Raw genomic sequence first — 57,671 nt, 5'->3', positions numbered from 1 at the left:
GGTCGGCGGCTCTTGTCTCCTTCAGGAGGGCCTTCCGCTCGTTCTCGAGCGCGATGTCCATATCGGTCTTCACGGCTGCGGTGGTTTCGATCGCTGCCGCTGCCGTGGTTTCCTCAGTATTCGGGGCTTCGATTCCGGTACCTGCTGCCGGAGTCTCTTCCGGATTCGGAGTCTCGATTCCGGTACCCGCTGCCGGAGTTTCTTCAGTCTTCGGAGCTTCGTTCTCGGTGCCCGCTGCCGGGGTTCCTTCGGTCTTCGGGTTTTCGTTCTCGGTGCCTGCTGCCGGATTTTCCTCTGACTTCGGAGCTTCGTTCTCAGTGCCTGCTGCCGGAGTCTCTTCCAGCTTCGGAGCTTCGTTCTCGGTGCCTGCTGCCGGCGTTTCCTCGGTCTTCGGCGTTTCCTCTGCCTTCGGAGCTTCGTCTGCGTTTTCTGCCTTCGGCGCTTCCTCGGACTTCGGGGCTTCTACGACTGCCTCGTCGTCACTCTCCGCCGCTTCTGCGCGGATGACGCCGAGTCTGCGCTCGATCTTTATCATCGTTGCATTCGCATTCTCTGCGATGGTCTCGATGACTTCCTTTACGGTGTCAACGATGCCTGTATTTTCTGCTGCCGCTGCGGTCTTCTCTGCCGCCGGCTGCTCGGTGTTTTCTGTGGATGTCTGTCCTTCCGCCGGGAGCCCGGTCTCAGCATTGGCCCCGTCCTCGGACGGCTGTGCTGCTGCGCTGGTCTCCGCTGCTGCGGAAGTCTCGGTCTCGCCATTCTCGGCTGTCGCACCGGTCTCCGGAAGGATTACGATGGACTCGCCTGCAGTTCCGCTCGCCTCTGTGCTCGGCTCGATCGCGGTCTCAGTGGACGGCTGCATTGCGGCTTCTTCAGAAGGCTGCGCTGCGGCTTCACTGGACGGCTCGGTCACGGCTGCGCCAGTCTCCGGTGCCGGGGTCTCGAGGGTCTCGTCGATACCGCTCACATCGAGGGTGCTCATCACGCCCTTGATGACGCTCTCGGCCTTCGCGACCTTGATGCCCTTCTCGAGGGACTCGCCGTTCAGCTCGAGGTTAAAGGTGCGTCCGGCATCTGCGTGATTTATAAATAAGAAGGTAAGCTTCTCGTCACCGCTCAGCTCGTAGGTGCTCGGATCCGCGGATACGATCTCCTTCTCGCTTGCGTTCATCAGCTGATTCGAGAACTGATCGTAGAAGCCTGCGAAGAGGGAATCCGGCTGATAGAGCAGGATTTCCTTTCCTTCGTCCTTCGACGGATCGAAGAACTCGACCTTCGTGCTGGAGCGCTCGATCTCACTCGCGGTCGCCGGCATGAGATTGCCAGCAGCCTCGGCCTGCTTCTGATCCATCTGGATCAGGGCGACGATCTCGACCCCCGCATCCTCGAGTGCCTGCAGCTCTCCATCTGAGAAAAGCGCCAGCTCGTAGAGCGGATTCGAACCATCGGTCAGGGCGCGGTACGCCGCCTGGGTCTTCGCATCCTTGCTGACCGCGATATACGTGTCGTCGTAAACATTGGCCTCTGCAAGCGCAGCGCGGGCAGCCTCCATCAGGCTGCCGCCGTTCAGGTTGAGGGTGACCTTCTTTCCGTCCACCTTCACCCCGCCGACCTCGACGCGGTTATCTGCAAAAGCGATTCCCTGTACGTTTGACAGGCACATGCTGACTGTAAGTAAGCCAACAAGACCTCTCTTGGCTAAGTCTTTCATTCTTCTTGTCTGTCTTTTCATTGCTTCCTCCGAACCACGCGCGTTGCGTTATGCTTCTAAACTGTATCCAGCAACATTTATCTGAACTACCAACGTTCTGGTGACGTCCTCATGCTTATATTCAGGAGTCATCTCAGGCTCGATGTAAGTATCTCGTTGGCGATGATTATATTGTATAACAAAAGACAGGCCTTCGTGAGAATCTCGACACAAGATGTAGAAATCACGACACAAGATGTAAAAAATCGAAATTTGGTTATGGCTGGCATGTTCAGTCATAAAAAAATCCCGGCACGGTGTTTAACCATGCTGGGATTTTAATAATATAAGGGTGAACGGAGGGGGGCGCTGAGGTCAGTCCATATGCTCCAGAGTTTCTGCAGAGGCAGCATCCGGAGTCTTTCGATCTCTCGGCGACAGCATACTGCAACGTTCCTCGATCAGTGCACAGATCTCTTCTTTCATGTGTTCCGGGAGGAAGGATGCAGCGCACAGCTCCAAAAATTTCGGTTTCATGCGCAGGAGCCGGGCAATCATTTTCTCTGCGGCTTTTTCGGGGATTCCGCAGGCAGCTGCGAAGACCAGGAAATCTTTTCGACGAAGGTTCCGCTTCTTCCCATTCATCGTCAGCGCAAACTGCTCCTTATCTTCCGGCATGATGACATTGACAGGAAGAAGATCATACGCCTGCGACAGATGGTAGTCCTCGCTCCCCGCCTCGCTTTCAATCAGCGAAAAGTTCTTAAGATGCATGTCCGAATTTCCGACGATAAACGAGAATACCAGTCGTATAAAGAGTTCACTCATGTCCAGACCGCGCTGCGTGGAGTAGCGTTCGATCACCTTCGCACAGCGCTCATAGGAGCCTCGGTACTTGTCCTGCGTTAGTCGGAGATCCAGCTGGCAGAAATCTTCCATCGCGATCTTACGGATTTTCGCCCTGTCGATGATACGGTCGATGCGCTTCGTGATATATGCAAACTGCCCGTTTGCTCTGATCAGGGCATGTGGCACCGTCGCGATGCGGGCTGCATCTGCCATGCACATGACGAGCTGCTCCGCTTCGGGCAATGCTTCAAACTCCTGGACCTGTGGCTTCAGAATGTACCCATTCGGATAGTTGACCAGTGTCAGCCTCGGCTGCTTTTCATCTGAAAAGAGATGCAGGGACAGTTTCTTCTGCACACCAGTGACCGTGTATCCGTTTTCGGTATTTTCCTTTGTGATCTGCCGGAGTGTTTCTTCATCGAGCCGGATTTCCGGCAGCGTACGTGTGCCGAAAAAACGTCTGATACAGGCCGTATGCCATCCATTCTGATCTTTTTCACGAAGCGGTTTCCCGCAGCATAAACAGTTCATACTCTGGCCTCCATGATCGATACATTTCCAATCGGGTCCTTGCACGCTTTCAGCAGCAGGCCGAAACGATCCGTCGGGAGGAGCTTCCAGTTCCGGCTGATGACATTGAGCAGCCATCCTTCCGGTATCAGGCCGTCAAAAAAGGAGAACAGCGTGCTGGATCTGTAGGGCTCTTCGCGCAGCGGAAGGGTCAGGGAAACCGCCGTGGCGTCAGCGCGCAGCATATACGCGCGGTCATACGAAAAGGTATATCCGCTGTCTGTCTCACTTAAGACGCCGGCATAGGTATCCCGCACGTATACATATGCTTTTCTGAATGTCTCCTCCATCAGGCTTCATCCTTTCTTCCGGGTACGGCTTCCATATCGAACATCGCGAGGGCGACATTCACCTTATCCATGCGGACCGTTTCCTTCCCCTGCTCCAGATCACGCACGAAGCGTAAGCCCAGCCCGGAGCGAATCGCGAACTCCTCCTGCGTAAGCCCTGCCGCACGCCGACTCTTCTTCACAAATTCTGCTATTTTATTCATGTGTGTTTACCTATGCTCTCCCTGATGAAGTTATGCAGACACGTGATAGTCCGCATTCTGCACGCCGTGTTAAAATCATTTTATACCTTTAAGGGTATAATGTCGATAGTTGACGGTGCATTTATACCTTATAGGGTATAAAGCATGAAATGCGGATGCGTTTTATACCCTATAAGGTATAAAGAGTCAATAAAAAGAGACGCCCGGCAAAGGCGTCTCTTTTTTGTTACTGTCCGGTCCAGGCGCCGGTCTGGTCGACGTGGTAACCGTCCGGTGTGATGGTGTTCCGGAGGAGGGCACCCATGGTGCCGCTGCCTTCGTCCTTCGAGAAGTAGTACCACTTTCCGTCGATCTGCTGCCAGCCGATGAGCATCATGCCGCGGGTGCCGTCCGAGGCAGGATTCAGGTAGTAGATGTTTCCATCGGCATCGGTCACCCAGCCGGTCAGCATCCTGCCGTCCGGTCCGAACTTGAACCAGCCGTAGCGCTTCTGGCGTCTGCGCTCGTCGGCGTACGGATTATAGATACATACCCAGCGATTCGTCATCGGGCTGGTGCCGGTCTGGTAGCTCCAGCTGCCATCCGCATTCTGGATCCAGCGTCCGCCGGTTTCCACCCAGGTCGGGAGGCCGGACGCATAGAGCTCGGAGGCCCGGTCCGCCGCGGTCTTTCGGCTGGAGGATCCAGAGCCACCGCTATGACTGCCGCTTCCCTGGCTGCCACCGCTGACATGGACCGTGATCTCATCCTTCAGCATCAGCTTCGGGCTGTAGACCTCGATCGTACAGCTGCCGTTTCCGACGGCGGTCACCGTACCATTCTCGTCCACGGTCGCCACGCGACTGTCGGAGCTCCGGTAGCGAAGATCCGTACACAGCGCGCCCCACGGTGCACACTTAACCTGCAGCGTCTGCTGCGCCTTCGCCGTGAGGTTCAGGCTTTCCGCGCCGTCCTCGATCTCGAGCACGACCGGCTCCGCGCTGTAGAGGTCGCCGTACGCCGACGCGACACTCGCACCGTCCTGCACGGCCACGAGCTCCAGGCTGATCCGTCCGAAGCCGTCCCAGTCCTCCGTCTCCGGTGTGAAGCGAAGTGTATCCTCCACGGAAGCGCCGGATCCCAGTGCACCGAGGCCAATGCTTCCGACGGCACGTTGTCTCTCTGCACCATCGAGTACATAGGCCACGACTTCGCCCGCTGACGACGCCGCGTTGCCGATGTTTTCGATTTCAAATGGGATGATCCCCTCCTTTCCGTCAAATGTCAGCTCGCCCATGTCGAGGCGCAGCCGCGCTTCCGACTTCAGCTCGATCTCTGCCGTCGTCTCGGAAGCCGTCGCGGTGTCCTTCTCGACGACGCTCAGCAGAATCGATTTTCCGTCGAGGTCCCCGGTCGGCACCGTCCATGGAATCTGCACGGTAGTTTCCTCGTTCGTATCGAGGAGACGGTCGACCTCGCCGCTGTACAGCAGCGTTCTCACGCCGTTTTCCATCAGATATGCCTCGATCGAGAAGCCCTTCGCCTCCAGCAGTCCGGCATTCCGTACATCGAAGCGGATCGTCGAGGTCTCACCGGCGATCATGCTGCTGTCCATATCGATGGACAGCGGGTCGATCTCCAGCGATCCTCCGCGCGCGAAGTCGATCGCCGCGAGGGCGTTCTGACTGAACTGAATCTTCCCGTCCTCGTCGATCCACTGCTCATAGTAATCTGACAGGAGTCGGATGCTGCCATCCGTCGCCATCGTGAGCGTGAAATCATCGATGACCTTTCCGGCATTCGGGTGCGAGGAACCCTTGATCAGCTTATCAAGATTCGTGATGCGGACCGCATCGGTGAAGCCCCATGCGCTGTTGGAGTGATGGCCGTTGCCTTCACTTCCATCTGGGCCGATGTCTGCGCCGCCATTCGTACCAGTGCCTGCATTGCCGCCTTCACCACCGGTCGTGCCGGTGCCTGCATTGCCGCCTTCACCGCCGATCGTGCCGGTGCCTGCATTGCTGCCTTCACCGCCTGTCATGCCGGTGGATGTACCGCCAGACGCACCGGTCGTACCACTGCCGGTGCTTCCGCTCGTATCCTTCGCCATCCGGTAGCGTCGACCATAGAGCTCAACCGTCGCCTTCTCGATCTCCGATCCGAAATCCGTATAGAATACATACAGATCGCGGCCATCCCCGGTGATCGTGTAATCATCGATGGAGCTGCTGTGGTCCTCGTCTTCCTTGATGCGGGTCTCTACCGTTCGGAAATCGCCCTGGGCGATCGACTCATAGTAGCTGCCAATATATCCAGATTTAGGGCTATTGTCATCTACGTCCTCCGGAAGTCCAAGCTCCGCTGCCGATTTCTTATACCAGTCGTAATCCGGCGTTCCGCCCTGCACATAGTAGGCACCCGCCGCATCCTTATAAGCGCCACCGATCTCTGCGTTATGGAGCAGCGCCTCGATCAGTCCGCTGACATCGAGGAGTTCGAGCAGCTCGCCGTCCTCGGTCCAGCTCAGCACGAGATGTCCATTCACCTTCGTGAGCTTCGGCACCGCCTGAGCCTTATCATCGCTGCCGATCCGGATCGGATAGTAATTCCGGGAATGCGTCACATCGCCGAGTCCGAGATACAGCTTCCGGTCACCGGTCGTGAGGTCCCCATCCTGATCGAGCGTGTACGCCGTCACGAGGTAGTCAGTACCCTCGATCTGGATGCCCTCGGTCTGGTAATCCGTCACGAGCGGATCGATCTTCTTGCCGTCCCGAATCACTACATATTCGTTCTCCACCTTGACCGGGTCAATGCTTACATCCAGCGTCGCCCGTACAGCCGTGGAATAACCCTTACGGAGGTCCGTCAGCTCGTCCAGCTTCGTGAGCGTCGAGATATCCCGTGCGACGTAGGTGCAGTATACCTTACCGCCTGCGGTGCAGAGCGACGGTGCCTGAAGATAGAACTCATCAAGCTTCGATGGGGAAATCTGGAATTCACTGCCCAGCTGACCACTCGTTACATCATATACTCTTCCGCTGATCTTGAAGGCATTGAACTTCTTTCTGTACGCATCCATCGTCTCTTCGTCATTTGCGCCCTCGATCTTCTTCGACGCATCCATCCAGGCGATGACAACCTTGTTTCCAACAAGCGTCAGCGCCGGCATGGAGTCATAGCTTCCATCCTCGTCCAGGGTCACCGGCACGCTCCAGCTGTCGCCCGCCTGATTGCTGATGGTGTAGTAGAGGCGGGAGGTATCGCCGTTATCTGAAGCTGCGATGAAAACTGCAAACGCACGTCCATCCGGAAGCTCGACCATTTCCGGACGCGTCCGTTCCGCCGCATGTTCCAGGAGTATCTGCATCCTTACCGGCACCGGCTGTGCATTGACGCCACCGGTTCCGCGGAAGCTGCTCATATCCGACGAGCCCATGTCGTAGCGTTGGAAGGAAATTTCATCCTCGCCCAGGCCGGCATACGCCTCCTCGTAAGCATCGTTCAGTGAAAATGCAGCGGCCACGTCATCCTCTTCTGCCGCCTCGTCCAGTATCGCACGGAGCGGGAACGTGCCTGCCGTCGATGCTTCGTCATCTCCTTCAGCATTCAGCGCAAACGCGTGATCATCCGTGTCGTCTGCTGAAGCCGCGTTCAACGGCAACGTATCTTCAAACTCCTTCGTAATAGCGTTGTTGAAGAACTCCACCTTCGTCTTTCCGGCATAATTGCCCCAACCCTGCTCGATCTTTGCGATATTGAAATTCACTTTGAGGAGGACGAGGTCGAAGCCGAGGCCGCCGGCCGCGTTCAGGATGATGCCATACGGATCGCCGGAGACATTGTCCTTCACCAGCTGCAGCTTCATCTGTATACTGATATAGCCGCGCGCACTCAATACGCCGCACAGACCGGCGCCCACCTGCACCTTCGCCTTCACGACAGAATCCAGCTCGATCAGGAAATCACTTCCCGAGAAGATGTTCTGTACATTTCCGCTGTAGGCGTTAAAATCGCCTTCGCTAAACGCTGCCTTCCCGGCCGCACAGACGCCGCCCATCGTGAGATCGACCTCGACACCACCAGACAGATTCAGGAAGCATGGCACATACCCGACCATCGTATAGAAGGTTTTCGATGCATCCACGGCACCGCCGACGGTGACGGCGGTCGTCGCGAGTACATACTCGTTCTGCACCGGATCCAGCAGGAATTCGAAGCTCAGGTTGAAGATCGCACGCACATCGATGTACCCCTGTGCCTTCGTCATACTCGCCCGTTCGTTCGACGCTTCCGTAAGCTTCCGCTCACGAAGCGCTTCGCTCTCTGCTTTCCTCACCTCGTAGTCATTGAGATCTCTCAGTTCCTGCTCCGAAAGCTCCCGGTCTTCCCATATCCTGCTGCGGATCTGATCTGCGCTTTCTCCGGCATTGGCTGCGTCCTTTCCGGCTGCGATGGCTTCCTTTTTCGCCGCCTGCGCTCTCTTGGCAGACGCATGATAGTTTTTCACAGCGTCTGTCTTCTGCTGATTCGTCTTCAAGGAGCCGTCCTTCAGCATCATATCGAAGTTGATGTTCAGCGAGTAACCGCTTTTATCCGGGTAGTCTAGACGAGAGAAGTTCAGGATACCACTCTGGGCGGTGCTCTTCGCCGCACCCAGAAGCGGAATGTTTACATCGCCCATCGCCCCGTCGATATCGAAGCTCTTCGGTGCGATCTTCTCGTTTTCCACATAACTCACGAGACCGGTGTCGACCGTCGGATAGATGATCGGGATCGATTGTGCTGTATCGCCCACCGTCACACTGCGCTTTTCCTTATCCACGATCTGCACTGTGATCCGGTCACCGTTGTGCAGATTCGTGAGCATCGACGGAATCTCCGCCGTGAAGATGTTCGAGCCTTCCAGCGTCGCACGGCCCTCGTAATCTGCTGTTGAACCGGTGACCGTCCGCACGGTGAATACCAGCTTCTCGATGCTCCGGCCCTTCGTATCCACGACCGCCGTCAGCTTCAGATTATCATCGAAGCAGCGCACCTGGTTCTTCCGAAGATCCGTCTTCTGACGGCTCTCCGACTTATCATAATCATAGGAAATCGACGTCACCACCGGTGCCGTGATCGGGTACTGCACCTCGAGCATGCCGGCATCCACACTATACACCTGTGTGATGCGGTCGAGCGTACCGCTGCCGAATACGTAATCCGCCACCTGTGCATCATCGATGCCGTTATCGATCAGGAGACTGACGCGGTCGCCTTCCTTCGCCCGGAGTCCGGCCAGGCTGATGATACCGCTGTCATCTGCCGTCGCCGACTGAAGCTGTACGTGGCGGCTTCCGTTCGTCACGAATTCACCGTTCGCCAGTGAAACAGCATACCCCTCTGCCGGATTCGTCTTCGCCTCCAGCGCGGTTTCACGTATGGACTTTACGCGCGTCACGACGGTTCCGCCGAGGCTGTACTCCCTGAGATCGCTCTTCTTCACCTTCTCGATGTCGAGCTTCAGGAGATTATCCGCGGTGTTGCTGCGGAGGATGAAGCTGTAGCCCTGGGTCTGATAGGTCCTGCCCGTCATCTGATCGGTGATCACTGGACGGTATACATAATTGCTGTCGGAAGGCGTACCGGTCACCAGTACCCGGACGGTGCATGCGGCACCGATCGCCGGCTTCATCATCTCTGCCCAGCCGTTCTTTTCCGGATTCAGATTCAGGACATTCTTTCCCTTCAGATAGCTGCCCTCCAGCTTTTCCTGCGAAATCAGATTTTCGATACTGAGATTCTTTCTGGCTTCGTCGGAAGCGAACACGATCTCCACATGGTTATCGTTCTTCGCGAGCAGTGGACGAAACACATAGTTCTTCCCTGAACGCAGCGTATAGGATCGGGCATCCCGGATACTGTTGAAGTGTACGCCGCCGTCCTCGGAGATTTCGAAGCCGGTGACGCGGTAATTTGCATCCTCGGATGTCGCACTGAGATCCAGCGTATCACCTGCGTGGAAGATCCCGGAAGCGCCAGCCTTCGGAAGATCAGAGGAGGTAAAGCCTGCCGTCGTGCTTCCGCCGCCCGCATCCGGTGGCACCACACTGACCTTGACATCCGTGTAAGCTACGGTCGGCTTAAAGTTCAGCTTCTGGTAATAGGATGCGCTCGACAGCACACCGCTTTCCGTATAGGTTTTCTTCTGAAGGCTCTCGATCCAGTTCACGAAATACTTATCCATGACGATGGTGTCGAGATGTGCCGTCGCACGCTCCTTCACCGTCTTCACCGCATCCTTCGAAAGATCGATGGCGTCACTGTTCACACTCTTTCCAGTCATGCGGTCGAGGTAGCTGAGATAATCCTCCGGATAGCTGGCGGTGACCTTCTTATCCTTATCATCTGCAGAGATGGTGATCGTATAACCGGTGATGGTACCGAAATAGCCATCTACACCATTGACCGTGCTTTTATCCAGGGTGAAGACGATGTTCGCATCGTCTGTATCGACATTTGTAAAGATATTCCGGCTGTCGGTTTTTCCCGCTTCGATGATTTGCGCGCCGCACTCCATCTTTACCTGCATCGGCACGGTGTCGGTCGTTCCGAGGAAGCTCATCTTCTCCGGATTCGTCACACTGACCTCATACTTTTTATACATCGCCGCGACACCATAGAAGCGCATATAGCTCTTCGGCGTCTGGGTCTTCGAAGCATCCACTGCATAGACGATGGCCTCGATATTATCGGCGACGTTCTGTACCTTGATCGCTGCACCGCTCGAAAGCTCCGGGGTATCAAATTTACCATTCCTGTCCTTCTGCTCGAGGTCCTTTCCGGCACCCAGCGCATGCAGCTTGAAGCGGAGCTTATTGCCTCCGCCGTAGCTGCTGATCTGCTTCCAGTGTGGAATCAGATACTGATAGTAGAGTCCGTTGATGGTCGGGCGGCCGGCCGGCGGATTTTCGTTCGAGCTCCATACGGAGCCGGTACACCCGGTGGTCGTATGGAGGTATTCCAGCTTGCCCTCACCCTTATGGAAGTCCGTTTCTCCCTTCGGAAGCAGATAGCAGTTCTGGAGCGTGCCGAGCCCGTTCGGCTTGCTTCCGTGGCGCTGATCCTTTCCATAGGAAAAGATACCGCCGACGTTGGTGCTGGCGGAGAAGAAATACTGTCCGACCTCCAGTGCCGGCTGATAGCTTTCATCGTAGATGTCCGCTACGACATCGCCCTTTTTATACTTTACCTTGTAGGCTTTTCCACCGATCGTGATGTCGAAGGAAAGATCGTCGGAACCATTTGCGACTGCGCCGTTGGAAGCATTGGCCTCCTCGTCCTCATCTGAAAGCACAGCAACGCTGGAGAAGAGCGTCGTTTCCTCTTCCCCGTCGATGACGATCGCGTTCGCCTCCGTCGTGGTGCCGGCCTGCGCAGCCAGATAATCGCTGAGATACAGTGTGCTGTCCTTCGTGAGGGCGAGCTCCACTTCCTTTTCGGTTTCGTACGGCGCGAAGACGACGGTGCCGTAGACCTGCTCCGCGCCGCTTTCTGCGTCCTTGCCGCGAATGTTCGCAGACGCCATCGAGTATTCGGCGCCCTCGCGCTGCAGGGTCACGAGCGCCTTTCCGTCCTCGACGGTAAATTCGTCGTCTGCGAAGGAAAGCGCCGACTGCTCCGACGCCTCGTCGTCCGTGATGATGACGGAGAGGGAGGTGACCTTGTACGGCTCCATGTTTTCGGCGTCGGTGATCATCACCGAGAATGCCTCGGTGCCCTCGGCGCGGTCATCATCGCAGATGCGGAACCGGAGGTACTGCACGTCTTCGCCAAGTGCGAAGTGGATCGTCTGCTCCGCGGAATGTGGGATCGCCGCGACCTGCTCCGGCAGGATCTGGGAGAGGATCGCATCGGTCAGACTGCCGCTGACACCGCTCGAGCCCTCTTCACGCGTCGGCTCACCCGTCGCCGCCTCCTTCAGCATCGCGAGACGGCTCTTCGTCGAGCTCACCGCATCGCTCCCGGCGACCGACAGCACGGAGGCCGAGGCGACGGAGTCGAGATCGGAAGCATTGACCTCCTCGTCGTCGAAATCAGCGTCTTCGTCGAAATCGGCGGCGTTTGAATCATCGTCATCGAGATCGGCGTTTAAATCATCATCGTTGAGATCGACATCGCTGGAATCATCATCGAGATCGGCATCTTCATCTGCGGCGTTGAAATCCTGATCTGCTGATGAATTCTCATCTTTATCGTCCTCCGATGGGTCATTTTCGGCGAATGCTTCATCCTCGTCATCGTCATTCAGTTCGGACGGAGAGGCCTTCTTTACTCTTCTGGCATGTGAAGATACTTCGATATCAGCCTTTGCCATCTCGTTTGTATCTTCATCTGTATGTTCATCCTCATCTATGTCCTCGGATGCCTCGGCATCTTCGGCTTCATCTGCATGCTCGATTTTCTCGGTATCCTCGGCTTCACCTGCGTCTGCTTCTGACTGTGCTGCCTGCGCAACCCACTCGAGAACCTCCTCCGGACTCGTCTTTCCGGTCTCACCGATCAGATTACCGTCCGCATCGAAGCGGTACTCCGTGCCCTGCGGCGCACGTTCATCACTGTCGGAGATTTCGCTACCTTTGCTTGCGATCTCGCTGCCGCTCGCGATGGCATCACTGTCAACATCTGTATCCTCACTGCCACTGGACGAGCCTTGATCGTCGGTGTCCCCGACTTCGCTTTCATCGTCTGTCTCTTCTCTGCCACGGTCGGCGACCTGCTGCAGAAGCGTTTTTCCGCTCTCGAGCTCCGTGATGTCGTCGCCCAGCAGCCGATAGTCCTCGTTATAAAGTGCGGAGATGTCGAGGGTATGAACCGTCACCGACGCTTCCTGATCGAGATTGCCTTCACGGTAGATCGCGATCTCATAGCTGTCTGTGGCCTCCTTCAACGTCAGTCCGGACACGCCGAAATAGACCAGCTCCCCTTCCGTAAGCTGGTCTTCACTTAACCTCGCGCCCGCGATCACCGTCGGACTCTGCTGCGGTATCTCCGCAAGAGAGCACAGCGGCTGCAGAAGAACCATCTGCAGACCCAGAAGAATCGACGTGATGCGTTTCGCAGGCGTTCGGTGTTTCATATATGTACCTCCGTAGATATGGACAGATGCGGATGAAAAGAACTGCACACCACAGAACGGATGATGTTACAGACATGTCCGGGCGGGTGCACAGTTGGAACATTGGCCCATTTTTATGCAATATGAACAATGCTTCCAGAATCACAACTTTATTTTACAGCAAAAGTCCTCCCTATTGAGAAAAATCGACACAAGATGTAAAAATCGCTGCATAAGATGCGGACCATCTTAAGAATTTCGCAAAGAATTCTTAATGGGGTCTGACCCCATTAAATTTTTCTAAAGACGAATTCAGGGCATATATTACGCAAGATTTATTTATCTTTTATATGTAATGCCCGGTGATACTTTCATCTATCTGTTTGATTTCATCTGGTGTCCCGCAGGCAACGATTCGGCCGCCTTCCTTTCCGCCGCCCGGCCCCATGTCGATGATGTAATCAGCATTTTTAATGACATCAAGGTCATGCTCGATGACAACGACCGTCGCTCCATGATCGATCAACGTCTGAAAAACAAGCAGCAGCGTCTTCACATCCTGCGGATGCAGACCGATCGTCGGTTCATCAAAAACAAACACAGCGTCGCTCTGGCCTTTTCCCATCTCGCTGGCAAGCTTTAAGCGCTGCGCTTCACCGCCGGAAAGTCCCGGTGTTTCCTCTCCAAGGGTCAGATAGCCGAGCCCTAAGCTGTGCAGCACCTGCAGCCGCTGCTGCACGAGTTTCAGTCCGCCGAGGGCGTGCATCACCTGATCCACGCTCATATTCATGAGTTCCGGCAGAGTGTATTCCTTCCCGTCCTTTGCCTTTCTGCGGATATCAAAAGCGTCTCTGCTGTACCGGGAGCCCCGGCAGTCCGGGCATGGAATCTTCACATCGGGCAGAAACTGAACATCCAGCGAGATATCCCCTGTGCCATCACAGGTCGGGCAGCGGAGTTTCCCCGTATTATAAGAGAAATCTCCGGCCTTGAAGGCGCGGTCCTTTGCGTCTTTTGTTTTTGCGTACACCTTTCTGAGTTCGTCGTGGACATTGGCGTACGTCGCAACCGTCGAACGGACATTGATACCGATCGGCGTCGCGTCGATCAGTTTGACCTGTGTGATGCCCTCCGCTTCGATGTTTTTCACATGGCCCGGCAGATTCTGTCCGCTGATCTTTGCCTTCAGCGCCGGAATCAGGCTTTCGAGCACCATCGTCGTCTTGCCTGAACCGGAAACGCCCGTCACGACGGTAAGCCGCCCCATTGGTATCCGCACATCCAGAGGGTGCACCGTATGAATCGTCCCTGTTTCCAGATGTATACTGCCTTTCTCAAACATGGAAGCCGTCTGCAAAACCGGACGGATTCTTGCTTCATACTGATCGGAAAGGAACGGCCCGATGACAGACTGCGGATTCTTCGAAATATCTTCGATGGTTCCCTCGGAAATCACTGTCCCGCCGTCTGCTCCGGCTCCTTTTCCCATCTCGATCATCCAGTCAGCGTGCTTCAAAACCTGCGTGTCATGATCGACAATGATGACGGAATTCCCATCTGCACGCAGATCGTCCATTACACCGGTCAGTCCATTGAGATTGTAAGGGTGCAAACCGATCGACGGCTCATCGAGAACATAGAGAACGCCGGTCGTCCGGTTGCGGACTGCTCTCGCGAGCTGCACCCGCTGACGTTCACCCGTAGAAAGTGTGGCAGCCGCACGGTCAAGGGACAGATAGCCAAGTCCCAAATCCATCAACCGCTTAGAAACGTCCATAAAGGATTCGCAGATATTTTCCGCCATGGGACGCATCTCTTCCGGAAGAGATGCCGGTACCCCCTGCACCCAGGGAATCAGTTCCGAAAGCGTCATTGCTGTCGCCTCATCCAGGCCGATCCCCCGAAGCCGTGGCGCGCGGGCCGCATCAGAGAGCCGTGATCCATGGCAGTCCGGGCAGACGTCTTCTTCCAGATATTTTTCGAGACGCTTCATTCCCTTCTCGTCCTTGACCTTGGCAAGGGAATTCTTCACGGAATTAACTGCGCTGTAATAAGTAAAGTCCATCTCCGTGGGTTCCAGCGTGTTCGGATTGACATAGTGGATGTGATGCTTTTTCAGCTCGCCGTGGTAAACAATTTCCTTTTCCTCCGGCGTGAGGTCACGGAACGGCACGTCGGTCCGCACGCCCATCGTCCGCACGATATCCTTCATCAGCGACCACATGAGCGTTCCCCAGACGACCACTGCACCTTCGTCGATTGTCTTGGTATCATCCGTCACCAGTGCAGCCTCGTTCACGGTCTGAACGACGCCTGTTCCGCCGCAGGTCTTGCAGGCACCGGTACTGTTAAAGGCCAGCTCCTCGGCTCCGGGGCCGTAGAATTTCGCCCCACAGACAGGGCAGGTGATTTCCTGCATAGCCGCAACCGAAAGAGACGGCGGGCAGTAATGCCCGTTGGGGCAGCGATGACTCGCAATCCGGGAAAACATCAGCCGCAGGCTGTTCAGCAGCTCCGAAAGTGTCCCGAACGTACTGCGGATGCCGGGCACTCCCGGTCGTTGGCGCAGCGCAAGCGCCGCCGGTACGTACCGAACCTCCTCCACATCCGCCCGTTCCGCCTGCGTCATCCGCCGGCGCGTATAAGTGGAGAGCGATTCCAGATATCTGCGGGATCCCTCCGCATGCAGCACGCCAAGTGCAAGCGAGGATTTTCCCGAGCCGGAGACACCGGCAATCGCTACGATTTCATGCAGCGGAATATCTACATCTATATTTTTCAGGTTATGAACCTTTGCACTGCGTACCTCGATATATCTGGGCAGCATCTTTCTCTGTCTGATTTCACTGGACATAACTCTTACCTCTTCTCCGTACATTTTACCCAGCGGATATGAAAAACCCCTGTAAACCTTGTCCTTTCAAGACTTACAGGGATTCGAGTGTTTATTCGAGTTCGACATGTAACCAGTATAGCATAGAGTTGGATATTCAGGTAACGAAAATTACTCAAGTGGAGGCAGTTCTGAAAGCGCTATTCGAGTATAAGCACCATTTTTCTTATCTTCCGGATGCGGCTCAAGCCCGATAATTGTTATAGACTCTTGATCCGGTCCATATACCCAATAGATCCGCATCGCTCCACTTGTTTTATTTTCTAGATAAGACTGCCAGACACGTTCCCCGTAGCGATTCGTCAATTCCGGAATATCATGTGTCTGTAAGCCTGGATGTCTTGGATTCTCGGCCAGAAGTTTCAACGTCTTTCCTAACTTTTTATAGAGTGAAGCATCCATCTTACTGATTGTCCCCGCTCTATGCTCTTTCTGCAGTCTCGACCATAAAGCCTCCATTTCCGGTAGGCCCATTCTGATATTAAACTTCATCCCACCATACCTCAGAAATCAGAAAGGTCCACGGGATCCGATACCTGACCGAGCTTAAAGTTGCGAATTGCCTGATCCATGCCAGAAAGGGTTCTGGATGAAATCTCTTCTGGAATAGCCAGTTCGCGAGGTTCCAGCATAATGCATCCATTATCATATTCTTTGACATTGTAATACTGATATCTAGCCCCACGGAGAGTTACCCGTTTTTTGCTGTCGATATGTACATCATAATTTTTAACTGCTTCCATAATGATTACCTCCAGATGTAGTGGGATATCCCACCACCAGCATAACATTTTTCATAAGTTTGTCAATCTTGACCGATTGTCATTTTATCCGCAATACCCCGAGTCAAGGATGGTATCCTTTTTATCCGGTTGTCATTTGGTTGTCACCGAACAAAGAAAGAGGCTGAAACCCGCGAAAATCCGTGGGTTTCAGCCTCTAAGAAATTATTCGAGTTCGATGGTTCCAGGCGGTTTGCTCGTAAGATCGTAGAATACGCGGTTTACGCCCTTTACTTCGTTGATGATGCGGTTCATGCACTTCTTGAGTACTTCGAACGGGATGTTCGTCACTTCTGCGGTCATGAAATCGTCGGTTTCGACGGCACGCAGTACGACGGCATAGTCGTAGGTACGGAAGTCACCCATGACGCCGACGGAGCGGACGTTCGTGAGCGCTGCGAAGTACTGGTTGATCTGACGATCGAGACCGGCCTTCGCGATCTCCTCACGGTAGATGGCGTCGGCGTCCTGTACGATGCGCACCTTCTCCGGGGTGACCTCTCCGATGATACGTACGCCGAGACCAGGGCCCGGGAACGGCTGACGGTATACGAGATACTCCGGCAGTCCGAGCTCGAGGCCGACACGACGAACCTCGTCCTTGAAGAGGAGGCGTAACGGCTCGATGATCTCCTTGAACTCGACATCCTTTGGCAGGCCACCGACATTGTGATGTGACTTGATGACAGCACCCTTACCGAGGCCGGACTCTACGACGTCCGGATAGATCGTTCCCTGGCAGAGGAAATCGACGGCACCTATCTTCTTCGCCTCACGCTCGAAGACACGGATAAACTGCTCACCGATGATCTTCCGCTTCTGCTCCGGCTCGGTCACGCCGGCGAGCTTCTCGAAGTACTCCGGTCCGGCATTCACACGGATGAAATTGAGGTCATACTGGCCGTTCGGTCCGAAGATGGACTCGACCTCGTCGCCCTCGTTCTTACGAAGCAGACCGTGATCAACGAATACACAGGTCAGCTGCTTACCGATGGCCTTTGCCATCAGGGTCGCGGCTACAGAGGAATCGACACCGCCGCTCAGTGCGAGCAGTACCTTACCATCCTTTACGGTCTCGCGGATCTCCTGGATCTTATCCTGTACGAAGGTCTCCATCTTCCAGTCGCCTGCGCACTTGCAGACATCATACAGGAAGTTATGGAAGAGCTTGTGTCCCTCGACGGAGTGCTGTACCTCCGGGTGGAACTGTACGGCGTAGATCTGACGTGCCGGATCTTCCATGCCGGCCACCGGACAGTCTGCGGTATGGGCGATGATATGGAAGCCCTCCGGTACCTCGGCGATGTAATCCGTGTGGGACATCCACATCGTGGTCTCATCGGAGATGCCCTGCAGTACGGAATCCTGACGATCGACGAGCACCTTCGTGTGTCCATACTCGGAAACCGGTGCGGTCTTAACGACGCCGCCGAGCTCATACGCGATCAGCTGTGCGCCATAGCAGATGCCGAGGATCGGGATCCCCATCGAGAAGATGGCCGGGTCGATATGCTGGGACTCTTCCTTGTACACGGACTGCGGTCCGCCGGTAAAGATGATTCCCTTCGGGTTCAGAGCCTTCAACTGATCGAGGCCCATGGAAGACGGATGTACCTCGGCATAGACACCGAGATCACGAATTCGTCTTGCGATTAGCTGGTTGTACTGTCCACCGAAGTCCAGTACGACGACGAGTTCTTTTGCCATAACGCTCCTTTGCTAGCATACATTCTTCTATTTAAAACATCAAAACGGAAGATTTTTTGTCATTAAATTATTATATGCGACGCTACTTTCATGCGCAAGATACGAATTATATTTTATACAATATGCAGCATCTCGATGAGGAGAAGCCATGCGAGACCATAATAAGTCACAACCGCCACGAGGTCGTTTACCGTCGTGATGAGCGGACCGGACGCCACCGCCGGGTCCACCTTCACCTTATGGAAGAACATCGGGACCAGGGTGCCGACCAGGCTCGAGATGACGATCGCCACCAGCAGGGAAATGCCTACGCATCCGGAGATCAGCATTGCCCTTCCAAAGGTATAGCCCTTAAACAGCGCGATGTACACGCCGAGGAAGAGCACGGCCAGCACACCGAGCAAGGTGCCGTTGCAGAAGCCGACCTTCATCTCCTTCGCAATCAGATGCCACTTATCCTTCGCATCGAGGTTCTCGTCCATGAGCACACGGATCGTCACCGCGAGCGACTGGGTGCCGACGTTACCGGCCATGTCGAGGATCAGCGACTGGAAGCAGATGACGATCGGGAGGATCGCTACGACGCCCTCGAAGGCACCGACCACCGACGACACCACCATGCCGAGGAAGAGCAGGATGACGAGCCATGGCAGACGCTTCTTCACACTCTCCTGCGTGGTCTCGTTCAGGTCCTCCTCGGAGGAGAGACCTGCCAGCTTTGCGTAGTCCTCACTGATCTCGTCGTCGACGGCCTCGGTGACATCCTGCGCCGTGATGATACCGACGATCCGGTGATCCTGGTTCAGCACCGGGAGGGAATCCTCCGCGTAGTCCTTGATCTTCTCGATGCTCTCCGAGATCTTCTCGTGGTCCTTCAGGTACGGATAGGAATCACTGATGATCGACTCGAGCGGCACGTTGTCACGGGCAATGATGAGGTCCTTCAGGCTGATGGCGCCGCAGAAACGCTTGCGGTCATCCACCACATAGATGGTGGAGATATTGTCATTATCACCGGCCTGCTGGATGAGCTCGTGCATCGCCTGGCGGATCGTGAGATTCCGGCGGATGCGGATATAATTCGTCGTGATGAGACTTCCGATCTCATCGTCGTCGTAGGAATTGATGAGGCGGATTTCGGTCTTCGTCTCGTCGTCGATCATCGGACGAAGCTTGACGCGCACGCTCTCGTCGATATCCTCCCAGAGATCGATCGCATCATCCGCGTCCATCTCGTTGATGATCTCCGCGAGCTTCACGATCCCGATCTCCCCGATGTACTCGGACGGATTATCCAGATAGGAGATAACCTCTGCGAGCCACTCCGCGTCAAGCGCCGTATAAAGCAGATTCCGCTCCGCGCGGTTCAGGAGCTCGAAGCTCTGCGCGATATCGTTCTCATGGTAGCCGCGGAGCTCCTCGCGCATCTCATCCAGGGAGTGCGATGAGCGTACGATGTTTACGATCTCCTCGGTAAATACAGGTTCCTTTAAAACTTCCTTCATCATGATGAAGCCTCCTTTCTCCCCCGAAAAAAGGGCACAAAAAATCCACCGTCACGAAAGCTGTGCACAATCAAAAGTTGTGAATTCAGTCTCAACGATGGATGAAGGCTTCTATCCTATATAAGGGCGCATCAATCAATGGATGTTTACAGCTGCTCCGCCTCCGACATACAAAAGGCATACCAGGCTGTTCATCATCAATCAGCGACCGATTCGGTACGAATCACTCAAGACGCCTGCAAAAGAGGCCTAAGTGCTCTGCGTTCACATAGTATACAAGCCCGAATCCATCATTGTGTGTACTTCGACTTCCACTATCACAACTGTCCATATACTTATCCTCCTTTGTTCAGTTTTTTACATAGTAACTATAACATCAAAAAACCGCCGGGGCAAGCCGCCCCGGCGGTGGTAAAACGAAGGTTTACAGCATAGCGTACTTCAGTACGAAGAGGATCGCCAGTACATACATCAGCGGTGTAACCGACTTGCCCTTTCCGGACAGTACGTGAAGCAGTACATAAGAGATGATACCCAGGGAGATACCCTCGGAGATGGAGTACAGGAACGGCATCGCGAAGATCGCGATGTATGCCGGGATCGCCTCGAGAAGGTCATCCCACTCTACCTTTACGACCTGCTGGATCATCAGGAATCCGACGATGACCAGTGCCGGAGCGGTCGCGAAGCTCGGGATCGCCAGGAAGATCGGGGAGAAGAACAGTGCAAGCAGGAAGAAGAGACCAGAAACGACCGCGGTGAGACCGGAACGGCCACCCTCTGCGATACCGGAGCTGGACTCAACGAAGGTCGTGATGGTGGAAGTACCGAGGCAGGCACCTACCATGGTACCGATGGAGTCTGCGAGCAGTGCGCCCTTGATCTCCGGAAGCTTGCCATCCTCATCGAGCATGTCTGCCTTGGAAGCACAGCCGATCAGGGTGCCGAGTGTATCGAAGATATCGACGAACAGGAATGCGAACAGTACCGAGAAGAAGTCAAGCGGATGCTCTGCGATGATGGAGAAATCAAACTTGAACAGGGTCGGTGCAATCGATGCCGGCATGGAAACGACACCGGACGGGATCAGGCTGTAGAAGCCGGCATCCGGATTCGGTACGTAGATGCCTGCCAGCTGGCAGAGAATACCGAGGATCCAGGTCACGAAGATACCGATCAGGATGTTACCCTTTACACCCTTGATCACGAGGTAGCCGGTGATGATGATACCGATCAGTGCCAGCAGTACGGTGATACCCTCTGAGTTAAAGGTACCAGCCTTTACAGACTGTGAAAAGCTGAAGATGGTCACAAGTGTGGCAGAATCCACTGCGATGTGGGCGTTCTGAAGACCGATGAAGCAGATGAACAGACCGATACCGACGGAAACACCATACTTCAGTGTCTGCGGAATCGCGTTGAAGATCGCCTCACGAACGTTCGTCAGTGACAGAAGGATGAAGACGAGACCCTCTGCAAATACAGCGGTCAGCGCAACCTCCCAGGAGTAGCCCATGCCCAGAACGACGGTGTACGCGAAGTACGCATTGAGTCCCATACCTGCTGACAGTACAAACGGAAGGTTTGCGAGAAATGCCATGCAGAACGACGCGATCGCCGAAGCCAATGCTGTCGCCGTGAAGATCGCACCGGAGTCCATGCCAGTGGCTCCGAGGATGCTCGGGTTAACGGCCAGAATATAGGCCATGGTCATGAATGTCGTGATACCGGCAATCATCTCGGTACGTACATCCGTACCTTTTTCTTTCAGCTTGAAAAACTTTTCCATACGAAATAGCCTCCTTGTTTTAAACGGCACAGAGCTGATTCTGCGCCATCCACAGGTTACATTTGACCAGTGCTGGTAGTTTGGCAATTAAAACAGCACTCGTCACCCCCTTAAAAAAGAACAGAATCTAGTTTAACACAGTACGACAGAAAAATGTCAGAAATCTGAAAGCGTTTTCGAATTTTCGCTGCTTTTCGTCGATATAACTCAATTTTATGTGTAGCATCACAGAAATATATGAACTATTCATAATCACATTCAGGCCAACGGAGATCCAGCAGCTCTGCACGATGCGCTGAAGCCACACGCTGAACTGTTAAATATCTGTGAAATCAACCAGCGGTTTATTTACAAAGCGGATACAATTCGATAGAATGTGTTTGAAAGCAAGGAAGTCACTACGGTTTTCCTTTGCTCAACGCACTTTGATAAGTGAATATGGGCTAGTACCGGTTTCGACGGGGATGATGCAGCTTTAGAAGCTATCCGAAAGACAGTCGCGTTAAACTTCAAACCTAAATATAAACGCTAACAATAACGAATTAGCATACGCAGCCTAAGTGCTGTGTGGTCAGCCTCGATGCACTCACACATCGAGAATCTGGCCTCATCTATGTGAGAAACGACGTTAAGAGTTTCTCCTCTTAACGGGTGTATCCAGAGAATACCGGCCACCAAAGGACGTGCACATCCTTTGATGGTGGGGAATCTTTAAAGTGTACTACGATAGTAGAAGGAGAGGGAATTCATTTTCGGACACGGGTTCGACTCCCGTCTGGTCCACTTAATAGTGCATATCCGAACTCATCAGAAGGTCAGGATATGCATTTTTATGTTTACATAAAAAGACTCGAGGACACGATTTTTTACGATGCGTGTTTTCGAGTCTTTTTTTGCTTCCTGAATAAAGCATTCATCCACTCCTCTGTCCGTTATCGAAAGATTTTCTAAGGAGCACTGAACTTTATCACGGCACCATGCTATAACTTCGATGCAAAGTTAATCTGTCTTCTTCTGCTGTCTGCTATAGAAATTTTTGCGGGAACTATACTTCATAGCTATAGTTCCATACTGCTCAGCAAGTTACTTTATCCGAGCACAGCTTATAAAATTCTGATAGAAAGCATCATGATTGCTCGAAGCAAGGAGTACTGTACGCTATGGCTATGAAAAAGACTGCACCTCGTGCAAAGCATAAGAAAAATACTGTATATACGGAGGATCCAATCTATAACAACCGGGATTATCACTTCGACTGGGGCATCTTCGGCCAGACGCTGAAACGGCTTCGCCTCGAAGCGGATCTGACGCAGGATGATCTTTCGGCGATCACCGGTATTCCGAGCGCGATGATCTCGCAGTTTGAAACCGCCTATAAAAGCAGGTTTCAGAACACGCCGAAGCACCCGAATCAGGACCAGCTGGTCTGTCTCCTTCGGGCGCTGAATGTCGATGCCAACACACTCTTCGCAGCGAACCTGGCCATGCCGGTCATGTCTGAGCGCGACCGGGCCGTCGAAGTGCTCGTAGAGGGCTTTCGTACCCTGCTGAAACGCTCCGAGCTCTATGCCCATTATGACGAAGCACCTGGAAAAGACATGATAGAGAAAATCGAGAACAGTAGGCTTTACTTCGAGCCCTGGGCGGAGACCTCCGTCGCGGAGAAAAAGCCGGAGAACTGAATTCTCCGGTTTTTTATTTTTTCAGGTACTGTCGGATGTAGTGACCCGTGTAGGATTCCTTCACCTTCGAAACCTCTTCCGGTGTACCCTCTGCGATCACTGTACCGCCACGGTCACCGCCTTCCGGACCGATATCGATGATATAGTCCGCACACTTGATGACATCGAGGTTATGCTCGATGACGATGACGGTGTTCCCGTTTTCCGCGAGACGGTCGAGCATGACGACGAGCTTATGCACATCCGCGAAGTGCAGTCCGGTGGTCGGCTCATCCAGCACATAGATGGTCTTTCCGGTCGGACGACGGCTGAGCTCAGTCGCGAGCTTGATTCGCTGCGCCTCACCACCGGAAAGCTCGGTGCTCGGCTGCCCCAGCTTCACATAGCCGAGGCCGACATCATAGAGTGTCTGAATCTTACGGGTGATGCTCGGCACATTCTTAAAGAAATCCAGCGCCTCCTCGACGGTCATCTCGAGGATATCATAGATGTTCTTCCCCTTATACTTCACCTCCAGGGTTTCACGGTTGAAACGCTTTCCGTTACATACCTCACACGGCACATATACATCCGGCAGGAAGTTCATCTCGATCTTCACGATACCATCCCCCTGGCAGGCCTCGCAGCGTCCACCGCGTACGTTAAAGGAGAAGCGGCCCTTACTGTAGCCACGTGCCTTCGCATCCGGGGTACCCGCAAAGAGGTCCCGGATCATATCGAAGACGCCGGTATAGGTCGCCGGATTCGAGCGCGGTGTTCGTCCGATCGGCGACTGATCGATCGCGATGATCTTATCAAGCTGCTCCACGCCCTCGATGGACTTATAGCGGCCCGGAATCGTCCGTGCACGATTCAGCTTCTTCGCCAGGGTCTTATAAAGGATCTCATTCACGAGCGAGGACTTACCGGAACCGGATACACCGGTTACACAGGTGAAGACACCGAGCGGGAAGCGGACATCGATGTTTTTCAGATTATGCTCGCTGGCACCCTTCACAGTGATCCAGCCGTTCGGCTTCCGACGCGTCTTCGGCACCTCGATCTTCAGCTTACCGCTGAGGTACATTCCGGTGATACTGCGCGGATTCTGCATGATCTCCTCCGCCGTACCGGTCGCGACGACCTCACCACCCTCCGAACCGGCGCCCGGTCCGATGTCGACGATGTAGTCGGCGGCACGCATGGTATCCTCATCATGCTCGACGACGATCACGGTATTCCCGAGGTCACGAAGGTGCTTCAGCGTCGCGATCAGACGATCGTTATCCCGCTGATGCAGGCCGATACTCGGCTCATCGAGGATGTAGGCGACCCCGACGAGACCGGAGCCGATCTGTGTCGCGAGGCGGATACGCTGCGCCTCACCACCGGAAAGTGTCCCGGCGGCCCGGCTCAGGGTCAGGTAATCGAGGCCGACATCCAGCATGAACTTAATGCGGCTCCGGATCTCCTTCACGACCTCATCCGCGATCTGATGCTGCATCGGGGTCAGCTGGATCGCTTCGATCCAGTGATAGAAGTGCTCGATGGAGAGCTCCGTCGCCTGGTAGATATTGAGATCAGCGATCGTTACGGCGAGACTCGAGGCCTTCAGACGTGCGCCATGGCAGAGTGCACATGGGGTGATCCGCATGTACTGCTCATAGTCCGCACGCATACGCTCGGAGAAGCACTCACGGTAACGGCGGTTTACATTGGCCAGCAGACCCTCGAAGGCCACCTGATGCACATTTCCCTTTCCAAACTGGGACGCATAGCGGACCGTCACCTTCTCGCCCTTCGTGCCGTCCAGGATGATCGAGCGGATCTCCGGCGGGTAGTCCTGAAATGGCGTGTCGAGGCTGAAATGATAGGCCTCACTGAGTGCCACCAGCATCGCATGCGTGAAGCTGCCCTCATCCTTCGAGTTCATCCAGCCTGGAACGGTGATCGCTCCTTCGTTCAGACTCAGGCTCTCGTCCGGAATCATCAGTGCCAGATCAAACTCCATCTTATAGCCGATCCCGCTGCACTCCGGGCAGGCACCGAAGGGGTTGTTAAAGGAGAAACTGCGCGGCTCGATCTCGTCGATGGAAACGCCACAGTCCGGGCAGGCGAAGCTCGTCGAGAAGTTCACCGGCTCACCGCCGATCACGTCGACGGTCATCTGACCGCCGGTCAGGCCCATGACCTGTTCGATGGACTCCGTGAGACGTGCCTCGATTCCCTCGCGGATCACGAGACGATCGACCACGATCTCGATGGTATGGCGGATGTTCTTATCGAGGCTGATATCCTCCGAAAGCTCATACATGTTTCCGTCCACACGTACACGCACATAGCCGGAGCGGCGGGCCGAGTCGAGCACCTTCTCATGCATGCCCTTCTTGCCGCGGACAATCGGTGCCAGCAGCTGAATCCGGGTGCCCTCCGGCATCAGAAGCAGCTGATCCACGATCTCATCCACCGTCTGGCGCTTGATCTCGCGTCCGCACTTCGGACAGTGCGGCGTGCCGACGCGTGCGTACAGAAGACGCATATAATCATAAATCTCCGTGACGGTACCGACCGTCGAACGCGGATTCCGGTTCGTCGACTTCTGATCGATCGAAATCGCCGGGCTGAGACCCTCGATGAGGTCCACCGCCGGCTTCTCCATCTGGCCCAGAAACTGACGCGCATAGGATGACAGGGACTGCATATACCGACGCTGTCCCTCTGCATAGATCGTATCGAAGGCGAGGGAGGACTTTCCGGAGCCGGAGAGACCGGTCATCACGACCAGCTCATCGCGCGGGATATCCACATCCACATGCTTCAGATTGTGCTCACTGGCACCTCGAATTTTTATATAGTTCTTACCCATAAGAAATATCCTCAAAAATAATCCGGCAAACAAACGTTTGTCGGATTATTTTACCACGCTTTAAAATAATATTCAAGAGTTCCGAAGAAACAGCTGGATCCGCTCGGTGATGAGTCCGGCCACGAGTCCGATCAGCGCACCGGCGATCACCCCGGCCACCATCAGCACCGGCAGATAGTAAAACAGCACCTGACTGTGCAGCAGCGCCACAGCGGCCATCAGCTGTCCAACGTTATGCATCACACCGCCACTGACGCTCACGACGGTGCGGTGAAAGCCACCTGCCTTCCGCATCAGGAGCATGGTCAGAAAACTCAGCGCAAATCCGGAGATCGAGTACGCGAGTGTCATCGTGTTTCCGAACATGAAGCTGACGAGGAGGATGCGGAGGAAGCTGATCACAAGCGTCGGCAGCGCACCGATCGAGTAGAGGCCGATCACCGTCACGATGTTCGGAAGGCCCAGCTTCACGCCCGGCACGCCGATGTTGATCGGGATCATGGCCTCAACGTAGCTCAGCACCATCGCAAGCGCCAGCAGCATCCCATATAAACTTGTTTTTCGTGCATTCATAAATCACCCTTTTCGCATGTTTTCGGGGCGAATCCCCACGCTCATGCCGCCGATTATAACGGAGATCTCGCCAAAAGAAAAGACGGCACCCAAATGGATACCGTCATTGCTTCTTTTAGTTCAAAATACTATTCTTGTAACGATATATGCTTACAATTAAGGTACTTGGAAAAAAATTAAAGCTTTACTACGTTGACTGCCTGAGGTCCCTTAGCGCCGTCCTGAACGTCGAACTCTACCTTCTGGCCCTCATCGAGAGACTTGAAACCGTCTCCAGCGAGTCCTGAATAGTGAACGAAAACGTCCTTGCCATTCTCATCAGAGATGAAGCCGTAGCCCTTCTGATTGTTGAACCACTTAACTGTACCCTTCATTGTGTCTACCTCCATAAAATCTGCAGCCTTATCGCTGCACGAATTTCATCTTAGCATAATCAAAATTCTGCGTCAATCGAATGTTCACGCGTCTCGATCTGCGTTTTCGGACATAGCCTTCGGGTCAGAAACACAGCGTCCACAGGCCGTCGCCAATGTCTCCATCAGCGTGCCTGCCCAGGCAGGGATCAGTTCGCGGAAGCAAATGCCTTCAGCTCGTTCTCCTGATCGATGCGCATGTGGCACTTCTTATACTTCTTGCCGGATCCGCATGGGCAGAGGTCGTTCGGGTAGATTTTCTTGCCTTCACGACGGATGGTGTTGGATGCCTTCTGCTTGCGGTAGAGCTCGTGACGCTTCTCCTCGGAAAGGATCGCATCCCACTCAGGAAGACCGTAGAGCCAGCTTGCCTTCGCCTCGACCATGTTGTAGTACAGGGTCTCCGGATCGATCTCGATCTTCACCTGTGTATCCTCATCCATGGTGTCGATCGGGTTGTGATAGCCCTTTAAGGAATCATCGATACCATCGAGTACACCTGTGAAGTGGAAAACGTCGATGCCGAAGTGCTCCGCAAGCTCCTTGACCGTGCCCTCATATACGTGGCTCGGATCCTTCAGAACCTCCTCATAGAAGCCCTTCTCCAGAGCGAAATACTCCTGCCAGAGTGTCTCCTGCTCGGCCTTGGAAAGACCATCGCCGTATGCCTTCGTTCTCCAGTTTTCAAGTAATGTTGCCATAAATTCTCCTCACCCATCACGGGTTCTTTCTATATAAATTCATCTGTGGCCGTCCTCCCGCAGGATACACAGGCACACAAAAAGGTCCGTAGACCACACAGAACTTTATAGTACCACGGACCTCTGGAAATATCAATTTTTTATGCTCTAATTATCTGAGATCCGGAGTATAGATGGTATCCATATCATCGAACTCCTGGTTCTCGCCGCCCATCGCCCAGATGAAGGTATAGTTGTGTGTACCTGCAGCGCTGTGGATAGACCATGACGGAGAAATCACAGCATCATAGTTATGCATCACGATGTGTCTGGTCTCGGTCGGCTCACCCATCAGATGGAATACGACCTGGTCCTCCGGCACCTCGAAGTAGGTATAGATCTCCATACGACGCTCATGTGTATGTGACGGCATCGTGTTCCATACAGAACCCGGCTGAAGCTCGGTCATACCCATGCTGAGCTGTGCGGTCTTGAGGACATCCGGGTGGATGAACTGGTTGATTACACGAGCATTGGCCAGCTCAGGCTCGCCACATGGACGATGATTTGCCTCGGCCATGGTGATCAGCTTCGTCTCGTAGCTTACGTGTGCCGGTGCGGAAACCATGTAGAACTTCGCCGGCTTCTCTGCGTCGTCAGAGGAGAAGAGCACTTCCTTCGCACCCTTCGTGATGTAGAGGCAGTCCTTGTAGCCGAGCTTGTACTCTGTACCATCAACGACGATCTTACCAGCGCCATCGCCGATGTTGAAGATACCGATCTCGCGGCGCTCGAGGATGTAGTGTGTACCGAAGTTTGCCCAGCAGTCGATGCCCTTATCGAGGGAAACGACCTCGTGTACCGGCATACATCCGAAGGTCACCATACGGTCAACGTGTGAGTATACCGCAACGACCTCATCCGGCTTGTAAAGACCGGTGATCAGGAACTCATCCCGAAGCTCCTGTGTTGTGTACCGCTTCACATCTCTCTGGTTTGCACTGTAACGAATATCCATAAAAACCTCCTGTATCTGGCTGTGCGCCACGTGTTTTGTATCTGCATCAAGCATCTCTAGTATACTCTAGTTAACCGGTTTTGCAAACGGTTTTTCGACAGTTCAGCGAATTACCTCAGAAGACCTGCAACAGAAGCACAGTACTCCGAGACCGGTTCAATCTAAGCCGGGGACCCTAAGCGGCACTAGGCCCTCTGCAATCGCTGAGTTTTCTTTATGAAAACTCAGCGTTGCTAGAGGGTTCCAGGGAGAGATAACACCAAGTGCCGCTAAGGGGACCCGACTTGATTTCACACGTTCTCTACGTATGGCTTCTGTTGCAGGTCTTCCGAGGCACCTAAGCGGCACTGTCAGCTGATTATGACTATTTTTCAAATCGAGTAAGCTCGTCTCCGGAAATGTAATCGGCAGCGTCTGTCGGGAGGCCCTTCTTCCGAAGCAGGTGGCTGCTCACGCGCTGTACGAAATTGAGGATGACGGCCCAGATCGGGACCGCGACGATCATTCCGACGAAGCCGAAGAGGCCGCCGAACAGGAGGATCGAGAACAGTACCCAGAAGCTGCTGAGACCGGTCGAGTCGCCGAGGATGCGCGGGCCGAGGATATTGCCGTCGAACTGCTGCAGAACCAGGACGAAGATGAGAAAGTATACACTCTGCATCGGGCTCGTCAGCAGAATCAGGATGAAGGATGGGATCGCACCGATGAACGGACCGAAGAACGGAATCACGTTCGTTACGCCGACGATGACGGAAACGAGCATCGTGTACGGCATCTTCATAAAGCTCAGGCAGAAGAAGCAGAGCCAGCCGATGATGAGGGAGTCGATGATCTTACCGACGATGAATCCGCCGAAGACCCGGTTGATGTAGGCGAACTCCTGCACCACAAGCTCTGCCCACTTCTTCGGAAGCAGCGCGAAGGTCAGCTTCCTGGATTCTCCCAGCATGGACTCCTTGATGTTCAGAAGGTAGATCATCACGATGAGGCCGATAAAGATGTTCTTAAACCAGTTGACCACTGACCAGATACCGATACCGAGCGACGCCACGATGCTCTGCATGTTCGGCATCAGATGATTCTGCAGGAAATTCATGATGTACTCATACGCGATGTTGTAGTACTGCTGCACGGCTTCCCGTACCTCTGGATAATCCTGAAGGTAGTTCATGATGTTCCGGTAGGTCTGCGACAGATCCTGCGGCAGCGTCGCGATCAGATTCGCGACGGAGCTGTAGAGCTGCGGGATGATCATCGACACGAGGCCGACAGCCAGTACCAGTACGGTCAGAAGCGCCACCAGGGTGCCTGCCGCACGTGCGATCATGCGAGGTGCAGCACTCGTGGTCGGCTTCGCCGCCGTTTCTCTGCCTGGCGCAGCTGCAGTATCCGAAGCTGCCGCTGTGGGGGTTGATCCGGCTTTCTCCGGATCCGCCGGTTCGCTCGTGTCCGTCGGTGCTTCTGCTGACGACGAAGCCGAAGCTGCCTTCAGTGACGGGGCTGCAGCTTTTCGTCCTCCCAGCAGATTGTAGACGAAGTGATAGACATGATTATAGATCGGTGCGGTAATGTATGCGATCACCGCACCATAAATGATCGGTGCCAGAATCGACACCAGCGTGCCGCCAAACGCACGGATCTTTCCGAAATTTATCAGAATCGTCGCCACGAGTACGCTCGCCGCGATCACCAGAAAGGCGGTGATGCCCCAACGAATCTGCTGCTCCCACTGTTCTCTCTTCAACGGACTGCACTCCTAAAATAGATTAAAACAAATGAAATCAATACTACACATCTATGATACACAAAAGGCTATGTAAATGCGATGGTTTCACAGAAATTTCACGGGAGGCAAAACGGGTCAAGTAGCTTTGCCAACGCAAAGCTCTGAATACGCTCGCCGCTAAGGCCTCCTAAGGAAACCTTAGGAGCTTTGTCTCGACGCCCGGGGCATCCATGCGCCGCTCCGCGCTACGCGCGGCCCTCTCATGGATATGTACAAAAAAACCGACAGGCATGTTGCCTGTCGGTCCAAATCATAAGATTTTCGGAGTAACACCAGAACGCCGTACTACACGCTTGACTCCTAGCTCTCTTGCTAGGTGGGAAACCTCACGTATGCCACTATAGTCCTCGGCCCGAAGGGAGGCGTTATATTATGCATACAGATATCGGAGCCCCGTAGGTCGTATTTGTAGGTTCAATATGTGCAGCCTCGTACGTCCCAGCTCTTTACTTCTATCGGAATTATAGCAAAGCAAAAAACTTCAATCAAGTATCGATTTACTTCCAGTCATAAATCAGCAGCAGTGTGCCGTCTTTCACGGAGATCTCCGCCTCTGTACCGACGAATTCGTTGCTGAGTCCGGTCGGCATCATGTTACTGAGGGTCACATCCGTAACGATGTACTTAAAACCACGCTCGGTGACACCGTGGCACGCGTCGCTCAGCGAGAGCGCCGAGAAGTAACCCTGCATTTCCTTCGGGAAACACACGCTTTCGTTCCGAATCGCACGCACCAGCTGATGCTCACCATAGAGATAGCCATGCATCCCCTGCTGCGCGAGGAAGCCGAGGGCCTGCAGATTTGCGATGGAGTGATCGATCCGCTTCCCCGTGCCGCCGATGAGATGGAAGGAACGAAAGCCTCGCTCCATACCGATCCGTACGCAGGCCAGCATGTCCGGGTCGTTTTTGATCGGATCGATGACCCGCGTCTCGACGCCGTCCAGCTCGATGCGCTGCAGATGGTGGATATACTCGGCCTTCTCCGCATCCGCGAAGATATCGAGGTCCTTCACCGGTCCGGTGACGCCCTTCACACCCTCCACCTCCATCGAGTCGAAATCACCCACCACGAGGTCCGGGACGATGCCTACGGCCTTCAGATTCTCATACCCCGCATCGGCTGCGATCACGTAGTCCTCTTCCGCCGGCTGAAACGGCATCCCGAAGAAATCGCCGGCCCCCACGATGATGCAGCGACCTTTATTCTCGCCAGCATCGATCCTTCCATCATATCCACTTGTCTGCTTTTCTTCTGTCACTCTGTTATCCTCGATTCTCAGCTTCTGTCCGCCTGCTGCTCGTTTTCCAGCTTCTTCAGCTTCTGCTCCCGGAGCGCTGCGAAGAAATCACTCATGAGGGCAGCACAGGCATCCTTCTCTACATCCGTCCGGACCTCACAGCGGTGATTGAAGCGCTTCTCATGCAGCATGTCCAGTACGGAACCGCAGCAGCCCGCCTTCGGGTTCATGGATCCGATCACGACGCGCGGAACACGGGCCTGCACGATCGCCCCGGCGCACATCGGGCAGGGCTCGAGGGTCACATACATCGTACAGTCCTCGACCCGCCAGTCCTCGAGTGCTCTGCACGCCTGCCGGATGGCGATCACCTCCGCATGCATCAGTGCACTCCGATCCTTGTTTCGCCGGTTATAGCCGCGCCCCAGGATGGTGCCCGGCTCGATGCCGAGGGCGGCCGCATGCTGGTCCGCCTTGCTCGCGGGATTCGTCCCATCATAAACGATGATGCACCCAATGGGTACATCATCGTGCTTCAGCGCCTTCCGGGCTTCCCGGATCGCCAGATTCATATAGTATTCATCGCGCTCCGGACCTGCTGCCGGAATCTTCACTGTTTTCATTCTTTTTCTGATCCTTCCAGATATCTGTTCGACTGAAGCTCACCGTCATAGATTTTCCTGTCCACGTCGTGCCCGTCTCACGCCTTCTGCTGATCTCTCTTGATCAGAATCCGAATCGCCTCGATCGCCGTGCGGATCGCCTTATCGGTGTCATGCTCGATCTCGTTACTGAGTCCCTTCTTCGCGCGCTCCTGGTTCGACATGATGAAGAGCACCGCACCTGCACGCACATGCAGGTAGGAAGCCACGGTAAAGAGTGCCGCTGACTCCATCTCGGACGCCTTGCAGCCGAGCTTCAGCCAGGCCTGCCACTTATTGAGGAGCTCATAGCTCACCGGCAGGTCCTCCGGCTTATGCTGCCCATAAAAGGCATCCTTACACTCGACCACGCCCACATGATGACGCAGTCCGAGATTTCCGGCTGCCTGGTACAGCGCCATCTCGACCTCGAAATCGGATACCGCCGGCCACTCGATCGGCGCATACTCCTTCGAGGTGCCCTCCATACGGACCGCACCACTCGCGATCACGACATCGCCGGACTGCACATCGAGGTCCATACCGCCCGCTGTACCGACACGGATGAAGGTGTCCGCCCCGCACATATGCAGCTCCTCGACCGCAATCGACGCCGACGGCCCGCCGATACCGGTGGAGGTCACGGAAACCGGAACGCCGTCCAGCGTACCCGTATAGGTCACATACTCCCGATGATCCGCTACAAATACCGGATCATCGAAATACTTCGCGATCTTCTCACAGCGCTTCGGGTCGCCCGGCAGGATCACGTACCGTCCGACCTGCCCCGGTGCCACACCGATGTGATACATCGTCTTATCTTTTGAATAATTAATCATATTTCTATCCTCTACGATCCTGGGCCGATGCTGACCGCTCTACGTCGGACCCACCCACCCGGGATCCTTCACCACAGATTCCTGTGTAAAAACCGATTTCCGGGCATACACCCGGAAATCTTCCTTCACGATTCTGATGATGCTCAGGCGAGCTCCAGTGCCACACGCATCATCTGGTCAAAGCCGACCTGTCGCTCATCCGGGCTCAGGGACTCGCCGCGAAGCAGCTGATCGGAAACGGTCAGCAGGCAGAGTGCATGCTTATGTGCATACGCTGCGTTCATATAGAGTGCGGCGGCCTCCATCTCGGCGGCCATGATGCCCATACGTGCCCAGCGCTGATTCACATCCGGACGGGCATCGTAGAAGATATCCGAAGAGAGGATGTTCCCGACCTTGACATTGATCCCGAGCTTCTCTGCCGCTTCCACTGCCTTCTTGAGGAGGCCGTAATCTGCGATCGCAGAGAAGGTGCCCGGAAGCTCGAACTGCTTTCCATAGTTCGAATCCGTGCAGGCGCCCATGCCGATGATAACATCCTTCAGATTGACCTCTGGCTGGATGGCACCCGCGGAGCCGATACGGATGATGTTATCGACGTCGTAGGTATGAAACAGCTCGTAGGAGTAGATACCGATGGACGGCATGCCCATGCCACTGCCCATCACCGTGATCTTCTTACCCTTGTAAGTTCCGGTGAAGCCCAGCATGTTTCGAACGGTGTTGAAGCAGACCGGATTCTCGAGATAGGTTTCTGCGATAAACTTCGCGCGAAGCGGATCGCCCGGCATCAGAACGGTTTTCGCGATATCGCCAAGCGCTGCTTTGTTGTGAGGTGTAGACATAGTGATTCTCCTTTCGATTTTGTTCAAAGTATTCACTCATCAGATTTTCAGATCCGATTTCGATGATGTTCAAAATATTAGTTTGTCAGGTTTTCAGGTCCGAAGCTCTCTGGAAGCAACTGCTCGAGCGTGTAGCTTCGGTAGTCCTCCGTCGACTTCGCGAGGATGATCTCGAAGCTCTTTGGATCACAGAACTCACGCAGTGCCTGCCGACAGATGCCACACGGAGCGCAGAACTGAAGCTCACCCTCCTCCGGTCCTCCGGTGATGACGATGCGGTCAAACTCCTTCACGCCCTCGCTGACGGCATGAAAGAGCGCCGTACGCTCGGCACAGTTCGATACGCCATAGCTCGCGTTTTCGATGTTGCAGCCACCGTATACCTTTCCGTTTTTTGCGAGGAGTGCAACGCCCACATGGAAATGGGAGTACGGAACATAGCTGTAGTTCCGCATATCCAGCGCCTTCTCGATCAGGCTTTTCAAATCTGTATTTTCTATATTCATGTACTATCCTTTCAAAATCCGCAGGTCGCGAAAACATGTCCTGCTTTGTTGCTTCATTATACCATATTCTTCCCATATATCCGATAGACAGAAAAAAACATCTGTCCGAAAATTCGGGCAATAAAAAATGCGCCCTCGGCTTTTTTAAGGACGAGAGCGCAGTATATCTGCGGATATGAGATTTTAGAGAATAGCAAGCACAGCCGGTGTATATACACACGGCGATTTTCGATTAAGGAAACCCTCCCCTTAATCTTGAAAATGCTTGTTGGGATGTCTCCCAAGCCCTCTATCTTTACGAAAGGACGATTGCCTATGGCAAACAGAACAAGACCAAATCAGATTCTCTTCTTCGTCTCAGATGACGAGAAAAGAATGATTCAAGCGAAGATGGCGCAACTCGGTACTAAGAACATGGGAGCGTATCTTCGCAAGATGGCGATTGATGGCTACATCATCAAAGTGGACTATGAGAAGGTCATCCGGGGTGTCGTAGTAGATGTTACAAATGGTATGTAGACCGTAGGAATCCACCTGCATATAGGGCGAAAGCCGTCCACGAAGCTCCTGATAGACCCTCTCCGGCATCAGGTACTTTTTCTCGTACCGGTTAAAAACAGACTGTGGCATGCCGTTTCCTCCTTAGTTTATATCCTGCCGCACTTCCAAGGTCAGACCGTCGCTGAGAACGGTGATGCTGCCATCCTTGGTCTGGAGCGTGTGGACACCCTGATCGGCCAGAAACTTGCCCACTTCCTCACCATCCTCCTCTTCTCCGGCGTCGATGACCAGCGTTTTGTTCCCAGCCCACACCACAATGGCGTCGGCCTTGCACTCCTCCAGTATTGTGGTTTTCAGGACCTCTAGCCTTTCGCCGCCGGGAGAAATACCGCTGCGGGATAGGAGCAGGATGACTGCCGCCAGGGCCAGCGAAACCACTACGGTCACAATGCGGTTTCTGTTCCGGTTCATACCCTCCCCCTTTTATCCGCTTCTATCGTAACAATGCAGAAAGAGGGGACTTTATCGCACGCACTCAAAGAATATTTCAATTAGGATGTAGGGTCCACTCCGCAAACCGCTCCCGAAGTTCCGCAATTTGCTGCTGCAGCATCTCTGCGTTTTTCTATGCCGATAGACTATATATACGAAAAAGCCGGCGTTACCCTGGCTTATAGGCATCCTCCTGTAAAAAACCGCCTGCCGGGAAACCGACAGGCGGCATACTGCCTTTTATACTTCCATCATCTATAGGCTATAGTGATTAAAGAACCAAAGAAGGAGCAGAGTAAATTCGTGCTGCCAATTCCTGATTGAGCATATACAAGCTCTTGGGATCGGAGCCAAAGAGTTCCATTTTGGAAATCAAATTATTTGCATTGGTTTCTTCTTCACCTTGTTCTTTCACAAACCAATCGAGGAACTGCATGGTACGGAAATCCCTTGCTTCGTAAGCCTCACTATAGATATCATTAATCAGCGAGGTCACATATTTTTCGTGCTCAAGACCTGCCTTCAAAACATCCATATGGCAAGCTGCATTCAGATCAGGCTTGTCAATGGCTTCAAGCGTTACCTTCTGGTTTTCGTTTTGCAGGTACTGATAGAAAAGCATGGCGTGGTCACGCTCTTCCTGAGCCTGAATTTTATACCAGTTGGCAAAGCCGTCAAGCCCGACTTCCTCGAAATAGTTTGAAAAATTGAGATAAAGGTATGCGGAATAGAATTCCTTATTTACCTGTTGATTGATCAGCGCATGTACTTTTTCGTTCATTTGCAAGAATCTCCTTACATACATATTTCATAAACAAATTGATTCTTAGTAATTTTCCGCACGCACTTCGAAGAATGCCTGAGGATGCTTGCAGACAGGGCAAACCTCGGGAGCCTTGGTGCCAACGACCAGGTGACCGCAGTTGCGGCACTCCCACATGGTAACGCCGCTCTTCTCAAATACCTGCATAGCCTCCACGTTGCTCAGCAGCTTGCGGTAGCGCTCCTCATGGGCCTTCTCAATGGCAGCAACGCCACGGAACTGCTCGGCCAGCTCATGGAAGCCTTCCTCGTCGGCCTCACGGGCCATGCGGTCATACATATCCGTCCACTCGGCATTCTCGCCCTCAGCGGCATGGAGCAGGTTCTCGGCAGTATCGCCCAGCTCGCCCAGAGCCTTGAACCACAGCTTGGCGTGTTCCTTCTCGTTCTCAGCGGTGTGCAGGAACAGCGCGGCGATCTGCTCGTAGCCGGCCTTCTTGGCGACGGAGGCGAAGTAGGTGTACTTGTTCCGGGCCTGACTCTCACCGGCAAAGGCTTCCCACAGGTTCTTCTCCGTCTTGGTACCGGCATAGGGGTTCTTCGCAGGGGCGGCCTCTTCGATCTTCACAAACTTGTCGGCGGGCTGCTTGCAGACAGGGCACTTGAAATCAGGGGTCATGGGGCCTTCATGAATATAGCCGCAGACAGAGCATTTCCACTTTTCCATTTTCTTTTCCTCCGTTTTTTCATTGAATTGAATGGTATGTAACAGGGATTCCACCGCATCCGCCGGGATGCCGGGATATGCTTTGATACGCTCCAGGAACGCCTTGGTGTTGCCACTCTGGGGGAGCATGAAGCCTGCTTCCCGGCACAGGTCCTCCGCCATCAGCCGGGAGGATTTTTCCACGGCCACGCTCAGGGCATCTGGTAGCTGAGAAGCAATGCTCTCGGCTTGAGCCTTACTCTGTACCAGACCCCGCAGGGCTTCCACTACCTTGTCCTCCTTGGGCTGCTGCGCAGGAAGGGTCTTGGGAACCATAGAAATGGCCGAGGACGGACATGCTTCGGCACAGGCACCGCATCCAATGCACTTTTCTGGATCAATGACGCTGTTCTCTGTATCCGTGGCCCCGCTGGGACAGACATAGAGACACAGGCAGTCCTTGGTGCACAGGCGAATATTTCTCACCGCGTATTTTTCAGCCATCATCAAGCCCTCCCTTCCACTTTTTCAAATTTCCAGCTGGGCACCTTGCATACCGGACAAAGATCCGGAGCCGCGTTGCCCACATAGACAAAGCCGCAGACCGTGCAGACCCAGACGCCGGTATTCTCCAGCATCTTTTCCCCTTCGGTTTTGTAGCGTGTCAGCAGGGATTGGAGCATCCGGGTGACTTTTTCGCTCCAGACCTGACACCGCAGGGCACCCCGATCTGGCTTTTCCGCGGATACCGCGTTGCCATAAGGATAACCCACCGAGAGATCGTTTTCGATGAGCTCCAGCAACTTTGCGGTGCTGGCTTCCTGCACCGGTTCCGCCTTGGACCGGAAGAACTCTGCCAGCTTTCGGAAGTCCTCCGCCTGCTGGGGCAGATACTGCTTTTCGCAGCCTCTTGCCAGATTAGAGCAGATGATGCTCATTTCCATGGCGGACAGTTCCTTCTCCACATGGGGCTTGTCCAGCGCGGCAGCAGGCTTGGCTTGCTCGGTGTTCTCACGGAACTGGGATTTATCCGCACCGCACAGGGGACACTTCCAATCGACAGGAAGATCTTCCCACTTGCCACCGGCAGCTTCGTCATAAATATAGCCGCAAATACTGCAAACATATTGCTTCATAGGGTTCACCGCCTCCTTTAGCCATATTTTATCAAATCACGGCACAAATACCGTGACTTTGTCACTTATTTCAGCCGCAGGAGTGATGGCCGCAGCCATGATCACCGCAGTTGCCCTCGTGGTGGTGCTCTCCGTGGTGGCTGCACATCACATTGGGGTTATAGGCCAGCGTTCCGGCAGCCAGCGCCTCTGCCGCCTGGTCCGCGTCGCCGGATACACCGCCATACAGCTGGATGCCTGCCGCTGCCAGCGCCGCCTGGGCGCCGCCGCCAATGCCTCCGCAGATCAGTGCGTCCACATGCAGTGCGCTCAGAACACCTGCAAGCGCGCCGTGGCCACTGCCGTTGGTATCCACCACCTCTGAGGATACGATCTTCCCATTTTCCACGTCGTAGACCTTGAACTGCTCTGTGTGGCCGAAGTGCTGAAAGATCTCTCCGTTTTCATAAGTGACTGCAATTCTCATAATATTATCTCCTTTCGGTTTTTCATGCATCGGATGGATTTTTTGCTGATAGCAATTTTTGCACCCGTAGGCTGCGCTGTTTCCGCTGCAGAGTGTAAAATCCCCTCCCTCGATTCGCAGAGGAAGTCCCTCAACCAGCGCATCGGCCAGTTTTTTGCGGGCAGCTGCATAAATCTGCTGAACCGTTGTTCTGGCAATACGCATATATTCTCCGCATTGCTCCTGAGAAAAACCTTCACGGTCAATCAGGCGAATGGATTCATACTCATCCACATTCAGGACAATGGGAGTCAGTTCCTCGCCGCCACGAACCGGAACAAAACCATCATTATCCGGCAAACAACAAACTTTTCTGCATTTTCTCGGTCTTGGCATAGATTCACCTCCACATTATTTGCGGCATATGCCATTTATACGACCATTGTACATCTCCTTTTCCTATATGTCAACGGAATTATTGACATATGCTATAAATTTTTTTATACTATGTGTATTCAAGGAGGTGTACCCATGGATTTTTCATCCTTTTTTCCAATTTGGAACAAACTGACACCGACCCAGCAGCAGATTTTGGAGCGAAATGCAGTTTTACGAAAAGTGGACAAAGGGACTGTGATTCACAACGGAACTGTGGAGTGTACTGGTCTTCTGCTGGTAAGAAGCGGACAGCTTCGTGCCTATATTCTTTCCGATGAAGGACGAGAGATTAGCCTCTATCGTTTGTTTGATCGGGATATTTGCCTGTTTTCCGCCTCCTGTATGATGAACAGTATTCAGTTTGAGATTACCATTGAGGCGCAGAAGGATACCACGATGTGGGTTATTTCTGCTGACACTTATCAGCACATTATGAAAGAGTCTGCTGTGGTAGCTAATTTTACCAACGAAATTATGGCCACCCGTTTTTCTGAGGTTATGTGGCTCATGGAGCAGATCATGTGGAAAAGTTTTGATAAAAGGCTGGCAGGATTTCTGCTGGAGGAATGCAGCTTAGAGGGAACAAATATCCTCAAGATTACCCATGAAACCATTGCGAGCCACATGGGTACCGCCCGTGAGGTAGTTACCCGAATGCTTCGCTATTTCCAGAACGAAGGTATGGTCAAACTGACTCGTGGAACAGTGGAGATTACAGACAAAATCAGACTGGAACAATTGCAAAATGATTAAGCAAAAAGGACATCTGCTTGCTATTAGTTGCAAGCAGATGTCCTGATTTTATGCTCGATCCATTCCGCAGGCCGTAGCCGATTCAATGAGACAGCGATCATTGGTCACAGCATCATAGAACCGGAAGCCGCCGGAGAAGTTATAGCAGTCAAAGCCGTTTCCGGCCAGGATACGACAGGCAATGTAGCTGCGCAGACCGCTCTGACAGATGACGTAGACAGGCTTACGCTTGTCCAGCTCACCCAGCCGCTCCCGCAGCTCGTCCACCGGGATGTTAAAGAAGCCGTCAATGTGTCCGTGTGCGAATTCTTCCACAGTGCGGGTGTCCAACAGAGTTACGCTTCCGTCACGAGGAAGACGATCTGCATCTTCCAGATGCCATTGTTTCAGAACACCGTTTGCGATATTCTCAACCATAAAGCCAGCCATATTTACCGGGTCTTTCGCAGAGGAATAAGGCGGTGCGTAGGCCAGATCCAGATCCTTCAGTTCCGTGGCTTTCATTCCTGCCCGGATAGCGGTGGCCAGCACATCAATGCGCTTATCCACACCTTCATAGCCTACGATCTGCGCACCCAGCAGGCGATAAGTCGCCTTTTCAAAGACCACCTTCATTGTCATGACTTTCCCGCCGGGGTAGTAACCTGCATGGCTCATGGGCGACAGGATAACCGTATCAACATCCAGCCCTGTTTTTCTGGCGTTGGTCTCATTTACGCCGGTAGTAGCGGCAGTCATGCCGAAGATCTTGATGACACTGCTGCCTTGGGAGCCGGTATAATGGCTGTCTCCGCCACAGATGTTGTCCGCAGCGATTCGTCCCTGTTTATTGGCAGGGCCAGCCAAAGAGATCAGAGCATCCTGCCCGGTGACGAAGTGCTTCACCTGCACCGCATCGCCCACGGCATAGATGTCGGAAATGGAGGTTTCCATTCGGTCATTGACCACGATACTGCCCTTGACGCCCAGCTCCAGTCCCGCATCCTGAGCGAGTTGGGTGTCCGGAGAAACGCCGATTGCCAGCACCACCATGTCGGCATGGAGGGGGGCCTCGTCCTTCAGCAGCACATCCACGCCGCCGTCCCTTTCCTCAAACCCTTCTACGGTATGACCAAGTGCCAGCTTTACACCGTGCTTGCGCATTTCATTATGGATGAAAGAAGCCATATCGGCATCAAAGGGATTCATAAGCTGTTTTGGACGCTGGACAATGGTGACATCCATCCCCAGCTCTCGCAGGTTTTCTGCCAGCTCCAATCCAATGAAGCCACCACCTGCCAGCACAGCGGACTTGGGATGGTTTTCGCTGATGTAATCCTTGATGCGGAACGTGTCCTCCACGGTGCGCAGGGTAAACAGCTTGTTGAGGCCCACACCGGGGAGCCGGGGCTGGGTGGGCTTGGCACCGGGAGAGAGAATCAGCTTGTCATAGCTCTCCTCAAACTCCTCACCGGTTTCCAGATTTTTCACGGAAACGGTTTTTTCTTCAGGATGAATCGCCGTGGCCTCATGGTGCACCTTCATGTTTACATGGAACCGGGAGAAGAAGCTTTCCGGGGTCTGGAGGGTCAGCTCCTCGGGATCCTCAATGACCCCACCAATGTAATAGGGCAGACCGCAGTTGGCGTAGGAGATATACCCCGAGCGCTCAAAAACTACGATTTCTGCCTGCTCATTCAGTCTGCGAATACGGGCGGCAGCGGTAGCGCCGCCTGCCACACCGCCTACAATGACAACTTTCATATTATCGTTCCACCTTTCCTGCATAAGCGGAAATTCCGCCTATGTTTTTCACGTTGGTATAACCCAGCTGCTGCAAAACAGCAGCTGCCTGGCGGCTTCTTGCACCACTGAGACAGTGTACAAAGATGGGGGTAGCTTTATTGTCAATCATGCCAGCCACTTTGTCAATGGACTGCAAAGGAACATTTTTACTGCCGGGGATATGCCCCTGCCGGTATTCGTCGGGGGTGCGAACATCCAGCAGGACTGCGCCATCCGTAGTGCTATATTCTTTGACACCCTGATTGATGTCAGGGCCTTTCAGGAAATCGAAGAATCTCATCTTTGCACCTCCTTACAGCATGGCGAGAATCTGAGCCTTAGGTCTGGCACCGGTGACTTGATTGACAATCTTTCCGTTCTTCATAACCACCAGAGTGGGTATGCTCATCACACCGAACTGCATAGCCAGTTCCTGTTCCTCATCCACATTAATTTTAACAACCTTGATATCGGAGCGCTCCTTGGCAATCTCCTCTACCAGAGGAACTACCATGCGGCAAGGACCACACCAGGGAGCCCAGAAATCCATCAGGACGGGCTTGTCCGAGTTCAAAACCTCTTGATTGAAATTGTTTTTATTAACACTGATAGCAGACATATTTAAGTCCTCCTGTTTTCTTTTTTATGGCTTTATTATATCCAGTAGTCGTTCCTTGTTCTGTGATTTTATCACTTATCGCCGGTGACTGTTTCACCGGGCCAACTATTAATTCCGCCGATCTCAATGATATTGGTGTAGCCCAGTTTCACCAGTTTTTCAGATGCCTGCTTACTCCGATTACCGCTGCGGCAGTATACCAGAATCAGCTGATTTTTATCCGGCAGTTCAGAGATATCCTCTGTGCCAATGGATTCGTTGGCAATATTGATAGCACCGGGAATATGCTTTTCGCTATATTCCTGAGCAGTACGAACATCGAGGATGATGTATCCGGTTTCCTCCTCCATCATCGTAATAGCTTCCTCCATAGTAATCTGTCGATAGGTTTTTTCAGCGGATTGCGTTGCACAACCAGAGAGAAGCAGTAAAGTCATTAAAATGGGAATGATTCTTTTCATGTGTATACCTCCATATTTTGAAGATAGGGCAGCCGTTTCCAGTTGCCCTGTTTCCTTTTTTATGTTCTTGCCATTCCGTCTACACTGAGCACAACGCCCGTGATATAGGATGCTTCGTCAGATGCCAGGAACACAAATGCATTGGCAATATCCTCCGGCTGACCCAGGCGGCGCAGAGGGATCTGCTTGATCATCGGCTCGATAACTTCCTTGGGTACGGCCTTCATCATGTCGGTCTCCGTGATGCCGGGAGCCACCGCGTTGACCCGGATACCCTTGGGACCCAACTCACGGGCTAGGGATACCGTCAGGCCATTCACTGCGAACTTGGACGCGGGATATGCAAAGCCGCTGGGTTGGCCAGAAATACTGACCATAGAGGACGTGGAGAGAATAACGCCCTTGCCCCGGGCTACCATGCACTCACTGGCCGCCCGTGTGGCGTTGAACACGCCTTTCACATTCAGATTCATGACCTTATCAAAGGTCTCCTCGGTATATTCGGTAAAAGGGGTGCTTTCAGACACGCCGGCATTGTTCACCAGAATATCCACGCAGCCATACTTTTCAGTGGCTTCACGGAACGCATTTCGGACAGAGTCCAAGCTGGACAGATTGGGGCTGATTCCCGCGACGGTTGCCTCCGGATATTTTTCCTGTAGCTGAGCAACAGCCTTGTCAGCCGATGTCTGAGAACTTGCAGTCAGGACGACGGTAGCGCCTTCCTTCAGAAATTTGTCCGCGGTAGCAAACCCGATGCCCCGGCTGCCGCCGGTGATAATCGCAACTTTATCTTTCAGTCTCATATTTAGACCGCCTTTCTTTTTATTTGTGGCTGTATCATAACAGATGCTGTGTGGTCGTTCCGTGATAATATCACATTTTATCGATCATCCCTTGCAGGCAGAAGATTTCATACAAGCACCTTAATCAAACTGGAATAAGCATCTAAATAAAGGTTTCCTCAGAAACTTTCTCCCCCATTTCATGGAGTTCAAGAGCCTTTTTGCTTCTGTTTTGCCTTACGAGTTACAATAGACATACAAAAAAACGCCCACTTCGCCGATTACGAAGTGGGCAAAAATGTTCTAAAAGCTCTGCAATAACACAAAAATTATGCCATAAATCACGCTTGTGCTGACACCATAAACGATCACAGGCCCCGCTATGGTAAACATTTTGGCACAGCTTCCCTGGGTTATAGACTCACCCTTGCACTCCAACAAATGCGATTTCTTCCGAGGCTTTTCCTAATTCGAAAGAATAATGGATGACCACTCCAGATCCACGGTTATGGGGTGCTTATCCTTTATGCGGCAGCAGTAAGGGAGAAAAGGGAGAGCAAAAGAGCAGCGGCTAACGCCGCCTTAAAGAGAAAGTCACCTCTCCCTTTTCTCCCTCGCTGCGGCTATGGAAACCGAGGAAAACCGCAAGCGGTTTACGCACCGTTTCCACAGCCTACGCTTCACCCTCTTTTTCCTCTCCGACTTTCTCCCTTTTCACAGAAAAAGAGATATAAGGGTAGCACATAGGACGAGGAAAAAGAACGGCACACAGGCTGAATTATTGATGATTTTCGCACCGAAAAGCAACACCAAAACAACGGTTAGGCACTCTGCGAAAAAATACGCATTTTCGTCTACCTGAAATGTTCACAGAAAAGATTCAAATTAGGCATTGCAAATATACAGATAATGTATAATATATTCAGGTAAAAACAGGAGGTGGCTTGATGAATACAGTTGGTGAGCGTTTGAAAACGCTGCGCGAGGGAATGAAGTTCTCTCAAAAGAAAATGGCTGAGTTGCTGAATGTGACGCAGCCGAGTATTAACCGATATGAGCATGGGCAGTCTGTACCGTCTATTGAATTGCTGATAAAATATGCGGATTATTTTGATGTATCTATGGACTACATCACTTGCCGTTGTGATGAGCCGCAGGGCAAACTGTACCAAGTGAAACCGCCTGTTGCGGATAATCCCGAATTGGCAAAGTTTGTAGAAATGTGCTTTGAGCCTGATTCGCCCATGAATGAGCAGTTGAAACAAACCTTGATACAGATGTTAGGGACGGTGAAAGCATGACGGCAGTAATTTACGCGAGATATTCTTCTGATAATCAGCGCGAGGAATCCATAGAAGGTCAGCTCCGCGAATGTACCGCGTTTGCTGATAAGAATGGAATTACCGTTCTGCGTCACTACATCGACAGGGCAGTTTCCGCAAAGACCGACAACCGCCCAGAATTTCAGAACATGATTAAGGACAGCGGCAAAAAGCTGTTTGATATGATTATCGTTTGGAAACTTGACCGGTTTGCCCGAAATCGCTATGACAGCGCACGATACAAGGCGCAGTTGAAGAAGAACGGCGTTAAGGTTGTTTCCGCTACCGAGGTTATTTCCGATGGCGCAGAGGGTATTATCCTTGAATCCATGCTTGAGGGCTTCGCTGAATACTATTCCGTTGACCTTTCCGAAAAGGTTGTACGCGGTATGACCGATAATGCGTTGAAATGTATGTTTAATGGCGGTACGCTGCCGATGGGCTATCAGATCGACGCAGACCAACATTTTCAGATTGATCCTGTAACTGCACCGTACATTTTGGACGCTTTCAAGCGATATGACAAGGGCGCGACCATGACAGAAATCCGCGATTGGCTCAACGAACAGGGCATGAAAAACACTCGCGGTAATCCCTTGACCTACAACAGCGTACAGCATCTATTGAAAAATCGCCGTTATATCGGAGAATATCAGTACAGGGAGATTATTGTCCCCGATGGTATTCCCGCCATCGTGCCGCTTGACTTGTTTGAACGAGTACAAGCAAAAATGGCGAAAAACAAGAAAGCCCCCGCCCGACACAAGGCAGAGGACGATTATCTGCTGACAACCAAGCTGTTTTGTGGGTACTGCGGCGCGTATCTCTGCGGCGAGAGTGGCACAAGCCGTACAGGGATCGTCCACCACTACTACAAGTGCGTCTCGGTGAAAAAGAAGCGTAAAGAGTGCCACAAAAAGCCTGTTAAAAAGGTTTGGATTGAGGATTTAGTTGTCTCGGCAGCAATGGAAATGATTATGGACGATGACGCGATTGAGGCTATCGTTTCAATGCTCATGGATTTGCAGGAACAGGATAACACCAATATTCCCCTGTATGAGCAGCAGTTACAGGAAACCAATGCCGGGATCCGCAATCTGCTGAATGCTATTCAGCAAGGTATTCTGACAAAATCGACCAAAGAACGCCTTGAAGAATTAGAGGCGGCAAAAGAGGAATTGGAAAACCGCCTTGCCAACGAGCAGTTGTCCAAGCCCCCGAAAATCAGCGCGGAGTTTATGACATTTTGGCTGCACCGTTTCCGCAAATTAGATGTTACCAAGCAGAGTCACCGCAAAATGCTGATTGACACCTTTATCAACGCGATATTCCTGTATGACGATAAAATGCTGATAACCTTTAACTACAAGGACGGCACAAAAACCATTACATTCGGCGAGGCTAAAGAAGCCGCTGAAAAAGCGGCTTCTGGTTCGGATTTGGATTGCTCAACTGCGGCTCACGGGACTTGAACCCGCACATCAGAGATACAGGAACCTAAATCCTGCGCGTCTGCCAATTCCGCCAAAGCCGCATCTCAACTCATTGCATTATAAAGTATGGATAAGCGAAATGCAAGAAGGGAAGCGCTGATTGATCGCGGCCAGCATTGGCCCAGGGCCTTTTGTTATGCCAAATCCAAGGTTGTATATCCTCGTTCTCTCGCCTGAACTTTTGTCGGAAAAACCGATAGAAGTCTGTATCTGAAATCGCTCACTTTCTTGTCGTACCGATATAATTAACCCCTTCACCATCCAGGGCATCCGTGCCAATGAATTCCTTTTCTAACATGTCCTCCTGCACAAGTGTCTGAAGTTTCCCAGTGTCTTCTTCCACCAGCATTCTACTGACTGCTTCACTCTAACAACTCGCATTTTTTGCGTGTTGTTATTTTATCACTCAACACGCGTATAGAGCCTCACCAGGCCATTTTCTTTCGTGACTTTAAGCACTGCCTGATCACCATATTTCAGAGTACAGATATAATCCGCCCAGCACCATCACCAGTACCAGTACAATGCTGTGAACGCGGCTCACCATCTTCCAGGCATTTTCTTCTTCAACACGTAACTCGCCGTTCTCTGAATCTTTGTCTTCGATATACGTCCGCTTGTTTGATAAAACATACCAGCCGAACCAGATGGCGTATATAGCCGCAAGCGTTAAAAGAGTGATCAAGACCGCACGAAGATCATCCGTCAACGGGCAAAACATTGACAGAAGCGCGGCAGGTAAAAGCAGCGCAATCGGTACATCCGAGGCCACATAGGCGAATCTTCCAAACAGCTTACGATACAGCCGCTTTGTCCGCCGCTGTTCTCGCTCTTCCTCTTCGTAGGCTGCCGGTGAAAAGGCGACATATAATCCTCTTACGGATATGTACCCAGCCACGATGATTATCGGCAGATCCGAGAGATCTCTGAAATAAATCAGCTTCATCGCGACAAAAGCACATCCCAGTAACGATTCCAATGCTGTCTTCGGACTAATCAGTTTCATAACCGCCACCTCCATGAAGTCATCATGCATATTCGGAAGCCATCAGCTTCCATTTCGTGATTGTGTCTCCGCAGATTCCGATTTGTCTTCCTGATTTTCTATATTTTCTATCTCAATTCTACCATCTCGAAATCAAACACAAAATATAGGAATCCGGTCGGTTTTCGTCCTATTTTATTAAGTTTTACTTTTAACATGACGGGAACTTGCCAAATGTGTTTCATCGGATGAACGCCACATCCTATCACACAGTGAATAACCATAAAAATAGAGAGCAGGATATCAAATCCTGCTCTTTCTCTTTGCAAATGTCTGAAAATCACCAGGGGTTTTGTACGTTTTTGGAGCGATTTTCGAAGTGGTTGCGAGGGGGGCGTACGTTTTAGAAATATCATGTACATCCAGAAGTCATCCGCTCCCCCATAATCGTTATAAATTCAGCAAATTCATCACAAGCTTCACCATTACATCTTTCTCTTCCGGACTCGATTCAGCAATCATCAAGGTGATGGCTACCAGAGTCCCATCGCTTATGCGCTTAACTCCATTTTGAAATAAGGCATTGTTTTTATCCAGAAATTCCAGGAAGAGAGATGCCTCAATTCTTTTACAGCCATCTGCATATGCCTCTTTTAGAATTAACTCGATAACCTACAGAAAAAATCATATCAAGGTTGTATATCTTCGGCTTTCTTCCTCTTGAACTTTTATCGGAAAATCCGATAGAAGTTTCATTTAGTTCACCAGATGAGATAATATTGTTGATATGTTCACTTAATGTAGCTTGCTTAACATTAAACAATTCTCCCATTTGCTTCTGTGTCAGCCAAACTGTTTCCTGTTCCGGATTTATTTGAACTTCAATATTAATGTCACCATCCGTAAATAATACTATTTCGTTTTTCATTCATCATCCCCTCATTCTCTGTCACTTACTTCATCCTTCGCACATCTTGGCAACTTCTAATACTTTAATATCCATAAGTCATCAGCTTCCATTCTCCACCATCACTCCGCGCAAGCCACCAGGACCAGTCTGTATACTCTTCATCTGGATTCCAGGCCCCAGAATCCGTCTTCGGCGAGTGAAACCTGCTGTCAAATGCGATGCATTGCGTAAACACTTCCGAATCATCCTTTGACTTTAATCGATTCATCCAGGCGATATTCTCTGACGTGTTGCACTTTTCATCCGATGCATACGAAAGACTGTGTAATTCGCAGCCTTCAAATGCTTCGAACTCTTTCATTATAATCTTTATCGCTGCATCCATATCCGCTTTAGAGTATATATAGGATGCGCCATAATCCATTTTGACAGCTGATGGATTTCCTTTTGAACTTCCGGCTTTCAGATCCTTTGCTGCTACCGATACATCTTCTGCACTTTCTTCGTTATGTGTCTCTATTTCTTCATGTGTAGAATCTATAGGCGCAATCGTAGTTGTTTCCGGTATCGTCTCGTGAGCAGCCTGACAGCCGGTCATAAGCAAGCAGACAAGCCCGAGCGTTATAAATCGTTTTTTCATGTTATCACATCCAGAATCACGCGCGCTCAAATGACAAGTATCTCGTTCCCTGAAAAGTTAGTTTTCCGATATCTCCTTCCGCCAGCATTCCATATTCTCTTCCTGAAACCTGTAGTTCCATCCGGTCACCGCTCTCTACCTGAAACGTGACATAGTAGCTGGTACTTGAAGTCGAATGAAATCCATGAGCTCCAGACAGGTCACCCGCATTTGCATGGTTATAATGTGTGATATTTTCTCGCTTTGCGACGATGGTTGCACTCACCGACAAACGCGGTGACTGATTGTTTTTATGCCATCCCGGAATCAAACACAAAATATAGGAATCCGGTCGGTTTTCGTCTTTTTTATTAAGTTTACGTACGCAAAAAGACCTGTAAGTTTTTCAACTTACAGGTCTGAAAAATCAAGATGAGGCTGACGGGATTCGAACTCGCGACAACTTGATTAAAAGTCAAGTGCTCTACCGACTGAGCTACAGCCTCGCAAAACAGGGCCAGTTGGATTCGAACCAACGAGTGCAGGCGTCAAAGGCCTGTGCCTTACCGCTTGGCGATAGCCCCTCGATAAGCCTGCTGGCTAGGGTGGGTAATGGAATTCGAATCCATGATCTCCAGAACCACAATCTGGCGCGATAACCAACTACGCTATACCCACCATATTACGGCTGCTTTTCAGCAAACCAGTATGTAAATCTCTCGAGATGTCTCGAGAATGAGCCCGGGGGGATTCGAACCCCCGACCCACGGCTTAGAAGGCCGTTGCTCTATCCAGCTGAGCTACGGACTCAGACAACTCTTTATGAGCGACTCGTATATATTAACGAATAAGCTTCATTTTGTCAACCATAATTTCACTCATCGGAAAATAATATGTACAAGTCACTTGAAGCACAGAGCTTCGTGCGTCTGTTTTCTGTTCTTCTTATTACCGTGCTTTCCTAGAATACAAAAAAAAGCACCGGAATGCAAGTCTTCATTTCGATGTTGCTTCTACTTCGTTTCTTCATCTCCGGCCCATCTTCAATAAAAATCCGAAGGCCTTCTTTCGAAGTCCTCCGGATTTTCCGTTCATATATATGATTTTGATATACAGAGATTGATGCGCTTATGCCTTATGTGTAAGGTCGTACGCTTCCTGGCAGAGCTTGGTGATACCAGCCCAGTCCTTATTTACAAGCATATCCTTCTTGCATACCCATGTTCCACCTACACCGATAATCTTATCGAAGGCAAGATACTCGAGCACGTTGTCGAGGTTAACGCCACCGGTAGGCATGAACTTGAGCTGTGGGAATACAGGAGAAAGTGCCTTCAGGGTCTTGAGTCCGCCGTATGCAGCCGCCGGGAAGAACTTTACCATCGGAAGGTTGTAACGAAGTGCGTTTGTGATATCGGTCGGTGTGCAGGTACCTGGGCAGTAAGCTACGCCGTGGCCGAGTGCGCACTGCGCAACCTCATCTGAGAAAGACGGGGAAACGATGAACTGAGCACCAGCGTTGATCGCACGTGTGCACTGCTCACGATCGAGAACAGTACCAGCACCAACAACGACATTCGGGCACTCCTTTACCATCGCTGCGATCGCATCTGCAGCAGCTGCTGTACGGAAGGTAACCTCCGCCATCGGAAGATGACCAGCCTCGAGCGCCTGTGCGAGAGGAACGGCATCCTCCACGTGATCGATAACTACGACTGGACAAACCTTAATCTCGGCAAGCTTCTCCATGAAATCTTTCTGTGTCATATCAAATCTCCTTTGAATATTATCAAGCCCGAATAAATCAGGCCATGTAAACGCTTACAGTCTTTATTATATATGATTTATTTTTCACATACAAGAGTGAATCGCCTAGTCTTTTATGTAAACCTGGCGGAACTCGAAATCTCCCTCTTCGCTGACGTCGATCACCATATAGGATGGACGACGGTCGACCTGGCGCGGATAGCTGATGGAACCCGGATTCAGGCAGGTCACGCCATCGACCGTTTTCAGGAACGGCTTATGCGTATGACCGAACATCACGACATCACAGTCGCGGTTCTTCGCTTCATCGACGATGCCGGATACGCCCATATTTACCCCGTAGTAGTGGCCATGGGTCAGAAGGCAGCGATGCTTTCCGATCTTCACGACGATCTCCTTCGGAAGCGAAGTGAAGAAGTCGTTGTTTCCCTGCACGAAGTAGCACTTCACGCCATCACCGGCATACTGCTGGATCATCCCCTCCGAGCCCTCGGCATCGCCGAGATGGATGAGGATATCGATCATCCCGATGCGGCTCAGTACATCCTTCAGGTTCGCGTCGTTCCGGTGGGAATCACTTACGACGAGGACGGTCTGAAAGGGGCGGACAAGTCCGCTTTCCTCCCGGGCCTCTGCCCCGTCTTCCGACGTCGTGCCGCGTCTCGCGGCATCCTTTTCCAGGACATCCTTCAGAAGCTCACGCATCGCACGGAGTGCCTTGCCGCGATGAGAAATCGCATTCTTTTCCTCCGGCGTCAGCTCCGCAGAGGTCTTGCCATACTCCGGAAGGTAGAGAATCGGATCATATCCGAAACCATGCGCCCCCTTCGGTTCATGGGCGATCAGGCCCTCGAAGATGCCTTCTGCGTGGAGGACACGTCCGTCTGCAAATGCAGCGCAGATATCGCAGGTGAAGTGTGCCGCGCGTTCATCTCCCTCCGCATAGCGAAGCTCATGGATGATGCGTGCATTCTTTACATCATACGAGGTATCCTCACCGAGGTAGCGGGCACTGTAGATGCCCGGCAGTCCCAGCATGTAATTAACACAAAGGCCGGAGTCGTCCGACATGATGATGTCATCGTCCTCCAGCATATGATGTGCAAGCATATAGCTGCGAATGCCGACGGCCTTCAGCTCTGCGTTCTCCGCAAAGGTCTTACCGGTCTCGACGGGCTCGAAATCGATTCCGAGCTCACTCTTCGCAACGATATCGGTGGCCAGATCCCCCAGGATCTGGCGCACCTCTATCATTTTATTTTTATTATGGGTAGCAAATATGATTCGCATGCTTCACTCGTCTCTTTCTGCCCATATGCCTGATTTAAAGATCAGTCAAGGTACTTCTTGAGGGTGGCTCTCACGGCACCAGGGCCTGCCAGCTCCTCCTTAAAGAGATCCTCGATCAGTTCGCCGATACCAGCCTCATAAAGGTCAGAGCCGAAAATGTTCACGTTGCTGAGGATCGGACGAACCTTGTCGCCGACACTCTCTGGATGTCCGAGAGTGATGCCTTCCATCTGCTGAGACAGCGTCTCCAGCATCGGATCTGCGGAACGCTCGAAAGCCTGACCCTCATCATCCACACCAAGAAGATAACGCAGCCAGCCTGCGATTGCAAGCGGAATCGCCTTCAGCTTCTTCGCATCGCCATACTTCGCAACATAGCTCTTGATAGTCTCGCCGTAACGAATGCCGACCTTCTGAGAGGTATCGGTCGCGATACGCTGTGGCGTATCCGGCATGAACGGGTTCGGGATACGAACATTGATAACCTCGTCAACGAACGCCTCCGGAGAAAGAATGCCAGGGTTCGTCACAACCGGCATACCCTCCACCGGGCCGATCTCATGAACGAGCTTGTTGAGCTCGGTGTCCTTCATCTCATCTGCGATCAGCGTGTAGCCGAGTACACAGCCGTATACAGCCAGTGCCGTGTGCAGCGGGTTGAGGCAGGTGGTGACCTTCATACGCTCTACCTTATTGACAGTATCACGGTCAGTCATGTATACACCAGCGTCCTCAAGCTTCGGTCTGCCGTTCGGGAATTTGTCCTCGATGACGAGATACTGAGGGCCCTCTGCATTGACGAAAGGTGCGATGTAGGTATGCTTCGAGGTGATGACCGGCGCCATATCCTCGATGCCGAGTGCCTCGAGTTCCTTCTCTACAGACTCTGCCGGACGCGGGGTGATCTTATCGATCATGGACCACGGGAAGCCGACCTTGTTCTCATCCTTCAGATACTCTACGAAGGCTGCCGGAACGAAGCCCTTCTTCTCCCACTCCTCGGCCATGGTCACGATGGAGCTCATGAGCTTCTCACCGTTGTGTGAGCAGTTATCACAGGAAACAATCGCTACCGGATACTGTCCTGCCTTGAAACGCTCGAACAGAAGTGCAGTGACGATGGCCATCGCAGCGCCCGGCTTCTCCGGACCGTTATCGATGTCTGCCTGTACGAACGGGAAGTACTGGCCGTCTGCATTCTTCAGTGCATAGCCCTTCTCGGTGATGGTGAAGGTTGCCATCTGGAAATCCGGATTTGTGAAGATCTCCTTGAGGCGGTTCCACTCCTCCGGAACAGCGGACTGTGCCTTGATCGCCTCGGTCAGCGAGCCGATGACGCGCTTCTCAGTATTGCCGTCTGCCTTCAGGGTGACACCCAGTACGAGGTTGTCGTATGGCTTGTAGATCTTATCAACAACATCGAAGTCGAAGGTCTCGACACAGGTGATGCCCTTATCGAGCTCACCCTTCTCGATCAGTGTATCTGCGATGCTTCCGAGGAAGATACGGAAGATGTTACCGATACCGAAGTGTACCCAGCGTGGGGACTTCTTCGTATTCTCTGCAAGTGCAGTCACATCATAGGATGGAAGTGTTACACCGGCCTGTGCCCATGCAGCTGTATCCTTTAAACCCTCAAGTGTTAATTTCATTTTGCAAACTCCTTTCTCGTCTCAGCCTTCTCGATGGCCTCCCAGAGACCTTGGATGTACGTTGCACCAAGTGCACGATCATAGAGACCATATCCTGGGATAACGCCTGGCTTATCAACCTCATCCCAGATCATGCGGCCGTGATCCGGACGGATCGGTCCATCGAAGCCAGTCTCATAGAGTGCACGAACGATCTCGTACATATCGAAGTTACCATCCTTGGAAATGTGGCAAGCCTCCTGGAAATCATAATTCTCACGAGAGGTATCGTTGAAACGAAGGTTACGTACATGTGCAAAATGAATTCTGCCCTTCAGTACACGGATCATGTGCGGAAGATCATTCTCGAGGTTGGTGCCGTAGGAACCAGAGCAGAAGGTCACGCCGTTATGTACATCGTCGACAGCATTCATCAGACGAAGGATACCTGCCTCGGAGTTGATGATTCTGGTGAGACCGAAGACGGACCATGCCGGATCATCCGGGTGGATCGCCATCTTGATGTCATACTTGTTGCAGACCGGCATGATGGCCTTCAGGAAGTATACGAGGTTCTGGAAAAGCTTCTCGCCGTCAACATCCTTATACATCTCGAAGAGCTCCTTGATCTTCGCCATACGCTCCGGCTCCCAGCCTGGCATAACCGCGCCGTTTGACATCTTCTCCATAGAAGCAGCGAGGTTATCCGGATCGATGGCATCGATGGCCTTCTGATTATAAGCAAGTACTGTAGAGCCATCCGGGTTCTTACGTGCCAGCTCGGTTCTGGTCCAGTCAAATACAGGCATGAAGTTGTAGCATACGAGGTGGATGTCCTCCTTACCGAGGTTCTCAAGTGTCTCGATGTAGTTTGCGATGTACTTATCACGGTTCTCATCGCCGACCTTGATGGAGTCGCAGACATTGACAGACTCGATACCGCTCAGGCGAAGACCTGCAGCCTCGATCTCTTCCTTTAATGCATGGATTCTCTCCTGTGACCATACCTCACCCGGGGTGGTGTCATACAGTGTAGAGATAACTCCGGTTACGCCCGGAATCTGGCGGATCTGCTGTAAAGTTACGGTATCAAACTTAGAGCCGTACCAACGTAATGTCATTTCCATTATTATACCCTCCGTACAAAATGTATACTAGTTTCTGTAGTTCCTAGAATAACCCGCTCTACTTTATCTGTCAACGAGATTTCAAAGAAAAGCCGAATTTTATCAATTTCAATGTCTCTTTGTGTATAATTTCACAAGTCTTTCTTCATTCCGTCTCCATTTTCGTTCATTTTACCTCTCCGTCGTGTATGTATACTAGATTTTCCGGGCTTTTCGAGTATAATGAAGCTATAACTATTTAATTTTCAGGAGTCCCTCATGAACGAGAACACGCGCGAAGTATTTGAATCTACGGCAGATGCCACGGCCATATCGAAGCCAGAGGAGATCCATCCATTTGAATCCACAGCAGATGCCACGGCCATATCGAAGCCGGAGGAAATCCATCATTATCTGTGGGATCGTATCGCGACGCTCGAGCTCCAGCCAGGCACGAAGCTCAGTGAAGTGAAGCTGGCACAGATGTTCAGCTGCAGCCGTATCCCTGTTCGAGAGGCGGTGCGGCGGCTGAACGCGGAAGGTGCGTTGGACTCTCAGCCACAGCGTGGCAGCTTCGTGAGCCGCATCGACATGAATCGTGTACGACAGGTACGCTATCTTCGCGAGGTCCTGGAAACCCGTGTGGTCATGGATGCCTATGATGCCGGCCTCCTGCAGCCGCTTCTTCCTCTCCTTCGCAATATGCTGCAGGAGCAGCAGGATATGATCCGATTCAATGAGCTCATCAAGCTGACCGACGCCGACACCCGCTTCCATGATCTCTTCTATCAGCTGCAGAATAAGGAGTTCGTTCAGCAGCACACCGGCCGCCACGACATCCACTATATCCGTGCACGCCGCTTCGCCCTCGGCATCGAGCGCAGTGATGATGAGCGGATGGACGATAGTGTAAACATCGTCTCCCAGCATGTGCGCATGGTGCACGCCATCGAACAGGGCGATCGTGCCGCACTCGAGCAGGAGCTCGTTCATCACTTCCGGAACATCAATCACACGCTGGAACGCGTGGTAAATGACGAAGCCTTCAAAACGGTGTTTCAGGTGAATGACTAAGTTCAGATAATCGCAGAGCCGCATGCGCAGTCTATCGCAGGAACATCCGCACGCAAAAAGACCGATGGTCTGTTTCACGAACAGGTCACCGGTCTTTCTTTATGTTTCTGTATCGATATGTTTCTGTATCAATGTGGTCGTCTGTCTTCGGATCTACACGTCAAAACAGCCCTATCCGCAGACTCATCTGTTTCTATACAGCGTATGGATCTTCAGTGTTTCATAAAGCGCTGTTCATAATCCCTGAGTGACGCGATCGCCTCCTTCGACATCGGGATCAGCGCGAGCATGTTGAAGATCGTCATGAGGCCAATGCCTACATCGCCGAGATCCCACACGAAGGTGTAGGCCGCCATGCAGCCGATGAAGAGGTTGATCAGCGCGATGATCTTATATACATTCTGTGATTTCCAGCTGTCACCGAACACATACGCGACGTTCGAACGTGCATAGAACAGGACGCCGATGAAGGTCGAGAAGCTGAAGAGCCAGAGCGTGATGGCGATGAAGATCACACCGGCCTGGCCGAAATGGTAGCGCATCGCTGCCTGGAGAAGATCCATACCACCGAGGCCGGCCACCACTTCCTCCGGAACGAGAAGCATCACGAAGGCGGTACAGCTGCAGATCACGATGGTGTCGATGAAGACGCCGAGCGCCTGCAGAAGTCCGGACTTCACTGGATGATCGACATCTGCCGCAGCCGCTGCACATGGCGCAGAGCCGGAGCCTGCTTCGTTGGAGAAGAGGCCACGCTTCACACCGTTCATAAGGACGGCACCGAAGCCACCCGCCACCGCCTGACGCAGGCCGAAGGCCTCACGAAAGATACGTGAAAATACCGCTGGCAGCTGAGTGAAGTTGTTGATGATCACGAACACGGTCAGGAAGATATAGAAGCCGGCCATGACTGGAACGATGATGTCGAGTGCCTTGACCGTGATATTCTTCCGGAACACGATCACCGCAGACAGGAGGCAGAGAAGCACCGCGGAAGCGATCGGTGGCACGTGAAACGCATTGTCAAAGGCAGACGCGACGGAGTTACCGATGACCTGGCTGATGCCACACCAGCACAGGAGGCCGGACAGCGCGAACAGGATCGCGATGACGCTCTTTCGCTTCTTTCCGGCAAACATCTTATGGATATAGTAGGCCGGACCGCCTCGGTAACCACCGTACAGAGGATCTTCTTCCTTATATAACTGGGCGAATGTCGCCTCGACGAACGCCGTGCTGGAGCCGATCAGCGCTGTCAGCCACATCCAGAACACGGCACCGGCACCACCGGCAGATACCGCTGCAACGACGCCGACGAGATTACCCATGCCGACACGTGTTGCGGTCGAAACGATGAGGGCCTCGAGTCCAGAAACCTTACTGTTCTTTTCCGGATCGACACTCTTCTCTCTTGCCACACGACACATCTCCGGGAAGAGACGGATCGGGAGGAAGCGGGTGCGGACGGTACAGAAGATACCTGCCGGAATCAAAAGAAGAACCAGGAGTGACAGCCCGAGTGTCGAGCCTCCTGGTAGTGGAATCGTGATGAGGTCTCCCCAGAGGAGATTGTAGATAAACTGAATTACTGCCATAACACTTTCATCCTTTAAACTATTAATTACTTTAAAGTATAGCAGATATTCCTCGAGAAACAAGAAAGAAAACGACGATGTCCGGAAATGCGCCTTCGCGCGGGCATCGTCGTACTGTGTGATCCGATATGGGACGGCGTGTCGCAGCCGTTTAAAGTATAAAAAAAGCGGAAAGCCGACTTCTCAGCTTTCCGCGTGATGCGGGAGATGGGACTTGAACCCACACGTCCTATCGGACACAAGATCCTTAGTCTTGCCTGTCTGCCAATTTCAGCACTCCCGCAGACGACCCGGGACGGAATCGAACCGACGACCTCCGCCGTGACAGGGCGGCGCTCTAACCAACTGAGCCACCGGGCCACATGGTATCGTGCCCTGAAAACTGTATATCGCTCATATATTATTCTGTAGATAAAACATCAAACCTACCAGCACATCTACTGTCGTAGATGCCGCATACTCGTGAATGTAGAAGTAAACCTTCACGCTTCACTCGTCTTGCGCACATTGGATAAGCCCTCGACCTATTAGTAACTATCACCTGAATGCTTTGCAGCACTTACAGCTTAGCCCTATCAACCTTGTAGTCTT

General features: G+C 52.6%; 48 protein-coding genes, 7 tRNA genes, 1 rRNA gene, 1 other RNA gene and 3 pseudogenes (1 of these 60 running past the window's edge). 7 read left to right on the top strand and 53 right to left on the bottom strand.

Features of this window, described 5'->3' with window-relative positions; all coding sequences use genetic code 11:
* The 11 genes from ACTQ52_RS05030 to ACTQ52_RS04980 all read right to left on the bottom strand — a co-directional run.
* Nucleotides 1-1,732, bottom strand: the 5' portion of a protein-coding gene (locus ACTQ52_RS05030) for a SpaA isopeptide-forming pilin-related protein (RefSeq protein ID WP_441981954.1). It extends 3,629 nt beyond the left edge of the window; the window shows 1,732 of its 5,361 coding nt (coding positions 1-1,732); its start codon is at nucleotides 1,730-1,732; its stop codon lies beyond the left edge, outside the window.
* A gap of 333 nt (nucleotides 1,733-2,065) precedes the next feature.
* Entirely contained in the window at nucleotides 2,066-3,070 is a 1,005-nt protein-coding gene (locus ACTQ52_RS05025) for a type II toxin-antitoxin system HipA family toxin (protein WP_441227203.1), read from the bottom strand.
* Nucleotides 3,067-3,399, bottom strand: coding sequence for a HipA N-terminal domain-containing protein (locus ACTQ52_RS05020; RefSeq protein ID WP_441981953.1), 333 nt, complete (start codon nucleotides 3,397-3,399; stop codon nucleotides 3,067-3,069). The genes ACTQ52_RS05025 and ACTQ52_RS05020 overlap by 4 nt, the downstream gene beginning before the upstream one ends.
* Nucleotides 3,399-3,602 carry a helix-turn-helix domain-containing protein gene (locus ACTQ52_RS05015; protein WP_410042224.1) on the bottom strand — a complete coding sequence of 68 codons (204 nt, stop codon included), beginning with the start codon at nucleotides 3,600-3,602 and terminating at the stop codon, nucleotides 3,399-3,401. The genes ACTQ52_RS05020 and ACTQ52_RS05015 overlap by 1 nt, the downstream gene beginning before the upstream one ends.
* A gap of 226 nt (nucleotides 3,603-3,828) precedes the next feature.
* On the bottom strand, nucleotides 3,829-12,702 hold the full coding sequence (locus ACTQ52_RS05010) for a Calx-beta domain-containing protein (protein WP_441981952.1): 8,874 nt from the start codon (nucleotides 12,700-12,702) through the stop codon (nucleotides 3,829-3,831).
* 325 nt (nucleotides 12,703-13,027) lie between these two features.
* Entirely contained in the window at nucleotides 13,028-15,535 is a 2,508-nt protein-coding gene (locus tag ACTQ52_RS05005) for an excinuclease ABC subunit UvrA (protein WP_441981951.1), read from the bottom strand.
* A 150-nt stretch (nucleotides 15,536-15,685) separates the two neighbouring features.
* Complete coding sequence (locus ACTQ52_RS05000; protein WP_410042217.1) at nucleotides 15,686-16,066, bottom strand: hypothetical protein; 381 nt, start codon at nucleotides 16,064-16,066, stop codon at nucleotides 15,686-15,688.
* Nucleotides 16,067-16,077: 11 nt separating this feature from the next.
* Complete coding sequence (locus ACTQ52_RS04995; protein WP_410042216.1) at nucleotides 16,078-16,317, bottom strand: hypothetical protein; 240 nt, start codon at nucleotides 16,315-16,317, stop codon at nucleotides 16,078-16,080.
* A 204-nt stretch (nucleotides 16,318-16,521) separates the two neighbouring features.
* Complete coding sequence (guaA, locus tag ACTQ52_RS04990) at nucleotides 16,522-18,063, bottom strand: glutamine-hydrolyzing GMP synthase (RefSeq protein ID WP_441227218.1); 1,542 nt, start codon at nucleotides 18,061-18,063, stop codon at nucleotides 16,522-16,524.
* A 113-nt stretch (nucleotides 18,064-18,176) separates the two neighbouring features.
* Nucleotides 18,177-19,571 (bottom strand): magnesium transporter, encoded by a 1,395-nt coding sequence (mgtE, locus tag ACTQ52_RS04985; RefSeq protein ID WP_441227219.1) that lies wholly within the window; start codon nucleotides 19,569-19,571, stop codon nucleotides 18,177-18,179.
* Between the two features lie 421 nt (nucleotides 19,572-19,992).
* Entirely contained in the window at nucleotides 19,993-21,357 is a 1,365-nt protein-coding gene (locus ACTQ52_RS04980) for an NCS2 family permease (protein ID WP_441227220.1), read from the bottom strand.
* A 440-nt stretch (nucleotides 21,358-21,797) separates the two neighbouring features.
* Here ACTQ52_RS04980 and ssrA point away from each other — a divergent pair.
* Nucleotides 21,798-22,143: a transfer-messenger RNA gene (ssrA, locus tag ACTQ52_RS04975) on the top strand.
* A gap of 374 nt (nucleotides 22,144-22,517) precedes the next feature.
* Nucleotides 22,518-23,039: a helix-turn-helix domain-containing protein gene (locus ACTQ52_RS04970; RefSeq protein ID WP_441227221.1), complete on the top strand. Its 522-nt coding sequence runs from the start codon at nucleotides 22,518-22,520 to the stop codon at nucleotides 23,037-23,039.
* 13 nt (nucleotides 23,040-23,052) lie between these two features.
* On the opposite strand, the gene uvrA is transcribed toward ACTQ52_RS04970, so the two are convergent.
* From uvrA to ACTQ52_RS04915, 11 genes are all read right to left on the bottom strand, one after another.
* Nucleotides 23,053-25,884, bottom strand: coding sequence for an excinuclease ABC subunit UvrA (uvrA, locus tag ACTQ52_RS04965; RefSeq protein ID WP_441981950.1), 2,832 nt, complete (start codon nucleotides 25,882-25,884; stop codon nucleotides 23,053-23,055).
* A gap of 72 nt (nucleotides 25,885-25,956) precedes the next feature.
* A complete protein-coding gene (locus ACTQ52_RS04960; protein ID WP_441981949.1) occupies nucleotides 25,957-26,457 on the bottom strand; it encodes a Gx transporter family protein in 501 nt (166 codons plus the stop codon).
* 176 nt (nucleotides 26,458-26,633) lie between these two features.
* On the bottom strand, nucleotides 26,634-26,831 hold the full coding sequence (locus ACTQ52_RS04955; RefSeq protein ID WP_410042208.1) for a cold-shock protein: 198 nt from the start codon (nucleotides 26,829-26,831) through the stop codon (nucleotides 26,634-26,636).
* A gap of 188 nt (nucleotides 26,832-27,019) precedes the next feature.
* The gene (locus tag ACTQ52_RS04950) at nucleotides 27,020-27,571 is read right to left on the bottom strand and encodes an SEC-C metal-binding domain-containing protein (protein WP_441981948.1); all 552 of its coding nucleotides are present in this window, start codon (nucleotides 27,569-27,571) and stop codon (nucleotides 27,020-27,022) included.
* Between the two features lie 151 nt (nucleotides 27,572-27,722).
* A complete protein-coding gene (kduI, locus tag ACTQ52_RS04945) occupies nucleotides 27,723-28,568 on the bottom strand; it encodes a 5-dehydro-4-deoxy-D-glucuronate isomerase (RefSeq protein ID WP_410042206.1) in 846 nt (281 codons plus the stop codon).
* 364 nt (nucleotides 28,569-28,932) lie between these two features.
* Nucleotides 28,933-30,312, bottom strand: coding sequence for an AI-2E family transporter (locus tag ACTQ52_RS04940; protein ID WP_441981947.1), 1,380 nt, complete (start codon nucleotides 30,310-30,312; stop codon nucleotides 28,933-28,935).
* 539 nt (nucleotides 30,313-30,851) lie between these two features.
* Nucleotides 30,852-31,616, bottom strand: coding sequence for a thiamine diphosphokinase (locus tag ACTQ52_RS04935; RefSeq protein WP_441981946.1), 765 nt, complete (start codon nucleotides 31,614-31,616; stop codon nucleotides 30,852-30,854).
* Between the two features lie 17 nt (nucleotides 31,617-31,633).
* Complete coding sequence (locus ACTQ52_RS04930) at nucleotides 31,634-32,218, bottom strand: nucleoside deaminase (protein ID WP_441981945.1); 585 nt, start codon at nucleotides 32,216-32,218, stop codon at nucleotides 31,634-31,636.
* A 77-nt stretch (nucleotides 32,219-32,295) separates the two neighbouring features.
* Nucleotides 32,296-33,075 (bottom strand): uridine phosphorylase, encoded by a 780-nt coding sequence (udp, locus tag ACTQ52_RS04925; protein WP_441227228.1) that lies wholly within the window; start codon nucleotides 33,073-33,075, stop codon nucleotides 32,296-32,298.
* 143 nt (nucleotides 33,076-33,218) lie between these two features.
* Entirely contained in the window at nucleotides 33,219-33,920 is a 702-nt protein-coding gene (deoD, locus tag ACTQ52_RS04920; RefSeq protein WP_441227229.1) for a purine-nucleoside phosphorylase, read from the bottom strand.
* Nucleotides 33,921-33,997: 77 nt separating this feature from the next.
* On the bottom strand, nucleotides 33,998-34,426 hold the full coding sequence (locus ACTQ52_RS04915) for a cytidine deaminase (protein ID WP_441227230.1): 429 nt from the start codon (nucleotides 34,424-34,426) through the stop codon (nucleotides 33,998-34,000).
* A gap of 261 nt (nucleotides 34,427-34,687) precedes the next feature.
* On the opposite strand from ACTQ52_RS04915, the pseudogene ACTQ52_RS04910 reads away from it, so the two are divergent.
* Nucleotides 34,688-34,849: pseudogene (locus ACTQ52_RS04910) on the top strand (hypothetical protein); the annotation flags it as partial.
* Here ACTQ52_RS04910 and ACTQ52_RS04905 read toward each other — a convergent pair.
* From ACTQ52_RS04905 to ACTQ52_RS04875, 7 genes and pseudogenes are all read right to left on the bottom strand, one after another.
* On the bottom strand, nucleotides 34,784-35,014 hold the full coding sequence (locus tag ACTQ52_RS04905) for a hypothetical protein (RefSeq protein ID WP_441981995.1): 231 nt from the start codon (nucleotides 35,012-35,014) through the stop codon (nucleotides 34,784-34,786). The pseudogene ACTQ52_RS04910 and the gene ACTQ52_RS04905 overlap by 66 nt on opposite strands.
* Before the next feature lie 54 nt (nucleotides 35,015-35,068).
* Nucleotides 35,069-35,398 carry a hypothetical protein gene (locus ACTQ52_RS04900; protein WP_441981944.1) on the bottom strand — a complete coding sequence of 110 codons (330 nt, stop codon included), beginning with the start codon at nucleotides 35,396-35,398 and terminating at the stop codon, nucleotides 35,069-35,071.
* 292 nt (nucleotides 35,399-35,690) lie between these two features.
* Nucleotides 35,691-36,200, bottom strand: a complete 510-nt coding sequence (locus tag ACTQ52_RS04895; protein ID WP_410044122.1) for a ferritin — start codon at nucleotides 36,198-36,200, stop codon at nucleotides 35,691-35,693.
* Nucleotides 36,201-36,245: 45 nt separating this feature from the next.
* The gene (gene rbr, locus ACTQ52_RS04890; protein ID WP_441981994.1) at nucleotides 36,246-36,803 is read right to left on the bottom strand and encodes a rubrerythrin; all 558 of its coding nucleotides are present in this window, start codon (nucleotides 36,801-36,803) and stop codon (nucleotides 36,246-36,248) included.
* Between the two features lie 18 nt (nucleotides 36,804-36,821).
* A pseudogene (locus ACTQ52_RS04885) lies at nucleotides 36,822-37,391 on the bottom strand (4Fe-4S binding protein); the annotation flags it as partial.
* Nucleotides 37,392-37,393: 2 nt separating this feature from the next.
* Nucleotides 37,394-38,023, bottom strand: a complete 630-nt coding sequence (locus ACTQ52_RS04880) for a rubredoxin-like domain-containing protein (RefSeq protein WP_410044121.1) — start codon at nucleotides 38,021-38,023, stop codon at nucleotides 37,394-37,396.
* A 70-nt stretch (nucleotides 38,024-38,093) separates the two neighbouring features.
* Nucleotides 38,094-38,864, bottom strand: coding sequence for a NifB/NifX family molybdenum-iron cluster-binding protein (locus tag ACTQ52_RS04875; protein WP_410044120.1), 771 nt, complete (start codon nucleotides 38,862-38,864; stop codon nucleotides 38,094-38,096).
* A 135-nt stretch (nucleotides 38,865-38,999) separates the two neighbouring features.
* Here ACTQ52_RS04875 and ACTQ52_RS04870 point away from each other — a divergent pair, with 135 nt between their 5' ends.
* Nucleotides 39,000-39,659: a Crp/Fnr family transcriptional regulator gene (locus tag ACTQ52_RS04870; RefSeq protein ID WP_410044119.1), complete on the top strand. Its 660-nt coding sequence runs from the start codon at nucleotides 39,000-39,002 to the stop codon at nucleotides 39,657-39,659.
* A gap of 48 nt (nucleotides 39,660-39,707) precedes the next feature.
* Here the strand turns inward: ACTQ52_RS04870 and ACTQ52_RS04865 are convergent, their stop codons facing one another.
* From ACTQ52_RS04865 to ACTQ52_RS04840, 6 genes are all read right to left on the bottom strand, one after another.
* On the bottom strand, nucleotides 39,708-41,402 hold the full coding sequence (locus ACTQ52_RS04865) for an FAD-dependent oxidoreductase (protein ID WP_441981943.1): 1,695 nt from the start codon (nucleotides 41,400-41,402) through the stop codon (nucleotides 39,708-39,710).
* A gap of 1 nt (nucleotide 41,403) precedes the next feature.
* A complete protein-coding gene (locus ACTQ52_RS04860) occupies nucleotides 41,404-41,724 on the bottom strand; it encodes a rhodanese-like domain-containing protein (protein WP_154433133.1) in 321 nt (106 codons plus the stop codon).
* Nucleotides 41,725-41,736: 12 nt separating this feature from the next.
* Nucleotides 41,737-42,042: a thioredoxin gene (trxA, locus tag ACTQ52_RS04855; protein ID WP_118718022.1), complete on the bottom strand. Its 306-nt coding sequence runs from the start codon at nucleotides 42,040-42,042 to the stop codon at nucleotides 41,737-41,739.
* Nucleotides 42,043-42,113: 71 nt separating this feature from the next.
* Entirely contained in the window at nucleotides 42,114-42,503 is a 390-nt protein-coding gene (locus ACTQ52_RS04850; protein WP_410044117.1) for a rhodanese-like domain-containing protein, read from the bottom strand.
* A gap of 59 nt (nucleotides 42,504-42,562) precedes the next feature.
* Nucleotides 42,563-43,309, bottom strand: coding sequence for an SDR family NAD(P)-dependent oxidoreductase (locus tag ACTQ52_RS04845; protein ID WP_410044116.1), 747 nt, complete (start codon nucleotides 43,307-43,309; stop codon nucleotides 42,563-42,565).
* Nucleotides 43,310-43,591: 282 nt separating this feature from the next.
* Nucleotides 43,592-43,726: a SpoVA/SpoVAEb family sporulation membrane protein gene (locus tag ACTQ52_RS04840; RefSeq protein ID WP_410044129.1), complete on the bottom strand. Its 135-nt coding sequence runs from the start codon at nucleotides 43,724-43,726 to the stop codon at nucleotides 43,592-43,594.
* 509 nt (nucleotides 43,727-44,235) lie between these two features.
* On the opposite strand from ACTQ52_RS04840, the gene ACTQ52_RS04835 reads away from it, so the two are divergent.
* On the top strand, nucleotides 44,236-44,589 hold the full coding sequence (locus tag ACTQ52_RS04835; protein ID WP_410044115.1) for a helix-turn-helix domain-containing protein: 354 nt from the start codon (nucleotides 44,236-44,238) through the stop codon (nucleotides 44,587-44,589).
* Nucleotides 44,586-46,082 (top strand): recombinase family protein, encoded by a 1,497-nt coding sequence (locus ACTQ52_RS04830; RefSeq protein ID WP_410044114.1) that lies wholly within the window; start codon nucleotides 44,586-44,588, stop codon nucleotides 46,080-46,082. Before ACTQ52_RS04835 ends, ACTQ52_RS04830 begins: the two co-directional genes overlap by 4 nt.
* Here the strand turns inward: ACTQ52_RS04830 and ACTQ52_RS04825 are convergent.
* From ACTQ52_RS04825 to uxuA, 14 genes and pseudogenes are all read right to left on the bottom strand, one after another.
* Nucleotides 46,064-46,144 (bottom strand) — tRNA-Leu (locus ACTQ52_RS04825). The two genes, ACTQ52_RS04830 and ACTQ52_RS04825, sit on opposite strands and share 19 nt — an antisense overlap.
* Before the next feature lie 179 nt (nucleotides 46,145-46,323).
* Complete coding sequence (locus ACTQ52_RS04820; protein WP_410044235.1) at nucleotides 46,324-46,452, bottom strand: hypothetical protein; 129 nt, start codon at nucleotides 46,450-46,452, stop codon at nucleotides 46,324-46,326.
* Between the two features lie 117 nt (nucleotides 46,453-46,569).
* On the bottom strand, nucleotides 46,570-47,109 hold the full coding sequence (locus tag ACTQ52_RS04815; RefSeq protein WP_441981942.1) for a hypothetical protein: 540 nt from the start codon (nucleotides 47,107-47,109) through the stop codon (nucleotides 46,570-46,572).
* Nucleotides 47,110-47,716: 607 nt separating this feature from the next.
* Nucleotides 47,717-48,016 (bottom strand): hypothetical protein, encoded by a 300-nt coding sequence (locus ACTQ52_RS04810; RefSeq protein ID WP_441981941.1) that lies wholly within the window; start codon nucleotides 48,014-48,016, stop codon nucleotides 47,717-47,719.
* A gap of 64 nt (nucleotides 48,017-48,080) precedes the next feature.
* On the bottom strand, nucleotides 48,081-48,638 hold the full coding sequence (locus ACTQ52_RS04805) for a hypothetical protein (RefSeq protein WP_441981940.1): 558 nt from the start codon (nucleotides 48,636-48,638) through the stop codon (nucleotides 48,081-48,083).
* 16 nt (nucleotides 48,639-48,654) lie between these two features.
* Nucleotides 48,655-48,936: pseudogene (locus ACTQ52_RS04800) on the bottom strand (DUF2500 domain-containing protein); the annotation flags it as partial.
* A gap of 114 nt (nucleotides 48,937-49,050) precedes the next feature.
* Nucleotides 49,051-49,123 (bottom strand) — tRNA-Lys (locus ACTQ52_RS04795).
* Nucleotides 49,124-49,129: 6 nt separating this feature from the next.
* Nucleotides 49,130-49,201 (bottom strand) — tRNA-Gln (locus tag ACTQ52_RS04790).
* A gap of 20 nt (nucleotides 49,202-49,221) precedes the next feature.
* Nucleotides 49,222-49,295: transfer RNA gene (locus tag ACTQ52_RS04785), tRNA-His, on the bottom strand.
* Between the two features lie 58 nt (nucleotides 49,296-49,353).
* Nucleotides 49,354-49,427: transfer RNA gene (locus ACTQ52_RS04780), tRNA-Arg, on the bottom strand.
* A 318-nt stretch (nucleotides 49,428-49,745) separates the two neighbouring features.
* Entirely contained in the window at nucleotides 49,746-50,384 is a 639-nt protein-coding gene (locus tag ACTQ52_RS04775) for a bifunctional 4-hydroxy-2-oxoglutarate aldolase/2-dehydro-3-deoxy-phosphogluconate aldolase (protein WP_410044166.1), read from the bottom strand.
* A gap of 105 nt (nucleotides 50,385-50,489) precedes the next feature.
* On the bottom strand, nucleotides 50,490-51,674 hold the full coding sequence (gene rdgB, locus ACTQ52_RS04770; protein WP_410044165.1) for an RdgB/HAM1 family non-canonical purine NTP pyrophosphatase: 1,185 nt from the start codon (nucleotides 51,672-51,674) through the stop codon (nucleotides 50,490-50,492).
* A gap of 41 nt (nucleotides 51,675-51,715) precedes the next feature.
* Nucleotides 51,716-53,326, bottom strand: coding sequence for a mannitol dehydrogenase family protein (locus ACTQ52_RS04765; protein WP_441981939.1), 1,611 nt, complete (start codon nucleotides 53,324-53,326; stop codon nucleotides 51,716-51,718).
* A complete protein-coding gene (gene uxuA, locus ACTQ52_RS04760) occupies nucleotides 53,323-54,432 on the bottom strand; it encodes a mannonate dehydratase (RefSeq protein ID WP_410044163.1) in 1,110 nt (369 codons plus the stop codon). The genes ACTQ52_RS04765 and uxuA overlap by 4 nt, the downstream gene beginning before the upstream one ends.
* A 258-nt stretch (nucleotides 54,433-54,690) precedes the next feature.
* On the opposite strand from uxuA, the gene ACTQ52_RS04755 reads away from it, so the two are divergent.
* Complete coding sequence (locus ACTQ52_RS04755) at nucleotides 54,691-55,485, top strand: GntR family transcriptional regulator (RefSeq protein ID WP_441227233.1); 795 nt, start codon at nucleotides 54,691-54,693, stop codon at nucleotides 55,483-55,485.
* Between the two features lie 212 nt (nucleotides 55,486-55,697).
* On the opposite strand, the gene ACTQ52_RS04750 is transcribed toward ACTQ52_RS04755, so the two are convergent.
* The 4 genes from ACTQ52_RS04750 to ACTQ52_RS04735 form a co-directional block, all read right to left on the bottom strand.
* The gene (locus tag ACTQ52_RS04750; RefSeq protein ID WP_441981938.1) at nucleotides 55,698-57,080 is read right to left on the bottom strand and encodes an alanine/glycine:cation symporter family protein; all 1,383 of its coding nucleotides are present in this window, start codon (nucleotides 57,078-57,080) and stop codon (nucleotides 55,698-55,700) included.
* A 199-nt stretch (nucleotides 57,081-57,279) separates the two neighbouring features.
* A tRNA-Leu gene (locus ACTQ52_RS04745) sits at nucleotides 57,280-57,363 on the bottom strand.
* A 3-nt stretch (nucleotides 57,364-57,366) separates the two neighbouring features.
* Nucleotides 57,367-57,440: transfer RNA gene (locus ACTQ52_RS04740), tRNA-Asp, on the bottom strand.
* A gap of 147 nt (nucleotides 57,441-57,587) precedes the next feature.
* A 23S ribosomal RNA gene (locus tag ACTQ52_RS04735) occupies nucleotides 57,588-57,671 on the bottom strand; the annotation flags it as partial.

The organism is Oribacterium sp. Sow4_G1_1, assembly GCF_052116105.1.
Classification (GTDB): Bacteria; Bacillota; Clostridia; order Lachnospirales; family Lachnospiraceae; genus Oribacterium.
The sequence above is the reverse complement of the archived record's forward strand: the minus strand, read 5'-3'. Positions and strand labels throughout refer to the sequence as shown.

Bases quoted from the DNA above. Each gene is read 5' to 3' on its own strand.
- guaA (WP_441227218.1), bottom strand. From the start codon at position 18,063: ATGGCAAAAGAACTCGTCGTCGTACTGGACTTCGGTGGACAGTACAAC.
- ACTQ52_RS04755 (WP_441227233.1), top strand. From the start codon at position 54,691: ATGAACGAGAACACGCGCGAAGTATTTGAATCTACGGCAGATGCCACG.
- ACTQ52_RS04900 (WP_441981944.1), bottom strand. From the start codon at position 35,398: ATGAACCGGAACAGAAACCGCATTGTGACCGTAGTGGTTTCGCTGGCC.
- ACTQ52_RS05025 (WP_441227203.1), bottom strand. From the start codon at position 3,070: ATGAACTGTTTATGCTGCGGGAAACCGCTTCGTGAAAAAGATCAGAAT.
- ACTQ52_RS04995 (WP_410042216.1), bottom strand. From the start codon at position 16,317: ATGGAAGCAGTTAAAAATTATGATGTACATATCGACAGCAAAAAACGG.
- ACTQ52_RS04810 (WP_441981941.1), bottom strand. From the start codon at position 48,016: ATGAAAAACGAAATAGTATTATTTACGGATGGTGACATTAATATTGAA.
- ACTQ52_RS04960 (WP_441981949.1), bottom strand. From the start codon at position 26,457: ATGAATGCACGAAAAACAAGTTTATATGGGATGCTGCTGGCGCTTGCG.
- ACTQ52_RS04775 (WP_410044166.1), bottom strand. From the start codon at position 50,384: ATGACACAGAAAGATTTCATGGAGAAGCTTGCCGAGATTAAGGTTTGT.
- ACTQ52_RS04870 (WP_410044119.1), top strand. From the start codon at position 39,000: ATGGATTTTTCATCCTTTTTTCCAATTTGGAACAAACTGACACCGACC.
- ACTQ52_RS04915 (WP_441227230.1), bottom strand. From the start codon at position 34,426: ATGAATATAGAAAATACAGATTTGAAAAGCCTGATCGAGAAGGCGCTG.
- ACTQ52_RS04980 (WP_441227220.1), bottom strand. From the start codon at position 21,357: ATGGAAAAGTTTTTCAAGCTGAAAGAAAAAGGTACGGATGTACGTACC.
- ACTQ52_RS04865 (WP_441981943.1), bottom strand. From the start codon at position 41,402: ATGAAAGTTGTCATTGTAGGCGGTGTGGCAGGCGGCGCTACCGCTGCC.
- rdgB (WP_410044165.1), bottom strand. From the start codon at position 51,674: ATGCGAATCATATTTGCTACCCATAATAAAAATAAAATGATAGAGGTG.
- ACTQ52_RS04930 (WP_441981945.1), bottom strand. From the start codon at position 32,218: ATGAAAACAGTGAAGATTCCGGCAGCAGGTCCGGAGCGCGATGAATAC.
- ACTQ52_RS04905 (WP_441981995.1), bottom strand. From the start codon at position 35,014: ATGCCGGAGAGGGTCTATCAGGAGCTTCGTGGACGGCTTTCGCCCTAT.
- ACTQ52_RS05015 (WP_410042224.1), bottom strand. From the start codon at position 3,602: ATGAATAAAATAGCAGAATTTGTGAAGAAGAGTCGGCGTGCGGCAGGG.
- udp (WP_441227228.1), bottom strand. From the start codon at position 33,075: ATGATTAATTATTCAAAAGATAAGACGATGTATCACATCGGTGTGGCA.
- ACTQ52_RS05005 (WP_441981951.1), bottom strand. From the start codon at position 15,535: ATGTCCAGTGAAATCAGACAGAGAAAGATGCTGCCCAGATATATCGAG.
- ACTQ52_RS04835 (WP_410044115.1), top strand. From the start codon at position 44,236: ATGAATACAGTTGGTGAGCGTTTGAAAACGCTGCGCGAGGGAATGAAG.
- ACTQ52_RS04950 (WP_441981948.1), bottom strand. From the start codon at position 27,571: ATGGCAACATTACTTGAAAACTGGAGAACGAAGGCATACGGCGATGGT.
- uvrA (WP_441981950.1), bottom strand. From the start codon at position 25,884: ATGGGTAAGAACTATATAAAAATTCGAGGTGCCAGTGAGCACAATCTG.
- ACTQ52_RS05000 (WP_410042217.1), bottom strand. From the start codon at position 16,066: ATGAAGTTTAATATCAGAATGGGCCTACCGGAAATGGAGGCTTTATGG.
- ACTQ52_RS04895 (WP_410044122.1), bottom strand. From the start codon at position 36,200: ATGAACGAAAAAGTACATGCGCTGATCAATCAACAGGTAAATAAGGAA.
- ACTQ52_RS04830 (WP_410044114.1), top strand. From the start codon at position 44,586: ATGACGGCAGTAATTTACGCGAGATATTCTTCTGATAATCAGCGCGAG.
- ACTQ52_RS04850 (WP_410044117.1), bottom strand. From the start codon at position 42,503: ATGAAAAGAATCATTCCCATTTTAATGACTTTACTGCTTCTCTCTGGT.
- ACTQ52_RS04955 (WP_410042208.1), bottom strand. From the start codon at position 26,831: ATGAAGGGTACAGTTAAGTGGTTCAACAATCAGAAGGGCTACGGCTTC.
- ACTQ52_RS04805 (WP_441981940.1), bottom strand. From the start codon at position 48,638: ATGAAAAAACGATTTATAACGCTCGGGCTTGTCTGCTTGCTTATGACC.
- ACTQ52_RS04815 (WP_441981942.1), bottom strand. From the start codon at position 47,109: ATGAAACTGATTAGTCCGAAGACAGCATTGGAATCGTTACTGGGATGT.
- ACTQ52_RS05010 (WP_441981952.1), bottom strand. From the start codon at position 12,702: ATGAAACACCGAACGCCTGCGAAACGCATCACGTCGATTCTTCTGGGT.
- ACTQ52_RS04750 (WP_441981938.1), bottom strand. From the start codon at position 57,080: ATGGCAGTAATTCAGTTTATCTACAATCTCCTCTGGGGAGACCTCATC.
- kduI (WP_410042206.1), bottom strand. From the start codon at position 28,568: ATGGATATTCGTTACAGTGCAAACCAGAGAGATGTGAAGCGGTACACA.
- uxuA (WP_410044163.1), bottom strand. From the start codon at position 54,432: ATGGAAATGACATTACGTTGGTACGGCTCTAAGTTTGATACCGTAACT.
- ACTQ52_RS05020 (WP_441981953.1), bottom strand. From the start codon at position 3,399: ATGGAGGAGACATTCAGAAAAGCATATGTATACGTGCGGGATACCTAT.
- mgtE (WP_441227219.1), bottom strand. From the start codon at position 19,571: ATGATGAAGGAAGTTTTAAAGGAACCTGTATTTACCGAGGAGATCGTA.
- ACTQ52_RS04875 (WP_410044120.1), bottom strand. From the start codon at position 38,864: ATGCCAAGACCGAGAAAATGCAGAAAAGTTTGTTGTTTGCCGGATAAT.
- ACTQ52_RS04880 (WP_410044121.1), bottom strand. From the start codon at position 38,023: ATGAAGCAATATGTTTGCAGTATTTGCGGCTATATTTATGACGAAGCT.
- ACTQ52_RS04970 (WP_441227221.1), top strand. From the start codon at position 22,518: ATGGCTATGAAAAAGACTGCACCTCGTGCAAAGCATAAGAAAAATACT.
- deoD (WP_441227229.1), bottom strand. From the start codon at position 33,920: ATGTCTACACCTCACAACAAAGCAGCGCTTGGCGATATCGCGAAAACC.
- ACTQ52_RS04820 (WP_410044235.1), bottom strand. From the start codon at position 46,452: ATGCTGGTGGAAGAAGACACTGGGAAACTTCAGACACTTGTGCAGGAG.
- trxA (WP_118718022.1), bottom strand. From the start codon at position 42,042: ATGTCTGCTATCAGTGTTAATAAAAACAATTTCAATCAAGAGGTTTTG.
- ACTQ52_RS04765 (WP_441981939.1), bottom strand. From the start codon at position 53,326: ATGAAATTAACACTTGAGGGTTTAAAGGATACAGCTGCATGGGCACAG.
- ACTQ52_RS04860 (WP_154433133.1), bottom strand. From the start codon at position 41,724: ATGAGATTCTTCGATTTCCTGAAAGGCCCTGACATCAATCAGGGTGTC.
- ACTQ52_RS04845 (WP_410044116.1), bottom strand. From the start codon at position 43,309: ATGAGACTGAAAGATAAAGTTGCGATTATCACCGGCGGCAGCCGGGGC.